Source organism: Mesorhizobium sp. M0830, from assembly GCF_040319965.1.
Taxonomy (GTDB): domain Bacteria; phylum Pseudomonadota; class Alphaproteobacteria; order Rhizobiales; family Rhizobiaceae; genus Mesorhizobium.
Window position 1 is genome coordinate 1 of the sequence record NZ_JAMYOR010000043.1, and the last position, 54,726, is coordinate 54,726.

Annotated in this window: 53 protein-coding genes and 1 pseudogene; 25 read left to right on the top strand and 29 right to left on the bottom strand. The window is 63.3% G+C overall.

The window, feature by feature from the left end; genetic code table 11:
- Window positions 1-244 precede the first annotated feature (244 nt).
- Together NKI20_RS22750 and NKI20_RS22755 are read left to right on the top strand one after the other, a co-directional pair.
- Window positions 245-943 carry a GntR family transcriptional regulator gene (locus NKI20_RS22750; RefSeq protein WP_352834483.1) on the top strand — a complete coding sequence of 233 codons (699 nt, stop codon included), beginning with the start codon at window positions 245-247 and terminating at the stop codon, window positions 941-943.
- A 615-nt stretch (window positions 944-1,558) separates the two neighbouring features.
- Complete coding sequence (locus tag NKI20_RS22755; RefSeq protein WP_352834487.1) at window positions 1,559-2,914, top strand: glutamine synthetase family protein; 1,356 nt, start codon at window positions 1,559-1,561, stop codon at window positions 2,912-2,914.
- A 55-nt stretch (window positions 2,915-2,969) separates the two neighbouring features.
- Here the strand turns inward: NKI20_RS22755 and NKI20_RS22760 are convergent, their stop codons facing one another.
- Together NKI20_RS22760 and NKI20_RS22765 are read right to left on the bottom strand one after the other, a co-directional pair.
- Window positions 2,970-3,659 carry an SDR family NAD(P)-dependent oxidoreductase gene (locus tag NKI20_RS22760; RefSeq protein WP_352834490.1) on the bottom strand — a complete coding sequence of 230 codons (690 nt, stop codon included), beginning with the start codon at window positions 3,657-3,659 and terminating at the stop codon, window positions 2,970-2,972.
- Window positions 3,660-3,815: 156 nt separating this feature from the next.
- On the bottom strand, window positions 3,816-4,676 hold the full coding sequence (locus NKI20_RS22765; RefSeq protein WP_352834493.1) for a MurR/RpiR family transcriptional regulator: 861 nt from the start codon (window positions 4,674-4,676) through the stop codon (window positions 3,816-3,818).
- A 175-nt stretch (window positions 4,677-4,851) separates the two neighbouring features.
- Here NKI20_RS22765 and murA point away from each other — a divergent pair, with 175 nt between their 5' ends.
- The 9 genes from murA (at window position 4,852) to NKI20_RS22810 (ending at window position 15,623) form a co-directional block, all read left to right on the top strand.
- The gene (gene murA / locus NKI20_RS22770; protein ID WP_352834496.1) at window positions 4,852-6,108 is read left to right on the top strand and encodes a UDP-N-acetylglucosamine 1-carboxyvinyltransferase; all 1,257 of its coding nucleotides are present in this window, start codon (window positions 4,852-4,854) and stop codon (window positions 6,106-6,108) included.
- On the top strand, window positions 6,105-7,004 hold the full coding sequence (locus NKI20_RS22775; RefSeq protein ID WP_352834499.1) for a glucosamine kinase nucleotide-binding domain-containing protein: 900 nt from the start codon (window positions 6,105-6,107) through the stop codon (window positions 7,002-7,004). The genes murA and NKI20_RS22775 overlap by 4 nt, the downstream gene beginning before the upstream one ends.
- A 157-nt stretch (window positions 7,005-7,161) precedes the next feature.
- Complete coding sequence (gene murQ / locus NKI20_RS22780; protein WP_352834502.1) at window positions 7,162-8,085, top strand: N-acetylmuramic acid 6-phosphate etherase; 924 nt, start codon at window positions 7,162-7,164, stop codon at window positions 8,083-8,085.
- 96 nt (window positions 8,086-8,181) lie between these two features.
- Window positions 8,182-9,699 carry an ABC transporter substrate-binding protein gene (locus tag NKI20_RS22785; protein ID WP_352834505.1) on the top strand — a complete coding sequence of 506 codons (1,518 nt, stop codon included), beginning with the start codon at window positions 8,182-8,184 and terminating at the stop codon, window positions 9,697-9,699.
- A 34-nt stretch (window positions 9,700-9,733) separates the two neighbouring features.
- The gene (locus NKI20_RS22790; protein ID WP_352834508.1) at window positions 9,734-10,693 is read left to right on the top strand and encodes an ABC transporter permease; all 960 of its coding nucleotides are present in this window, start codon (window positions 9,734-9,736) and stop codon (window positions 10,691-10,693) included.
- The gene (locus tag NKI20_RS22795) at window positions 10,693-11,532 is read left to right on the top strand and encodes an ABC transporter permease (protein ID WP_352834511.1); all 840 of its coding nucleotides are present in this window, start codon (window positions 10,693-10,695) and stop codon (window positions 11,530-11,532) included. Before NKI20_RS22790 ends, NKI20_RS22795 begins: the two co-directional genes overlap by 1 nt.
- Window positions 11,529-13,277 carry an ABC transporter ATP-binding protein gene (locus tag NKI20_RS22800; RefSeq protein WP_023758963.1) on the top strand — a complete coding sequence of 583 codons (1,749 nt, stop codon included), beginning with the start codon at window positions 11,529-11,531 and terminating at the stop codon, window positions 13,275-13,277. Before NKI20_RS22795 ends, NKI20_RS22800 begins: the two co-directional genes overlap by 4 nt.
- Before the next feature lie 229 nt (window positions 13,278-13,506).
- Window positions 13,507-14,508: a serine hydrolase domain-containing protein gene (locus NKI20_RS22805; protein ID WP_352834515.1), complete on the top strand. Its 1,002-nt coding sequence runs from the start codon at window positions 13,507-13,509 to the stop codon at window positions 14,506-14,508.
- Window positions 14,508-15,623 carry an anhydro-N-acetylmuramic acid kinase gene (locus tag NKI20_RS22810; protein WP_352834517.1) on the top strand — a complete coding sequence of 372 codons (1,116 nt, stop codon included), beginning with the start codon at window positions 14,508-14,510 and terminating at the stop codon, window positions 15,621-15,623. The genes NKI20_RS22805 and NKI20_RS22810 overlap by 1 nt, the downstream gene beginning before the upstream one ends.
- Here the strand turns inward: NKI20_RS22810 and NKI20_RS22815 are convergent, their stop codons facing one another.
- The 3 genes from NKI20_RS22815 to NKI20_RS22825 are packed head-to-tail and all read right to left on the bottom strand — an operon-like array spanning window position 15,624 to window position 19,257.
- Window positions 15,624-16,049, bottom strand: coding sequence for a GNAT family N-acetyltransferase (locus tag NKI20_RS22815; RefSeq protein ID WP_352834520.1), 426 nt, complete (start codon window positions 16,047-16,049; stop codon window positions 15,624-15,626).
- Window positions 16,046-17,437, bottom strand: coding sequence for a sigma-54-dependent transcriptional regulator (locus tag NKI20_RS22820; RefSeq protein WP_352834523.1), 1,392 nt, complete (start codon window positions 17,435-17,437; stop codon window positions 16,046-16,048). Before NKI20_RS22820 ends, NKI20_RS22815 begins: the two co-directional genes overlap by 4 nt.
- Window positions 17,434-19,257 (bottom strand): sensor histidine kinase, encoded by a 1,824-nt coding sequence (locus tag NKI20_RS22825; protein WP_352834618.1) that lies wholly within the window; start codon window positions 19,255-19,257, stop codon window positions 17,434-17,436. Before NKI20_RS22825 ends, NKI20_RS22820 begins: the two co-directional genes overlap by 4 nt.
- 328 nt (window positions 19,258-19,585) lie before the next feature.
- Between NKI20_RS22825 and NKI20_RS22830 the strand changes: the two genes are divergently transcribed.
- Window positions 19,586-20,914, top strand: coding sequence for a dicarboxylate/amino acid:cation symporter (locus NKI20_RS22830; protein ID WP_352834525.1), 1,329 nt, complete (start codon window positions 19,586-19,588; stop codon window positions 20,912-20,914).
- A gap of 61 nt (window positions 20,915-20,975) precedes the next feature.
- On the opposite strand, the pseudogene NKI20_RS33780 reads toward NKI20_RS22830, so the two are convergent.
- The 13 genes and pseudogenes from NKI20_RS33780 to NKI20_RS22890 form a co-directional block, all read right to left on the bottom strand.
- A pseudogene (locus tag NKI20_RS33780) lies at window positions 20,976-21,108 on the bottom strand (ABC transporter); the annotation flags it as partial.
- Window positions 21,101-22,123 carry an ROK family protein gene (locus tag NKI20_RS22835; RefSeq protein WP_352834528.1) on the bottom strand — a complete coding sequence of 341 codons (1,023 nt, stop codon included), beginning with the start codon at window positions 22,121-22,123 and terminating at the stop codon, window positions 21,101-21,103. The pseudogene NKI20_RS33780 and the gene NKI20_RS22835, both read right to left, overlap by 8 nt.
- Entirely contained in the window at window positions 22,120-22,842 is a 723-nt protein-coding gene (locus NKI20_RS22840) for a ribulose-phosphate 3-epimerase (protein ID WP_352834530.1), read from the bottom strand. The genes NKI20_RS22835 and NKI20_RS22840 overlap by 4 nt, the downstream gene beginning before the upstream one ends.
- Window positions 22,839-23,672: an alpha/beta fold hydrolase gene (locus NKI20_RS22845; RefSeq protein WP_352834532.1), complete on the bottom strand. Its 834-nt coding sequence runs from the start codon at window positions 23,670-23,672 to the stop codon at window positions 22,839-22,841. Before NKI20_RS22845 ends, NKI20_RS22840 begins: the two co-directional genes overlap by 4 nt.
- Window positions 23,672-24,490 (bottom strand): sugar phosphate isomerase/epimerase family protein, encoded by an 819-nt coding sequence (locus tag NKI20_RS22850; RefSeq protein WP_352834535.1) that lies wholly within the window; start codon window positions 24,488-24,490, stop codon window positions 23,672-23,674. The genes NKI20_RS22845 and NKI20_RS22850 overlap by 1 nt, the downstream gene beginning before the upstream one ends.
- Entirely contained in the window at window positions 24,490-25,566 is a 1,077-nt protein-coding gene (locus tag NKI20_RS22855; RefSeq protein ID WP_352834538.1) for a Gfo/Idh/MocA family protein, read from the bottom strand. The genes NKI20_RS22850 and NKI20_RS22855 overlap by 1 nt, the downstream gene beginning before the upstream one ends.
- An 11-nt stretch (window positions 25,567-25,577) precedes the next feature.
- Window positions 25,578-26,399, bottom strand: a complete 822-nt coding sequence (locus NKI20_RS22860) for a sugar phosphate isomerase/epimerase family protein (protein ID WP_352834541.1) — start codon at window positions 26,397-26,399, stop codon at window positions 25,578-25,580.
- A 154-nt stretch (window positions 26,400-26,553) separates the two neighbouring features.
- Window positions 26,554-27,396, bottom strand: a complete 843-nt coding sequence (locus NKI20_RS22865) for a carbohydrate ABC transporter permease (RefSeq protein ID WP_352834544.1) — start codon at window positions 27,394-27,396, stop codon at window positions 26,554-26,556.
- Window positions 27,397-27,401: 5 nt separating this feature from the next.
- Window positions 27,402-28,298 (bottom strand): carbohydrate ABC transporter permease, encoded by an 897-nt coding sequence (locus NKI20_RS22870; protein ID WP_023756672.1) that lies wholly within the window; start codon window positions 28,296-28,298, stop codon window positions 27,402-27,404.
- A 138-nt stretch (window positions 28,299-28,436) separates the two neighbouring features.
- Window positions 28,437-29,684: an ABC transporter substrate-binding protein gene (locus NKI20_RS22875; protein WP_352486446.1), complete on the bottom strand. Its 1,248-nt coding sequence runs from the start codon at window positions 29,682-29,684 to the stop codon at window positions 28,437-28,439.
- 109 nt (window positions 29,685-29,793) lie between these two features.
- Window positions 29,794-30,939, bottom strand: a complete 1,146-nt coding sequence (locus tag NKI20_RS22880; RefSeq protein ID WP_352834549.1) for an ABC transporter ATP-binding protein — start codon at window positions 30,937-30,939, stop codon at window positions 29,794-29,796.
- A gap of 88 nt (window positions 30,940-31,027) precedes the next feature.
- Entirely contained in the window at window positions 31,028-31,978 is a 951-nt protein-coding gene (locus NKI20_RS22885) for a PfkB family carbohydrate kinase (protein ID WP_352834552.1), read from the bottom strand.
- A 3-nt stretch (window positions 31,979-31,981) separates the two neighbouring features.
- Window positions 31,982-32,782 (bottom strand): beta/alpha barrel domain-containing protein, encoded by an 801-nt coding sequence (locus NKI20_RS22890; RefSeq protein WP_023756676.1) that lies wholly within the window; start codon window positions 32,780-32,782, stop codon window positions 31,982-31,984.
- Window positions 32,783-32,942: 160 nt separating this feature from the next.
- Here NKI20_RS22890 and NKI20_RS22895 point away from each other — a divergent pair, with 160 nt between their 5' ends.
- From NKI20_RS22895 to NKI20_RS22905, 3 genes are all read left to right on the top strand, one after another.
- Window positions 32,943-33,704 carry a DeoR/GlpR family DNA-binding transcription regulator gene (locus tag NKI20_RS22895; protein WP_013532952.1) on the top strand — a complete coding sequence of 254 codons (762 nt, stop codon included), beginning with the start codon at window positions 32,943-32,945 and terminating at the stop codon, window positions 33,702-33,704.
- Window positions 33,705-33,972: 268 nt separating this feature from the next.
- Window positions 33,973-35,121: a Gfo/Idh/MocA family protein gene (locus NKI20_RS22900; RefSeq protein WP_352834558.1), complete on the top strand. Its 1,149-nt coding sequence runs from the start codon at window positions 33,973-33,975 to the stop codon at window positions 35,119-35,121.
- Between the two features lie 10 nt (window positions 35,122-35,131).
- Window positions 35,132-36,100, top strand: a complete 969-nt coding sequence (locus NKI20_RS22905; RefSeq protein ID WP_352834561.1) for an alpha/beta hydrolase — start codon at window positions 35,132-35,134, stop codon at window positions 36,098-36,100.
- Here NKI20_RS22905 and NKI20_RS22910 read toward each other — a convergent pair.
- Window positions 36,088-37,122, bottom strand: coding sequence for a LacI family DNA-binding transcriptional regulator (locus tag NKI20_RS22910; protein WP_352834564.1), 1,035 nt, complete (start codon window positions 37,120-37,122; stop codon window positions 36,088-36,090). The genes NKI20_RS22905 and NKI20_RS22910 overlap by 13 nt on opposite strands.
- A gap of 81 nt (window positions 37,123-37,203) precedes the next feature.
- On the opposite strand from NKI20_RS22910, the gene NKI20_RS22915 reads away from it, so the two are divergent.
- Together NKI20_RS22915 and rsgA are read left to right on the top strand one after the other, a co-directional pair.
- The gene (locus NKI20_RS22915) at window positions 37,204-37,347 is read left to right on the top strand and encodes a hypothetical protein (RefSeq protein WP_352834566.1); all 144 of its coding nucleotides are present in this window, start codon (window positions 37,204-37,206) and stop codon (window positions 37,345-37,347) included.
- Between the two features lie 152 nt (window positions 37,348-37,499).
- Window positions 37,500-38,525 (top strand): ribosome small subunit-dependent GTPase A, encoded by a 1,026-nt coding sequence (rsgA, locus tag NKI20_RS22920; protein ID WP_352834620.1) that lies wholly within the window; start codon window positions 37,500-37,502, stop codon window positions 38,523-38,525.
- Between the two features lie 16 nt (window positions 38,526-38,541).
- Here rsgA and NKI20_RS22925 read toward each other — a convergent pair whose 3' ends face one another.
- Window positions 38,542-39,075, bottom strand: coding sequence for a sterol desaturase family protein (locus tag NKI20_RS22925; protein ID WP_352834570.1), 534 nt, complete (start codon window positions 39,073-39,075; stop codon window positions 38,542-38,544).
- Between the two features lie 184 nt (window positions 39,076-39,259).
- On the opposite strand from NKI20_RS22925, the gene NKI20_RS22930 reads away from it, so the two are divergent.
- Window positions 39,260-39,730, top strand: coding sequence for an NUDIX hydrolase (locus NKI20_RS22930; RefSeq protein ID WP_352834573.1), 471 nt, complete (start codon window positions 39,260-39,262; stop codon window positions 39,728-39,730).
- Between the two features lie 10 nt (window positions 39,731-39,740).
- Here the strand turns inward: NKI20_RS22930 and pobA are convergent, their stop codons facing one another.
- From pobA to NKI20_RS22965, 7 genes are all read right to left on the bottom strand, one after another.
- The gene (gene pobA, locus NKI20_RS22935) at window positions 39,741-40,913 is read right to left on the bottom strand and encodes a 4-hydroxybenzoate 3-monooxygenase (RefSeq protein ID WP_352834575.1); all 1,173 of its coding nucleotides are present in this window, start codon (window positions 40,911-40,913) and stop codon (window positions 39,741-39,743) included.
- On the bottom strand, window positions 40,913-41,965 hold the full coding sequence (locus NKI20_RS22940; protein ID WP_352834578.1) for a 3-carboxy-cis,cis-muconate cycloisomerase: 1,053 nt from the start codon (window positions 41,963-41,965) through the stop codon (window positions 40,913-40,915). Before NKI20_RS22940 ends, pobA begins: the two co-directional genes overlap by 1 nt.
- Before the next feature lie 12 nt (window positions 41,966-41,977).
- Complete coding sequence (pcaG, locus tag NKI20_RS22945; RefSeq protein WP_352834581.1) at window positions 41,978-42,592, bottom strand: protocatechuate 3,4-dioxygenase subunit alpha; 615 nt, start codon at window positions 42,590-42,592, stop codon at window positions 41,978-41,980.
- Window positions 42,592-43,347 carry a protocatechuate 3,4-dioxygenase subunit beta gene (gene pcaH / locus NKI20_RS22950; protein ID WP_352726143.1) on the bottom strand — a complete coding sequence of 252 codons (756 nt, stop codon included), beginning with the start codon at window positions 43,345-43,347 and terminating at the stop codon, window positions 42,592-42,594. The genes pcaG and pcaH overlap by 1 nt, the downstream gene beginning before the upstream one ends.
- Window positions 43,337-43,744, bottom strand: coding sequence for a 4-carboxymuconolactone decarboxylase (gene pcaC, locus NKI20_RS22955; RefSeq protein ID WP_352834584.1), 408 nt, complete (start codon window positions 43,742-43,744; stop codon window positions 43,337-43,339). Before pcaC ends, pcaH begins: the two co-directional genes overlap by 11 nt.
- Window positions 43,737-44,546, bottom strand: a complete 810-nt coding sequence (gene pcaD / locus NKI20_RS22960) for a 3-oxoadipate enol-lactonase (RefSeq protein ID WP_352834588.1) — start codon at window positions 44,544-44,546, stop codon at window positions 43,737-43,739. The genes pcaC and pcaD overlap by 8 nt, the downstream gene beginning before the upstream one ends.
- 357 nt (window positions 44,547-44,903) lie before the next feature.
- The gene (locus NKI20_RS22965) at window positions 44,904-45,806 is read right to left on the bottom strand and encodes a LysR family transcriptional regulator (protein WP_352834591.1); all 903 of its coding nucleotides are present in this window, start codon (window positions 45,804-45,806) and stop codon (window positions 44,904-44,906) included.
- Window positions 45,807-45,907: 101 nt separating this feature from the next.
- On the opposite strand from NKI20_RS22965, the gene NKI20_RS22970 reads away from it, so the two are divergent.
- The 6 genes from NKI20_RS22970 to NKI20_RS22995 all read left to right on the top strand — a co-directional run bounded on the left by NKI20_RS22970 (window position 45,908) and on the right by NKI20_RS22995 (window position 51,648).
- Entirely contained in the window at window positions 45,908-46,897 is a 990-nt protein-coding gene (locus NKI20_RS22970) for a zinc-dependent alcohol dehydrogenase family protein (RefSeq protein WP_352834594.1), read from the top strand.
- Between the two features lie 194 nt (window positions 46,898-47,091).
- Window positions 47,092-47,385: a TFIIB-type zinc ribbon-containing protein gene (locus NKI20_RS22975; RefSeq protein WP_352834597.1), complete on the top strand. Its 294-nt coding sequence runs from the start codon at window positions 47,092-47,094 to the stop codon at window positions 47,383-47,385.
- Window positions 47,386-47,458: 73 nt separating this feature from the next.
- A complete protein-coding gene (locus NKI20_RS22980) occupies window positions 47,459-48,442 on the top strand; it encodes a Tim44 domain-containing protein (protein WP_352834600.1) in 984 nt (327 codons plus the stop codon).
- A 334-nt stretch (window positions 48,443-48,776) separates the two neighbouring features.
- On the top strand, window positions 48,777-49,328 hold the full coding sequence (locus NKI20_RS22985; protein WP_352834603.1) for a MaoC family dehydratase: 552 nt from the start codon (window positions 48,777-48,779) through the stop codon (window positions 49,326-49,328).
- Window positions 49,329-49,330: 2 nt separating this feature from the next.
- On the top strand, window positions 49,331-50,491 hold the full coding sequence (locus tag NKI20_RS22990) for a CaiB/BaiF CoA transferase family protein (protein WP_352834606.1): 1,161 nt from the start codon (window positions 49,331-49,333) through the stop codon (window positions 50,489-50,491).
- Window positions 50,488-51,648: an extracellular solute-binding protein gene (locus tag NKI20_RS22995; RefSeq protein WP_352834609.1), complete on the top strand. Its 1,161-nt coding sequence runs from the start codon at window positions 50,488-50,490 to the stop codon at window positions 51,646-51,648. Before NKI20_RS22990 ends, NKI20_RS22995 begins: the two co-directional genes overlap by 4 nt.
- Before the next feature lie 10 nt (window positions 51,649-51,658).
- Here NKI20_RS22995 and NKI20_RS23000 read toward each other — a convergent pair whose 3' ends face one another.
- Window positions 51,659-52,498, bottom strand: a complete 840-nt coding sequence (locus NKI20_RS23000) for an amidohydrolase family protein (RefSeq protein ID WP_352834611.1) — start codon at window positions 52,496-52,498, stop codon at window positions 51,659-51,661.
- 65 nt (window positions 52,499-52,563) lie between these two features.
- Window positions 52,564-53,349 carry an IclR family transcriptional regulator gene (locus NKI20_RS23005; protein WP_023756698.1) on the bottom strand — a complete coding sequence of 262 codons (786 nt, stop codon included), beginning with the start codon at window positions 53,347-53,349 and terminating at the stop codon, window positions 52,564-52,566.
- A 169-nt stretch (window positions 53,350-53,518) separates the two neighbouring features.
- Here NKI20_RS23005 and NKI20_RS23010 point away from each other — a divergent pair.
- On the top strand, window positions 53,519-54,726 hold a 1,208-nt coding region (locus NKI20_RS23010), incomplete at its 3' end, for an ABC transporter substrate-binding protein (RefSeq protein WP_352834615.1).

Consider the following 54,726-nt stretch of genomic DNA (forward strand, 5'->3'; position numbering starts at 1 on the left):
GCTTGCGTCCATCGCCGGTCTCCTTCCCGGCCAACAGAATCCCGCTTGGTTACCAGAACGTTAACGATTCATGATTTCGCCCTGGGCAGGGTGACGAGCTGGCTTGCCGCGCGACGACCGAAGCGTCTATCATGCGGCGATAAATCGCTGACTTGGCGTTCTCGCCGCGATCGGCCAGGCAGGATTATGCGCGGCTGTTGTCGCCAGGGTAGATTTCAGAACGAATGAAGCAGCGCCCCCGCCAATGGCCGACAAGACACAATTCGGGTTGACCGCCGTCGACACCGTTCCCCTGCATGAGAAAGTCTATCTGGAACTCGTGCGGGCGCTGATGTCCGGCCAGTTAGCGCCGGGCCAGAAGCTGACCTCGCGCAAGCTCGCCAAGGAGCTCGGCACCAGCGACATGCCGGTGCGCAGCGCCTTCATGCGGCTTCAGGCACTGCGCGCGCTCAGCCCACTGCCGAACGGCAGCGTGGAAGTGCCGGTCATTTCGGCCGAGCGGTTTTCGCAGTTGACCGCCGTGCGCACGATCCTCGAAGGCTCGGCGACCGAGATGGCGACAAAACGCATCAACGGCAACAATCTGCGGACGATCCGACGCCACTGCACTGACCTGACCCTGGCGGCCCGCAAAGGCGATATCGACGATTACCTGCGCAAGAACCACGACTTCAAATTCTCGATCTATCGCCATTGCGGCAACGAGCAGATGATCTTCCTGATCGAGACGGTGTGGATGCAGGTCGGCCCGTTTCTCAGGAACCTTGCCATGGGCTTCGAGGATGACCTCGCCTCCATTCTCGACATCGACTATCACGAGGAAGTCGTCGCGGCGATCAAGGCCCAGGATGGCGAGCGCGCGCGCGCGGCCATCGTGCGTGATATTGACGAAGGCGCCGCGCACATCCTTCAGCAGGCCAGATTTCCGGACGCTAGAGGTTAGAATGGATCACCCGACGCCTATCGTTCCTTTCAGCGGACTGTCGCAAAACCTTCGTGATTGGCTGAAGCCTCCCCAACGTCGTCATCCCTGGGCGAAGCAGGAGCGAAGCTCCGTCGCGGAGACCCCGGGATCCATGCCGCGACCTTGGTCGAAGAATGCAACGGAGCAGAATTCTGCAACGCAGCAACGCTCGGACATCGCGGCATGGATCCCTTGGGCTGCGAAGCAGCTCCAGGGGTCTGCGCCGCGTCGCTACGCTCCTTGCTCCGCCCGTGGATGACGACGTGACCGATGTTTCCGCCAATCGCCAAGGCATGCGGTTCGTCACCGTCAAGACTTTCTCGCCGAAGAAGCAGGCATCGGCCCAAGAGCTGGGGGCCGACATCACAGCCTGAATGCCCCTTGGCTTTCCGGCTTCTTGCCTCTATGTTGCGATCGCAGATCGCGCAATTGGTTTTTGAAATGCCTCCCGACATCCCAGCTAGTGAATTGAAAAAATAAGGAAAAGCCCTTGGCGACAGCCAGGTCCGTTTTTCGAAAACTCACAAGCTATCTTTACCGGGGACAATGCAGCCGATCAGGCTTGCGGGACCTTCAAAAACCAGAGGTTATAAATTGAGCGATGCAATTGCTGACGTTTTAAACTGGCTCGAAAGCAGAACCGACATCCAGAGCCTGAGGGCGGCGGTGTGCGATCTCAACGGCATCATGCGCGGCAAGCGCATTCCCGTCGAGCAGGCAAGGAAGGCGCTGGAAGGCAAGCTGCGCATGCCTTATTCGCTGATCGGGCTCGATGTCTGGGGCGAGGATATCGAAGGCAACACGCTGGTCTTCTCGACCGGCGATGCCGATGGGCTTTGCCAGTGGACAGGGCGCGGCATTCTGCCGGTCGCCTGGACGGCGCACCCGACGGCGCTCATCCCGCTCTGGCTCGCAGACGAAAGCGGCGCGCCCTATCTCGGCGACCCGCGACGGGCGCTGGCCCGCATCCTCGATCGCTACAAGGCTTTAGGCCTGACCCCGGTCGCGGCAACGGAACTCGAATTCTACCTCGTCGATCCGCAATCGCAGCGGCCGGTCGGACCTGTGTCACCGGTGACCGGGCGCCGTCTCGATTCCGATGCGGCGCTGTCCATCGACGAGATCGACGACTTCGAATCCTTCATCCATGACGTCTATGAGGCATGCCGGACGCAAGGCATTCCCGTCGACACGGCCATCGCCGAGAACGGTGTCGGTCAGTTCGAGATCAATCTGAATCATGTCGCGGATGCATTGCGGGCGGCTGACGATGCGGTGCTGTTCAAGCGCACGGTGAAGGGCATTGCCCGCAAGCACGGCTTTGCCGCTTGTTTCATGGCCAAGCCCTATGGCGACCGAGCCGGCAACGGCTTTCACGTCCATTTCAGCCTGGTCGACACCGAAGGCCGCAATGTCTTCGACGACGGCACCGATCAGGGTTCGGAGATCATGCGCCACGCGGTCGGCGGCCTGCTTGCGGCAATGGCCGAGAGCACGCTGGTGTTCGCACCGCACTTCAATTCGTACCGCAGGCTACGCCCACGGTCCTACGCGCCGACCGCCGTCGCCTGGGGTTACGAGAACCGCATGGTGGCGATCCGCATTCCCGGCGGACCGAGCGGTGCGCGCCGCATCGAGCATCGCGTTTCGGGAGCGGACGCCAATCCCTACCTGGTGCTTGCCGCCATACTGGGCGCCGCACTGATTGGCATTGAGAGACAGTTGTCGCCTGGCGATCCAACGGGTAGCGATGGCCAGGGACTTCCGCCGGCAAAGCTGCCACCGGACTGGGCTTCCGCCATCGCCGCCTTTGAAAGCGGAACGCATGTGGCGGAGATCTTTCCGGCGATCCTGCGCGACTCCTTCGTTGCCTGCAAACGCCAGGAGCTGAACACGTTCGCGCTGAATGTCAGCGATTTCGAGATCGAGACATACCTCGAGAGCGTCTGAGGCCAGACTCAAGGCTTGCACGATGCGGTCGCCCCTTGGGCGACCCGTTGGATTGTCAAAACGTCTCGACCCAGGGCCGAAGTTCAAGCTCCGAACTCCAGGCGCTACGATGCTGGCGATGGGCCGCGAGATAGGCCTCGGCGACGGCGTCCGGCGACAGGCGGCGGTCCGGCCGGTCCGGGTCACCGGGCTGACCGGGCGGCTCGATCGCCCCGTCGATGATGAAATGCACGACGTGGATGTTCCTCGGGGCGAGTTCGCGGGCCATGGACTGCGCCAGGCCGCGCAGGCCGAACTTCGGCATGGCAAAGCCGGCCGAGCCGGAAAATCCCTTCACACTGGCGGTGGCGCCGGTGAACAGGATCGATCCGGAACCCCGGACAAGGAGCCGACGCGCCGCCTGCTGGCCGACCAGGAAGCCGCCATAGGCGCCGACCAGCAATGCCTGTTTGACCGCTTCGGTATCGAGTTCGGCGATCGGGCCGCGCGTGCGCGCGCTGGCATTGAACACCACGAGCGCCAGCGGGCCGGCCTTGTCGGCGGCGTCGAACAGCTTGGCCACCGATGCGGCGTCGGCGACATCCGTCTCGACGGCAAGCGCACCGGTCTCGTCGACCAGAGCACTCAGCTTCTCCACGTTGCGGGCGGCCAGAACCACGCGAAAGCCTTCGCGGGTGAGAAGACGCGCAAGCGAGGCGCTCAAACCAGCGCCGGCGCCTGCGATGACGGCCACATCGGATGTCATGATTTTTCTCTCCTTGCGGATTTCGGCGGAAGCGTTTCGCCTGATTGGGCAGGGTCGCGCCTTCGCGGGTGACAGGCAAGAGATGGAATTGCTGCAGTTGTTGAGCCAGAAGGGCCGTGGGCCCGGCGTTGCGCGGTCCAAGTATCGCCTGTGGCGCTACGAAGGCCGTTCCGCCTTCAGCACCGAAACCGCCGCTTCGCTGTTGTGGACATACTCGTTGGCGTCCGGCTGCTTCTGCACCAGCAGGATGAACAGCAAGTCGGTCAGCGCCAATTGCGCGTCGCGCGCGGTGATCGAGGACGAGCGCGCCCGCTCCTCGTCGGCGATGGTGTAGAGGCAGATGTCTGCGACGCGGCTGAGCGGATTGTCGTGCAGGCCGGTGACCGCGATCACGGTCGTGCCGCGCTTGTACGCAAGCTCGGCGATGCGCAAGGTTTCGATGCTGGCGCCGGAATAGGAGAGTGCGAACAGCACGTCGCCTGGCCCGAGCGTCGAGACATTGGCCATCTGGATGTGGCTGTCGCTGTCATGCAGGACATTGCGGCCAAGCTTCATCAGCTTGTAGGAGAAATCGCGCGCCACCAGCGAGGAAGCGCCGACGCCGACCAGATGGATGCGGCGCGCGCCATCCAGCAATTCCAGCGTCCTGGAGATGATGCGCTCGGTGTTGGCGGCGACCGTGCGCTGCATCGACAGGAGCTTGCTGCCGATCAACTTCTTCAAAATGACCTGGTAGTTGTCGCCGACCTCGATCGACCCGTGGATCATGCCCGCCGGCACCTGCCATTCCTGCGCCTTGGCCTCGCTGACGGCGAGCTTGAGCTCCTGATAGCTGGCATAGCCGAGCTTCTGGCTGAACTTGACGACGCTCGACTGGCTGCGTCCGATCTCGGCGGCAAGAGCCGCCGTCGACAGGCGCAGCATCTGGTCGGGATTGTCGACGATGTACTGGCCGATCTCACGATCGCCAGGCGCCATGCCGTCGAGCTTCGCATTGATCCTGTTCAGAACTGACACGGATTCCCTCGCGCTTTCAGGTGACGGCAAAAGGAATAAAATATTCCAATTCCGATTGACAGCCAAGAACGTAGAATTAATTCTCGACCGATCGGGCCAAGATCCGGAATTCGGAGCAACATCTCCAGAGCGAGCCGCCCGTGTGTGGCCGGCTTTCGCACAAAGGTTTCAGACCATGGACAGATTGCGGATCGTCGGCGGACAAAGACTGGAAGGCGCGGTCACCATATCCGGCGCCAAGAACGCGGCTTTGCCGCAGATAGCGGCCGCGCTGCTCAGCCCCTACCCGGTCGAACTGACCAATCTGCCTGATGTGACCGACGTCGAAAACATGCTCGGCGTGGTGCGGCTTCATGGCGCCCAAGTGACGCGGTCGGCGCATGCCGCGACGATCGACACAAGTGCCGCCGTTTCCAAGGAGACCTCCTACGATACGGTGAGAAAGATGCGGGCGACGGTGCTGGTGCTGGCGCCGCTGCTGGCGCGTTTCGGTCATGCCCGAGTTTCGCTGCCGGGCGGCTGCGCGATCGGTGCGCGGCCGGTCGACATGCATGTCTCAGCACTCGCAGCACTGGGCGCCAGGATTGCCATCGAGAACGGTTCGATCGTCGCATCAGCGCCGAACGGGCTGACCGGCACGCGCATCGTCCTGAGCTCACCGTCGGTCGGCGCGACGGAAACCGCCATGATGGCGGCGACCTCGGCCAAGGGCGAAACCGAGATCCTCAACGCGGCCCGCGAACCCGAAGTGGCTGATCTCGCCGCTTGCCTCAACGCCATGGGCGCGCGCATCGAGGGTGCCGGAACGCACCGCATCCTGATTGCCGGCGACACGAGCTGGCATGCAGCTAGGCACGACATCATCCCGGACCGGATCGAGGCCGGCACCTATGCGATTGCCGCAGCGATCACCGGCGGCCAGCTAGAGCTGACCCACGCCCGGCTCGAGCACATGGCCTCGGTGGTGCAATTGCTGGAGGCCACCGGCGTCAGCGTCTGGCCCGGCGACCGCGGGCTTATCGTCTCGCGCGATAGGCCGCTCAAGGCTGTCGATCTCACCACGGAACCCTATCCCGGGTTTCCGACCGACCTTCAGGCGCAGTTCATGGCGCTGATGTGCTGCACTGACGGCGCATCGCTGCTACGTGAAACCATCTTCGAGAATCGCTTCATGCATGTTCCCGAATTGATGCGGCTCGGCGCCAACATCAAACTGCAGGGCACCACGGCGCTGGTGCGCGGCGGCGCGAAGCTGCACGGCGCGCAGGTGATGGCCACCGATCTACGCGCTTCAGTGTCGCTGGTGCTGGCGGCGCTGGTCGCCGAGGGAGAAACCATCATCAACCGGGTTTACCACCTCGACCGCGGCTATGAGCAACTGGACCACAAGCTGCGCCTGTGCGGCGCCGATATCGAGCGGCTGAGCGCATGAGCCCGGGGCGCTATTTTCTCGGCGTCGACGGAGGCGGCACCGGCTGTCGCGCCCGCATCGAGGACTCGGGTGGAACCGTGCTGGGACAAGGACTGTCGGGCCCGGCGACGACGCGGCTCGGCATCGACGCCGCCTGGGCGTCGGTCGCGAAAGCGTTTGGCACTGCGGTCGAAGAGGCGGGCTTCGGGGCTGCGGAGATCGCCCGGACGCACGCCGGCATCGCCCTTGCCGGCATCGGCCGCAAGGGCGCGCTGGAAGCACTCAGGGCGATCGCACATCCCTTCGCAAGCATCGATTTCGTCAGCGACGGCGTCGGCGCCTGCCTGGGCGCGCATTCGGGCCAGGACGGCGCCATCGTTATCGCCGGCACCGGTTCGATCGGCCTCGGCTTTGTCGACGGACGCGACCTGCGTGTCGGCGGCTACGGCTTTCCGATCTCCGACGAGGGCAGCGGTGCCGATCTCGGCCTGAAAGCCGTGCAGCTGGCGTTGCGCGCCCATGACGGCCGGCATGAGCGGACAGCACTTCTGGCAGAAGTGATGCAGCGTTTCGAGGACGATCCGATGGAAGCGGTCGCCTGGATGGACCGCGCCACTCCCACGGACTATGCCGCCCTGGCGCCGATGGTGATGCGCCACGCCGATCAGGGCGATCCAGTCGGACGGCGCATCGTGCAAAGTGCGGCCGAGCAGATCGATACGCTGGTGCGGGTGCTGTTCGAAAAAGGCGCGCCGCGTGTGGCCTTGCTCGGCGGCCTCGCCAGCGCGCTCGAACCGTGGCTCTCCCCCGATGTCCGGCGCCGGCTGAAACCTGCTGACGGCGATGCCGTGTCCGGCGCGATCATTCTTGCCAGGAGGTCCCTTCACCGACATCAGCGTCTTGCCACGAAGGAATAAAATATTCCAGATTTCTGTTGACGATACGAATATCCAATTCTAAAAAGTTAACAGAGAAAACAGGGTAGCAAGGACGGGCTCTTGGCCCGTATATGCCGCTCCCGATCGGCGAGCCATGCTCATCCGGCTGTGCCGCGTGGCTCTTGAAAGCACTGGGATGACGGAGCAAGGGTTGATGTCTGAGCTGGACCGGCTGGTCTCCGAAGGCCGGAACCCGAGGACGATGGACATCGACCTGCTGCCGACCATAGACGTCCTGCGCAAGATCAATGACGAGGACAAGGCTGTTGCGGCGGCTGTCGAAAAGGTCCTGCCTGAAATCGCTGCTGCGGTGGACCGTATCGTGCTTGCCTTCCAGAGAGGCGCGCGGCTCGTCTATATGGGCGCCGGCACCAGCGGCCGGCTTGGCGTTCTCGATGCATCGGAGTGTCCGCCCACCTTCGGCGTGCCCGAAGGCATGGTGGTCGGCCTGATCGCCGGCGGTCCCGACGCCCTGGTGCGGTCGACGGAAGGCGCCGAGGACGATCCGAAAATGGGCGCCAAGGCATTGCGGGAGATCACGCTCACAGCAGACGACGTGGTGGTCGGCATCGCGGTCAGCGGCCGCACGCCCTATGTCATCGGCGGATTGAACTATGCCCGGCAGGTGGGCGCAACGACGGTCGCCCTGTCCTGCAATCCGGCCTCGACCATCGCCGACATCGCCGACATTGCCATCTCGCCGGTTGTCGGCCCGGAAGTGCTCACCGGCTCGACCCGGCTGAAGTCGGGAACCGCGCAGAAGCTGGTGCTCAACATGCTGACCACTGCCTCGATGATCCGCATCGGCAAGAGTTACCAGAACCTGATGGTCGACCTTAACCCGTCGAACAAGAAGCTTGTCGCGAGGGCGATCAGGATCGTCATGCAGACGACCGGCTGTAGGGCGCAACAGGCAAAACAGGCGCTCGGCCAAACCGGCAACGATGTGAAACTGGCGATCCTGGTGACGATCACCGGCACGGGTGTCGAGGAGGCGCGCGCGGCTCTCGGCAAGGCCGGCGGGTTCCTGCGAAAGGCAATCAGCGACATGACGGCATGAGCCGCATAGACTGGGCCGATGGTCCAAAGCATGTGTGTCTTGGAAGCAGTCGGCAGAACTGCAAGGCATCGAGTCAAATCACAAAGGGAGACGAAAATGGCAAGGCATCTCACAAGAACACTGCTTTCAGGTATCACGCTGGCCGCGATGCTCGGCATTGCGACGGTTTCGAGCCACGCGGCAACGCTGCACATGGCCTGGTCACAGGACGCCACGGGACTTGATCCGCACAAGCAGACGGCCTTTTCGTCGCTGCGGCTGCTGGAACTGATCTATGAGCCGCTGGTGCGGGTCGACGCCAGCCTGCAGATCATCCCTGCCATCGCCACCTCCTGGGAGTTCACCAAGGACGGCAAGGAGCTGACCTTCAAGCTCGACCCCAAGGCGAAATTCCAGGACGGCGCCGCCGTGACCTCGGCCGACGTCAAGGCATCGTTCGAACGCATCCTCGACGAGAAGACGGGGGCTGCGGCTCGTGCCAACTTTCTGTCGATCGCAAGCATCGATACGCCGGATGCAGCGACTGTCGTGTTCCATCTTTCGCAGCCCGATGCGCCCATCCTGACCGCGATGAGCGACGTCAACGCTGCCATCGTCCCGGCCGGCGAAATCAAGGCCGGCTCGATCGGCACCAAGGCTTTAGGCTCGGGACCCTTCAAGCTCGACAAATGGGATCCCAACGCAAAGGAGGTCTTGAGCGCCAACAAGGATTGGGCCGGGGGCGCAACCGGTGTCGACGGCATCGAAATCAGCGTGCTTCCCGATGAAGCGGCGATCCTGGCCGCCATGCGCACCAAGCAGATCGATTTCGCGCTGCTCAACGACCCGCTCGTCGCCACGCTGGTGCCGAAGGAATCCAGCCTGCAGTTGAACCGCGTGCCGGTGCTCGCCTATCACGTGCTGCAGCTCAATCCGTCGCGCAAGCCGATGACCGAGCTCAAGGTGCGCCAGGCCATCTCCTGCGCCATCGATCGCCAGGAAGTGCTGGACACCGCTTCGCTGGGCGAAGGCAAGGTCACCGGGCCACTGACCATTCCGGCGCTCGCGACCGACCCGAGCCAGTTGTTCTGCTACAAGCGCGACGTCGAAAAGGCAAAGAAGCTGATGCAAGAGGCCGGCTATGCCGACGGCTTTTCGGCGACCGTTATCGGCGCCACCGGCGAACCGCCGACGGCAGCGGCGGAGGCCCAGGTCATCCAGTCGCAGCTCGCCGAAATCGGCGTCAAACTCGACATCAAGATGATGGAGCTCAACGTCTATGTCGATGCCTGGCTGAAGGGCGACTTCGACATGGCGATCGCCTTGAACGGCGGCCGCGCCGATCCCTACACGATGTACAACCGCTACTGGACCAAGGCGGGCAATCTGCAGAAGGTGGCGAACTACATCGACGACACGCTCGACAGCCAGATGCAGCAGGGCCGCGCCGAAACCGATCCGGCTAAACGCAAGGCGATCTTCGCCGCGTTCGAAAAGCATCTCACCGAAATGTCGCCATGGATCTGGCTCTACACGTCCTATAGCTATACGGCCCAGCAGAAGAACATCGCCGGGTTCGTGCCGACGCCCACCGGCACGCTGTTCAGCCTGAGCAAGGTTACCATTCAGCCGTAGTCGCCGCAGGCATTGGACGAGAGGACTTCTTCGCGTGAATTATCTGATGCGACGACTGCCGACGTTTCCTCTCGTCCTGCTTGGCGTATCCGTCCTGATCTTCGTGGCGATCCGGATGGTGCCGGGCGATTCGATCACGGCGATGCTGGGCACCGAAGCCGGGCTGCTGACGCCGGCACAGCGCGACTCGCTCGCCGCCTATTTCGGCACCGACCAGCCCTGGTTCGTCCAGTACTGGCGCTGGATAGGCGGCATCCTGCATGGAAATCTCGGCATCTCGGTCACCTATGGCAGGCCGGTGCTCGACGTCATCCTCGAGCGCTTTCCACTGACGCTTGAACTGGCCGTTCTATCGATGGTCATCGCGCTCGCTGCCGGCATGCCGGCCGGGATCTATGCCGCCACGCACAACGAGAAGCTGTCCGATTTGGGAGTGCGCATCGTCGCCATGATCGGCCAGTCGACGCCGAGCTTCGTGCTAGGCCTGCTGATCATCTACACGCTCTCGGCCGGCTTCGGCGTGCTACCGGCGATGGGCGAATTCGCGCCGCTCTGGCAGGATCCCTTGCGCAATCTCAGCCAATTGATCCTGCCCGCCATCACGCTCGGCTTCGCCTTCGCGGCGTCGGTCACCCGCATATCGCGCTCTGCCATGCTCGATGTGTTGAGCGACGACTATGTGCGGACCGCGCGCAGCAAGGGCGCCTCGGCGCGCAGCGTCATCTGGCGGCACGCTCTGCCCAACGCGCTCATCCCGGTCGTGACGCTGAGCGGCATCGAGTTCGGCTACCTCCTGGGCGGCGCGGTGATCGTCGAGCAGATCTACGCGCTGCCCGGCCTCGGTCGCATGGTGCTGGACGCGATCCAGCAGCGCGACTACGCGCTGGTGCAGGGCAGCGTGCTGTTCATCGCCTTGAACTTCATGATCGTCAATCTTCTGGTCGATCTCGCCTATGTCGCGCTCGATCCGCGCATCCGGCTTGGAGACTCCTGATGCGCATCCTGCGCGCCATCTTCGGCCACGGCAGCGGCCGCATCGGCGGCGTCATCGTCGGCGCCTATATCACGGTCGCCATCCTCGCCATGCTGGGGCTGACGCCGCACAATCCCATCACGCAGTACCGCGTCGACCGACTGCATGCCCCCAACGGCGTCTACTGGATGGGTACCGACCTGTTTGGCCGCGACGTGGCCAGCCGGCTGATGGCAGGCATCGGCCAGTCCTTCACGGTCGCCTTCTTTTCGGTGGCCTTCGCCGCTCTGGCTGGCACCGTGCTCGGGCTGGCCGCCGCCTGGCTCGGCCGCCGCTGGGACGGTGCTGTCATGCGGATCATGGATGTGCTGCTGGCCTTCCCGGCCATCCTTTTGGCGCTGCTCATCGTCACCGTCGCTGGACCCGGCACTTGGACCAGCGTCGTTGCCATCGGCATCGTCTACACTCCGATATTCACCCGCGTGGTGCGTGGCCCTGCACTGTCGCTCAAGGCGCGTGAATTCGTCGATGCCGCACGCACCTTCGGCAGCAGTTCCGGCTACATCGTGACGCGCCATCTGCTGCTCAATCTGGTGGCGCCCTTGACCGTGCAGGTGACGCTGGCGCTGGCATGGTCGCTTTTGACCGAAGCCGGTCTGAGCTTTCTTGGCCTCGGCACACAGCCGCCGGCGGCCTCGCTCGGCCTGATGCTGAGCGACAGCCGCAATCTGATGGAGACCGCCCCCTGGCTGATGATCTTTCCGGGCCTGACGATCATGATCAGCATCCTCGGCTTCAACCTGCTTGGCGATGCCCTGCGCGATATCCTCGACCCGAAGATGCGGAGAGCGCCGGCATGATGCCGCTGCTGTCCGTTCGCGACCTGCGCGTTGGCTTCGGCCGCGATCCGCAAGCCAACGAGGTGGTGCGCGGCATAAGCTTCGATCTGGCTGATGGCGAGACGCTGGCCATAGTCGGCGAAAGCGGCTCGGGCAAGTCCGTCACCGCGCTCTCGATCAACCGCCTCATCGATTTCGGCGGCGGCCGCATCACCGGCGGCGCCATGACGCTGAAACGCGCCGACGGCAGCCTTTTCGACCTGATGACCGCGACCGAACCGCAACTGACCGGCATTCGCGGCGCCGAGATCGGCATGATCTTCCAGGAGCCGATGACCTCGCTCAACCCGGTGCTGACTATCGGCTGGCAGATCGAGGAATCCTTTCGCCTGCACCGCGGCCTGACCGGCAGGCAAGCCACGGCAGCGGCCAAGGATGCGCTCGACCGCGTGCGCATTCCCGATGCCGCGCGGCGGCTGAAATACACGCCCAACCAGCTGTCGGGCGGCATGTTGCAGCGGGTGATGATCGCCATTGCCCTGGCCTGCAATCCGCGCCTGCTGATCGCCGACGAGCCGACGACGGCACTCGACGTGACGGTGCAGGCGCAGATCATGGCGCTGCTTGCCGAACTGAAGCGGGAAACCGGCATGTCGATGATCTTCATCACGCACGACATTGGCCTGGTCGCCGGCATCGCCGACAAGGTGATGGTGATGCAGAACGGCCAGGCCGTCGAGCAAGGCGAGTTGAACCAGATCCTCGACAATGCGCAGCATCCCTATACGCAGCATCTGCTGCAGGACGTGCCGCATTTCACCAATGGGAGCACAACGCGTTCGGACGGACGGCGCGACAAGGTCGCGAGCCACGAGCCGGCCTTGAAGGTCGACGGCCTCGTGGTGCGGTTTCCTCTCAAGAGCCGTTTCTTCAGCCGCGCCACCGGCGCCGTGCATGCCGTCGACGGCGTCGATTTCGACCTGATGCCGGGCGAAACATTGGCCATCGTCGGCGAGAGCGGTTCAGGCAAATCGACCACCGCGCGTGCCGTCCTGGGGTTGGTGCGGTCGACGCGCGGCAGCTTCTCGGTCGGCGCTAGAAAAGCGTCTGCTCAGCAAAGCGCCCTGCCCGTGCAGATGGTGTTCCAGAACCCCTACGCGTCGCTCAATCCGAGGCTCAGCATCGAGAGCATCCTGGCCGAACCGGTGATCGCCACCGGCGGTCGGGTCGATGCCGGAACGCGGGCCAGGATGGCGAGCCTGCTGGAACGCGTCGGCCTGCCGAAAAACAGCCTGGAGCGCTACCCCCATGAATTCTCCGGCGGCCAGCGGCAAAGGCTGTGCATCGCCCGCGCACTGATGCTCAACCCTTCCGTCGTCGTCCTCGACGAAGCCGTGTCCGCCCTAGATGTCTCGGTACAGGCGAAAGTGCTGGAGCTGCTGGTCGATTTGCAGCGCGAGTTCGGGCTAGCCTATCTGTTCATCTCGCACGACATGGCGGTCGTCGAGCGGATCGCGCACAGGATCGCCGTCATCTATGCCGGCCAGATCGTCGAGATCGGTGACGCGACCTCGGTGCTGTCGCAACCGAAGCATTCCTATACCAAAAAACTCATTGCCGCCGTTCCGACCATCGACCGACGGCACGAGCATTTCGAGCTTGATACGCGCCAGGTTCCCTCGCTTGTGCGGCCGCAGGGGTTTGAGCCGGCTCCGGCGAAATGGGAGCAGTTTGGGCGGGATCATATGGCGAGGGTGGAAGGGTGATGGGTGGTGCGCAGACACTTCTAAACTCGGAGGGACAGCACCCCCCTCTGCCCTGCCCGGCATCTCCCCCGCAAGGGGGGAGATCGGATGTCGCCTCGGCTTTCGCCAATCTCCAAGATTGGAAGGTTGGCGGGACATCAACGCTGCCAATCTCCCCCCTTGCGGGGGAGATGTCCGGCAGGACAGAGGGGGGTGTGACGGATCACGGCCTCTCGGACGGAGGCCAACATTGAACCACCTCTCCCAACTCTTCAATCGCGCATTCCAACCGCTAGCAACGGCAGTTTCCACCAAGCGCATACCCGGCGGCGTGCTCGGCATCGCCGATAAAAACGGCGGCCGCATCATCCGATCGATCGGCTCGGCCCAGCTAGTGCCGAAGCACCGCCCCATGCGGGACAACACCTGGTTCGACCTGGCATCGCTAACTAAGGTCATCTTCACAACGCCGCGCATCCTGGCACTGGCGGAAGATGGGGTCATCGATCTCGATGCGCCGCTGGTCTCGGTGCTGCCGGACCTGCGCCAGTATGATGCCGAAGCCTGGGAGCGGAAGGTGACGTTTCGGCAGTGCCTCGGCCACCAGACGCCCTTTCCGGCGGTCGAGCCGATCTACACGTATGGGCGCGACCCCGAACTGCTGCGCGCCTTCGTCCTGCAGCGCGAATGGCGGGCCCGCGACCCGGTCTATTCCGACATCAACTTCATCCTGCTCGGCTTTGCGCTGGAGCGGCTGTCGGGGAAAACGATCCGGAACATGGATCCCGGCCCCGGATTCGCCTGGTCCGCCGAACCGGATGCTGCCGCCGCGACCGAGGACTGCACCTGGCGCCATCGCGTGCTGTCCGGCGAGGTCCACGACGACAATTGCTCGGCGCTGCAAGGCGCGGGTCACGCCGGCCTGTTCGGAACAGCCGCTTCGGTGCTGGATTTCGCGCAAGGGCTGCTGAGCGACGCATCCGAACGTTCGATCGCGCTGATGCGCACGCCGCTGTCGGCCACCCGCACCCATGGCTGGGAGCGCCCCTATGAAGGCTGGTCCGGCGGGACCTTGTGCAGTCCGGGCACTATCGGCCACACCGGCTTTACCGGCACGGGACTGTGGATCGACTTCGACGGAGGCAAGGCCTGGACCTTGCTCACCAACCGGATCCATCCGACACGTCATTTCGACAGTGGAATCGGTTCGCTTCGGCAGGCGGTCGGCGATCTCGTCAATGGAGCTCAATAATGGAACCAATCTGGGCCGTCGGCCTGATGACCGGCACCGTGCTGGACGGCAACATCGACGTCGCACTGATCAAGACCGATGGCGAACGGATCGACGATTTCGGCACCTATCGGCTGATGCCTTATCCCTCGTCGATCCGCACCCTGCTGGAAGAGACTCTGATGGAGGCACGGGCCTGGAACTTCACCGGGCCGGAGCCGGCGATCTTTCGCAAGGCGGAGGAAGCGCTGACGCGAGCCCAGTCGGCGGCGGTCAGGGAATTGGTCGAAGGCTATGGCATGACGATGGCCGACATCGGTGTCGTCGGCTTTCACGGCCAGACGGTGCTGCATCGTGCGCCGCAGGCCGGACGGTTGGGCCAGACCCGGCAGCTCGGCGACGGCGAGTTGATGCACGCCATCTTGGGCACCAAGGTCGCCTACGATTTCCGTTCGGCCGACATGCGCGCAGGCGGGCAAGGCGCGCCCTTGGCCGCTGTCTATCACACGGCGCTGATGCGCAGCGCCGGCGCCAATGGCGAGGTGGCGGTGCTCAATCTGGGCGGCGTCGCCAACATCACATGGTGGGATGGAGCCGACAATGTCGTTGCTTTCGATACCGGCCCCGCCAATGCGCCGCTCAACGATTTCATCAAATCGAAAGGGCTCGGCGAAATGGACCGCGATGGCACGCTTGGCCGTGCGGGCAAGGTCGACGAGGCCCGGCTCGCCAAGCTGTTGCAGCACCCCTATCTGAGCAAAGCCTATCCCAAATCGCTGGACCGTTTCGACTTCGGTGCCGCGATGGCGGGCGGTTTGAACGCCGAAGACGGTGCTGCCCTGCTCACCGCCTTCACCGCTGCCGCCGTCGGCAAGGCGCTCGATCTTTTGCCGCGCCGGCCCAGAAAGCTGGTGGTCAGCGGCGGCGGGCGCCACAACCCGACGATGATGGCGATGCTCGCCAGCCGCGCCGGCGTCGAGGTGGTGCAGGCCGAAACTCTGGGCTGGAGCGGGGACGCGGTCGAGGCGGAGTGCTTCGCCTTCCTCGCGGTTCGCGTGCTGCGCGGCCTGCCGATCAGTTTTCCGAGCACTACCGGCGCACCGCAGCCGATGCGCGGCGGAAGGCTGGCCGGGTAGTCAGCCAACCAGTCTCTTTTGCAGGAAGATGCGGCTGCGGCCGACCGGGAAATCGGCCAGCGTGCCGAAGGGCCGATAGCCCTGGCGCTGATAGACCTTGGCGGCGTTTGGATTGAAGGTATCGATCCAGGCATTGTTGCAGCCGCGCGCAACAGCTTCCTGTTCGGCCGCGTCCAACATAGTGCCGGCCACGTGCTGGCCGCGCAGCCTCTCATCGACCCACAGCCATTGCACATAGAGCCAGCCCCAGGCGGTGTAGCCCGAAATGCCGGCAACGACCGCACCGGCCTCGTCGCGCACGAACACGGCCAGGGCCTTCCTTTCGGAAGCACCGACATCGCCATCGTTGAACGCCGTCAGACGCTCGCCGAGAAAGGTGAGTTCTTCCGGCAGGGGATTTGCCGTCGTTTCAAGTGTCGTCTTCATATCGATCCCCGAACAGGGTGCGCGTCCTGATCGCCGCCATTGCGAAATTCGGACGCGGCGATGCCGTAGCGCTTGAGCTTGTCGTAGAAGGTCTTGCGCGGCACGCCGAGCGCGTCGATGGCGCTGCGCACATCGCCACCATGGTCGCGCAGCGCATCGCGGATGAGTTCTGCCTCATAGAGGCCGACCCGTTCGGGCAGCGTCGCCTCCGGTTCTGGTACGCGGGTGGGAACCACTTTCATCTCGTCGTCCGGGCCGAGGCCGAGCGCGACGCGATCGGCAAAATGGGCTAGCTCGCGCACATTGCCCGGCCAGGCATGCGACTGGAGATGGTCGCTGACCGCCGCGTTCACCTTCGGGACGGGCCGTCCGAACCGTTCCGAGGCCTTGCCGAGGAAATGCCCGAACAGCATCGGGATGTCGCCGCGCCGCTCACGCAGGGGCGGGATCCGCAGCGTCACCACGTTGAGGCGAAAATACAGGTCCTCGCGAAAGTCGCCGCGCCGGTCTGGCCGGCCGAGATCGACCTTGGTCGCGGCGACGACCCTGAGGTCGACGCGGCGGGTCTCGTTCGAGCCAAGCGGTGTCACGCTGCGCGTTTCGAGCACCCGCAGCAGCTTGACCTGGAGGGCTGGCGGCATGGATTCGATCTCATCGAGAAACAGCGTGCCGCCGCTGGAATGCTCGATGCGGCCGATGCGCCGCCGCTGCGCGCCGGTGAACGCTCCGGCCTCGTGACCGAACAGTTCGCTTTCTATCACGGTCTCCGGCAGGGCGCCGCAATTCAGTGCCACGAAGGGTTTTGCCCGCCGCCGCCCCCATCTGTGCAGGAGGTCCGCCACCACTTCCTTGCCGGTTCCAGTCTCCCCTTCGACCAGCACGTCGACATCCATGTCGGCGATCTGGCGCAAGGTCTCGCGCAGGCGCCGGATGGCGGGCGCTTCACCGATCAGCGGCAAGCCGTCGGCGGCTTGTGCGGCGGCCTCGCGCAGCCGCCGGTTCTCCATCACCAGCCGCCGCTTCTCCGATGCCCGTTTCAGCGCCTCGACTAGGCGATCGCCGGCATAGGGTTTCGGGATGAAATCGTAAACGCCGTCCTTGAGCGCGGCCACCGCAAGATCGACATCGCCATGGCCGGTGACCAGGATCACAGGTATGTCCGGATCGATCGCCTTGATGCGGTCGAACAGTTGCAGACCGTTCATGCCCGGCATGCGGATGTCGCTGACGACCACGCCCTCAAAATTCCCATCGACGACATCAAGCGCAGCCCCGGCGGCGTCGAGCGCCACCACGGTGAAACCGGCAAGCTCGAGCAATTGCGTGGTGGCGTGAAGCAGGTCCGCATCGTCGTCGACGAGCGCCACCAGCCCTGATCGGTCCGTCATTCTATCCGCCTCAGGTCGATGGTGAAGGATGCGCCGCTGGCGCTGCCGGGGGCGCTGGCGCTGCCGGGATCGAGTCGCAGCGTGCCGCCGAGTTCCTGGGCGATCTCCTGCGAAATCACCAGTCCGAGGCCAAGCCCCTTTTCTTTCGTGGTCTGGAACGGCATGAACAGACTGCCGGCGGCCTCCGACCCAAGGCCAGGGCCGTTATCGCGCACCGAAATCAGCACCCGATCGTCGCGCTCGGCGAGTTCAATCTCGATGCGGGGATCAGGCTGGTCCTTCATGGCGTCGAGCGCATTCTGCAACAGATTGACCAGGATCTGCTCCAGCCGGATGCGGCTCGCCATGACGACCGGCGACGCGTTGCCACGCGGCTTGACGATGGTCACGCCGGAATCGCGGATGCGGCCGGACAGCAGCGACAGCGCGCCGTCGATCGCCTCGCGCACCGGCAGCGGCGAGGCGGCGACGCCTGGCCGGCGGGCGAAGGTGCGTAAGGTACTGGTGATCGCGCCGATACGTTCGGTCATCGAGACGATCGACGTCAGATTGCCGCTGGCCGGCACGGTCTTGCCGCTGTCTAGAAAGCGGCCGGCATTCTCGGCATAGGTGCGGATGGCGGCGACCGGCTGGTTGATCTCATGCGCCACGCCGGCCGCGATCTGGCCGAGGATGGAAAGCCGGTTGGCCTGGGCGAGGTCGTCACGCAGCCGGCGGACCTTGGCTTCGGCGTTCTCGCGCTCGGCGATTTCGCCGGCAAGTGCGGCGTTGGAGCGCGTCAGCTCGGCCGTCCGCATGCTGACCCGGCTCTCCAGTTCGACATTCATCCGCGCCAGCGCTTCCTGCCTCAGCCGGTGGGCGCGCCGGCGCCGGGTAAGCACAAAGGTTAGCAAGCCCATCAGCAGCAAGCCGAGCAGCGTGGTGAGGCGCGCCGTGTTGGCGGCGGCGGAGAGAGCAGCATCGGCGGGCGTCAGCAGCCAGAGACGCCAACCGGGGACAGCACCCGGCAGGTCCTGCACCACCTCGACGAACTGGCGCTGCTTGCCGGCACTTTCGATCGTCGCCAGGCCGTCACCAGCGCCGCGTCGGATCGGCAGGGGTTTGAAGCCGGCATCGGCCAGCTGGAGCTGCTCGTGGGCAGCGGCGGTGTCCTGCGCGGAGAGTGGTGCGAGGGCACGAAACCGCCAGTCGGGCTGACTGGTAGCCAGCACCACGCCACGTTCATCGGTGACGAAGACGAGAAAGCCGCTGGAGCGCCAATTGGCTTCGACGCTGTCTAGCTCGACCTTCAACACCGCCACGCCAAGCGGCTTGGCGCCATCGTCGACCCGGCTGGCCAGGTAAAGGCCTGGCTTGCCGCTGATCGTGCCGAGGCCATATTGGCTGGCGGCACCCTGCGCCATGGCCTCCTGAAAATAGTGCCGAAAATTATAGTCAATGCCGACAAAGCTGGTCGGCTCGCCGGCATTGCTGGCTGATATGGCGATGCCTGCCGTGTCGATGACATAGATGGCGGACGCCGAGGCATCGCCGGCAATCGCCTTGAGCTTGTCGTCTAGGGCCTTTTCTTGCATTTTTCCGGCTCGGCGCAGAGCGCCGCGTACAGCGTCGTCACGTGCCAGCACCAAGGGAACCAGGCGCTGCTTTTCGATTTCGCCGGTCAGCGTCCCCGCCGCCAGCGGCAGGGCAGCTAGTGCTGTGTCGCGCAGATTGTCTGCCGCTTGGCCGGAGGCAATGCGCCCGGCAATTGCGATCGCGCCAGCCAGGAGGGCAAGGGCGGCCACCACGACAAGCCAGCGGCCATCGCGCAGCCGGGCCATCGCCTCGCGCAGCAATTCACGGCCGGCAAACCCTTGGGGTTCGCTATCGGTGCCTGCTTGCGACGTCTGCCCTCTCCTCTTCCTCAAGCCTTCCCGACTTCCCGGCCAGTGTAATGCGAAAATCCGCCCAGGCAAACGCCGCCTGTGCGGAAATCCGCACAGGCATCGCCCGCATGACCTCGCACAAAGGCGGAAATGCCGGGATTCCGGCCTTTCCGCGAACTGGCACAGCGCTTGCAAATCCTTGCAGCGGCGTGCGACCGGAGCGCCGCGATGGGAGAAGTCACGCAGGGCGGCGCATTCCGCCCCATCCGGCAGGGAGAGTTCGATGCACATCGCAGATCATTCAGGCGCGGTCTCCGCACGGCGCAAGCCTTTCTATGCCCAACTCTACGTGCAGGTGCTCGTCGCGATCACCGTCGGCATCCTGCTCGGCCATTTCTATCCGTCGGTCGGCGAAAGCATGAAGCCGCTCGGCGACGCCTTCATCAAGCTGGTCAAGATGATCATCGCCCCGGTCATCTTCCTGACCGTGACGACGGGCATTGCCGGCATGAGCGACCTGCAGAAGGTCGGGCGTGTCGCCGGCAAGGCGATGCTCTACTTCCTCACCTTCTCGACGCTGGCGCTGATCATCGGCCTTGTCGTGGCCAATGTCGTGCAGCCGGGCGCCGGCTTCAACATCGACCCGGCGACGCTCGATGCCTCGACCGTCAACACCTATGCCGCAAAGGCGCACGACCAGTCGGTCACCGGCTTCCTGATGAACATCATCCCGACGACGATCGTCGGTGCCTTTGCCGACGGCGACATCCTGCAGGTGCTGTTCTTCTCGGTGCTGTTCGGCATTGCGCTGGCGCTGGTCGGCGACAAGGGCACGCCCGTCCTCAATTTCCTGCAGGCGCTGACGACGCCGATCTTCAAGCTGGTCAGCGTGCTGATGAAGGCAGCCCCGATCGGCGCTTTTGGCGCCATGGCGTTCACCATCGGCAAATACGGCATCGGCGCGGTCATCAACCTCGCCATGCTGGTCGGCACTTTCTACGTGACGTCGTTCCTGTTCGTCTTCGTCGTGCTGGGTGCGGTCTGCCGCTACAACGGATTCTCCATCCTGTCCCTGATCCGCTACATCAAGGAAGAGTTGTTGCTGGTGCTGGGCACCTCATCGTCGGAGGCAGCCCTGCCCTCGCTGATGGAGAAGATGGAGAAGGCCGGCGCCAAGCGCTCGGTGGTCGGTCTGGTCATTCCGACCGGCTATTCGTTCAACCTCGACGGCACCAACATCTACATGACGCTGGCTGCGCTGTTCATCGCGCAGGCAACCAACATCCACCTGTCGATGGGCGACCAGATCCTGCTGCTGCTGGTTGCGATGCTCTCGTCCAAGGGTGCCGCCGGCATCACCGGGGCAGGCTTCATCACCCTTGCCGCCACGCTTTCGGTGGTTCCGGCGGTGCCGGTCGCCGGCATGGCGCTGATCCTCGGCGTCGACCGATTCATGTCGGAGTGCCGGGCGCTGACCAACTTCGTCGGCAATGCCGTCGCCACGCTGGTTGTGGCGCGCTGGGAAGGCGAACTCGACGAGGCCAAGCTGGCGAGAGCGCTGGCGGGCACCGCGGATGACAACCTGCCGGCGGATGTCGTTCCCGCCGAGTAATAATCCGTCCGGTCTCATACCAACGACGGCCGGAAGCATTCTGCCTCCGGCCGTTGTCGTTCAGCGTCGACTTTCCGCGGCCGACGGGCCGACGAAGACGCCTATTCGCGGTTGCGGACATCAAAGTCGACGCCCTTGATCACCTCCACGCCGCCATAGGACTTGCGCGCACCGCGCAGCTTGGGCTCAGCCATTGAAGTCCCTCCTCTGGTCCGGATAGGTGCTCGGGCCGACAGGCATGCGAGCCGCCAGGGTGCCCACATCATCGAACAGGACAAGGCTGGCGGCGCCGACGAGACCGGCGTGGCGGCCGAGTTGGGCCTGAACGACCGGCACGTCGCGATAGGCGCGCATGGCCCGCTGCCTGATGGTCGCCTCGATGGTCGGCAGCATCAGGTCGAGGCCATTTGCAATGCCGCCACCGACGACCAGCACATCGGGCGAATAGAGATGCAAGAGGTTGGTGAAGCCGACGCCTAGCCAGCGGGCTTCCTCGTCCAGCAAGGCCGAGGCAAGGCCATCCCGCAGCCGCGTCGCCTCGACGACATGGCGGCCAGTCACCTCCGCGTCCGCAGACAGGCGCCGCAAAGTCGAGCCGTCGCCGGCGGTCGTGGCGGCGGTGGCGCGGCGGCCGAGCGCTGTTCCAGAAGCGATCGCCTCGAAACAGCCGACGACGCCGCATATGCAGCGCTCGCCTTCGTTGGTGATGGTCATATGGCCGATCTCGGCGGCAAGGCCGCGGCGGCCGTGCAGGATGCGCCCGTCGACGACGACACCGCCGCCGATGCCGGTGGAAACCGTGACGAAGACCAGCGAGCGCGCACCATGACCGGCGCCGAAGCGCCATTCGCCGAGCGCGGCGGCATTGGCGTCGTTCTCCAGCCGCACCGGCAGACCGAGCCGCCGTTCGAGGATATCGGCAAGCGGCACGTCTAGCCAGCCGGCGAGCGTCGGCGGTCCGACCGCAATGCCGGCCAGCGGATCGAGCGGCCCCGGCGCACCGACGCCAACGCCGACGACGGCGAGCGCCGGGGCCTCGGCATAGACGGTCGCCGCAAGCGCCTCGATCTGGCCGATCACCACGTCGGGACCAGCCTGCGCCTGCGTCGGCACCGCCGCGAATGCCAGGATCTTGCCTTCACGGTCGACTAGGGCGGCGCGAAGCTCCGTCCCGCCAAGATCGATCGCGAGGGCGGCTTGTATTGTCATGCCGCGACCTTCAGTCCGTGCAGCCAGCCGATGCGACCGGCGAGATCCTTGTCGCCGAAGGCGAGCGAACCGAGGACCACGGTTTCGGCCCCGGCGGCACGCAACAATGGCACGGTCTCGTGGCGGATGCCGCCATCGGCCGCCAGAACCACGTCTGCCTCGCGGCCGGCCTGCTTGAGGATGGCGCGGGCGTCGCGTAGCCTGTCGCAGGCCTTGTCCGACAGGCTCTGCCCCTTGACGCCGATCGCCGTCCCGAGGAGCGTGACGAAGGCGACCTCGGAGACGAAAGGCGTCACCGTCTCGACCGGCGTCTCCAGCCTGAGCACGACGCCCGCTTCGGCGCCGAGTTCCCGCGCCAACCGCACGGCGCGCAATCCCGCTTGCCCATTCTCGGCATGGACGCTGATCATGTCGGCACCGGCCTCGATGAACTGGCGCGTCTGCGCCTCGACGATTGCTCCATCGACCATCAGATGGACGTGGATGGGCTTGGCCGTCAGCCTAGCGATGCGGGCGACGAGATCGGGAAAGAAGAGGAAGGACGGGGCGAAATGCCCGTCGGCCACATCGATGTGATGAAGGTCGACATAGGGCTCGATGCGTTTCAGGTCGCTCTCGAAATTGGCGAGGTCGGCAGACCACAGCGAGAATTCAGCGATCATGCGATCGCGTGGCAATGCGGCGATAGCGGCCGGGCCTGAGTGTGGTTTCGAGATCATGATGGGTCCTGGTTGTTGAAACGAGCATCGAGAAAGCCCGCGATAGCAGCGCGGATCTCGGCGAAATGGCGTTCCTTGTCGGTGGCCTTCGGCGCCACCTCAGTGAAGACTGCATAGGGGATGGCGTCGGCAAGGCTGCGAGCGGTCGCCAGCGGATGGACGAGGTCGACACCGCTGCCGATGACAAGCGTCGGGATTGCGAGGCCGGTGGCCGCCACCCGCGTGACGCCAGGCCCATCCGCTGCGATCGCCTGCATCACCTCGGCGAAAACTGACGCGTTTTCGCGCGCGAAGAAGCCAAGCAAGGAGGCGAGATTATCCGGTGCTTCCGTGCGAAGCCGGACTGCCGTCGCCGAGGCCGCGAAGGCATCGCGCGCTTCATCAAGCGAACCGTTGCGGATGAATTCCGCCACTTCCACGTAAGGGCGCATGTTTTGCGGCGCCGGTTCGAAGGCCCAGGCCGGGCGCACAAGCACCAAACCCAGGACGCGGTCCGGATACCGGACGGCAAGCTGCAAGGCGATGGCCGCGCCCATCGAAATGCCGCCAGCAACGAAGTGCTTGATGCCAGCAGCATCGGCGGCAGCCAGCACATCGTCGGCAAACATGTCGATCGAAAAGGGGCGACCGCTGCCGGCGCCGGAGCCGCCCTGCGCGCGGCATTCGACGGTCAGCCGGCGGTAGGAAGGACTGTCGGGAAAGTTCAGCGCCACCTGCGCGGCATCGCCGCCAAGGCCATGCTGGAAGACGACGGGAAGCCCGGCTTGCCGCGTGTCGAAAACACGAAGTGCCGCATCGTCGCGAAGCAGGATCGCCGGTGCTACGCCCATCAGAGCAGCCCTCGCAGGAAGGCAGCGACACCGGGAGCTTCCTCGGCGGACAGGCCGTGGGTGACGAGCGATCCCTCGAAGCCGACTGCCTTCAGCCGCGCGACGAAATCGGGGAAGTCGACGATGCCTTGCCCAGACGTGGCAAAGCGGCCGTCACCGTGGCGATCCTTGGCGTGCGCCATGGCGATGTGGCCGGCTGCCTCGTCGATCGCTGCGGCAACGATGGAGCGCGCCTCGTCGGGCGTCGCGTGTTCGAACAGGTTCGCCGGATCGAGCACGATCTTCAGATGCTTCGATCCCATCTCGGCGATCAGCCTGATCGCATCCTTGGCCGAGGTAACGATGTTGGCCTGTTCGGGCTCGATGCCGAGATCGACGCCGGCCTCTTCGGCCAGCGCCAGCGCCTTCGACATCTCGGTGGCCATGTCGAACCAGGAGGCAGGCGTGGCATTGTTAGGATGATACGCCCACTGATCGACGGCGTTGCGCGAGCCGGTGCAGAGCGTGACCAGCGGAATGTCAAGGGCAGCAGCCGCTTCGATGACGACGGCCAAGCGCCTGAGACCATCGTCGCGGACGCCCTTGTCGGGATGCGCCATGTTGTAGGTGCCCGACAATGCTACGAGTGAAACATGGGTCGACCGCGCGGCGGCGCGGATCGCCGCAATGGCATCCGCCGGCACGACATCCGGCATCGAAGGCAGGCCGGCGCAGGCGAGGTTGAACTGCGTCGTCTCGTAGCCAGCCTGCTTAACCGCCGCGAGCACCGCGGCCGGCTCGGCACCGGGAAAGGTCTTGGCGAAAATGCCGAGACGCATCAAACCGCTCCCGAAACCGAGGCGAGCTCAACGCGTTCACCTGATGCTACCGAGCGTGCGATGGCAATCATGGCGCGGATCGACGCAACGCCGTCCTCGACATTGGCGCCGCGCATCGGCGTGCCTTCCAGCACCGTTTGGGCAAGACCTTCCAGCTGGCGGCGGAAGAAATGGCCGTCGGCACCGAGCGGCTTGTGAGCCGTGGCGGTCTTCTCATGAAAGATCTCGACTTCGCTGGCGCGGAAATACCAGGGGTTGAATGTCCTGGCGATGACGGAGCCGTTCTCGCCATAAAGCTGAAAACCTTCGTGCCAGTCCATGCGTACGGCGACGGTGAGGTCGAGATGGCCGAGAGCGCCGCTGGCGAACTCGGTCTCGACGAACCAGCAATAGGCGCCGAAGCGTTCGTTGAGGCGCGCGCGCACGGCGATGATATCGCCGCACAGGAAGCGCGCCGTGTCGACGAGATGCGAGCCATGCGCCAGCATGAAATACTGCCGCAGATCGGCCTTGGGATTTCCCCCCGGCTTCCTCGCCAGCTTGCTGGTGACGGGCAGCGGCTGCACGGCATCGGTGTTGGTGTAGCGATGGGTGGAATCGCAATACCAGGCCTTTAGCGCCAGCACCTCGCCGATCTCGTCGCGGACGAAGTCGCGCGCTGCCTCCAGCGCCGGGTCGAACCGCTTCATGTGCCCGACCTGCAGCACCCTGCCCGAGCGCCTGACCGCCTTAGCCAGCGCCTCGCCTTCCTCGACCGAAGTGCCGATCGGCTTTTCGCACAGAACATGCTTGCCGGCATCGAGCGCCTTGATCGACATCGGCACGTGGTAGGCGTCCGACGTGGCGACGATCACCGCCTCGAGCTCCGGATCGGCGAGCATCGCGTCATAGTCGGCGTAAATCTTTTGCGGTTCGTAGGTGGCGCCCATGCGGGCAAGCAGATCGGGGGCCGCGTCGCAGATGGCGTAGAGGTCGGCATTGCCGGCCTTGACGCAGGATTCCAGATGCGCGAACTGCGCGATGGGGCCGCAGCCGAGCACGCCGACCCTGAGGCGTCTGTCCTGTTTCTTGATCATCGTCTCGTTCTTCAGGCGCCGTAGGAGCGCATTGTCTGGCGGTTGGTCTTGACCGCGCCGGCGGGATCGGCGGCGGCCGTCTCGGATTCTTCCTCCAGCACCACCCAGCCGTTGAAGCGTGGCGCGGTGCCGGCGATCTCGATGACCGCAGGCGTGTCGCAGACGCCCTCGCCGAGCATGGCCCAGGTGCCGTTGGCGTCGACGTCCTTCAAGTGGATGTAACGGATGCGGTCGCGATAGGTGCGCAGCGTGTCGGACATGTCCTTGTGGCCGCGCAGGATGTGGCCGGTATCCGGCACCCAGCCGACCAGATCGGGGTCGAGCAAGGCAAAGATCGTGTCGTAGTCGGCGCGGTCGAACAGCAGGGTGTTGTGGTGCGAGCTTGGATGTACCGCGACATCCACACCGGCCTTGCGGCCGATCTCGGCGGCCTTGTTGTAAACCTCCGCGGCGATGGCGAACTTGTCGTCGCGCGGCCCTTCGGACACCACGGTCGCCGAGCCCATCGAGACCAGCGCGCCGGGAAACGCAGCCGCGAAGTCGATCCAGCGTTTGGCGGTCTCAAGATCGGCGCTGATCTTCTCCTTCAGCGTGAAACCGCTGTTCGAGCCGAAGGCGAAGGAGACGAGCGTCAGCCCGGACGATTTCAGCGCAGCGGCGAACTCCGACGGCTTGCCGGCATAATGACCGATCATGGTGTCGGTGATCTCGATGCCGGTATAGCCGCCATCGGCGATCGCCTTGAGCAGATCATCGGGACCGCTGGTGAACCGGTCTCCCAGCATCTCCCAGGTGAAGGTCTGGCAGCCGACTTTGAGGTCTTTCACGTTCATCCTTTCATTCCTTGATACCGCCTATTTATTGATGCGCCCTGCGTCAGCCGTTCGATGATGTGGCGCGGGAAGAGCAGCACGAGCACGATCGGCGTAAATCATCGATTGCTATACGCGGGGGCCTGCTCCTTCGGTTCTCCCTGGGGTGGACACCCTACTTGACCGAGCCCGCGGTCATGCCGGCGAGGAAGTACCTCTGGGCAACGAGGTAGATGAGCAAGAGCGGTAGCGAGCCGAGCACGCTCATCGCCATCATCTGGTTCCATTCGAAGGCGTGCTGCCCCATCAACAACTGGATGCCGATCGGGACGGTGCGCATGGACGTTGACTTCGTCAGCGTCAGCGCAAAGAGAAATTCGTTCCAGCACAACAGGAAGGTGTAGACCGCCGTCGCCACGATACCAGGCAGTGAAATCGGGACGATCACCCGCCAAAGCGCTGTCCAACTGGTGCCGCCATCGACAGCCACGGCTTCATCGAGATCGCGGGGCAAGGTGTTCAGATATCCCGTCATGAGCAGGATCGCGTACGGCAGTGTAAACACCAGGTAGGTCAGGATCAGTGCGACGTAGGTATCGAAGATACCGTATGAGACGACAAGCCCGAAGAAGGGGATCAAAAGTGTGATCGGCGGAATCGTCTGCGTGCTGATGATGAGTGTGTTCAGGCTGCCCTTGCCGCGGAAGTTGAAGCGGCTGAAGCCGTAGGCCGCCATCAAGGCGATCAGCACCGTCAGCACGGTCACCGCTCCCGCCACGAAATAGCTGTTGAAGAAGAAGCGCAGCTTTACCGGGTCGGCAAGGATGGCTGCATACGCTTCCAGCGTGAAGGCCTTTGGCAGGATTGTTGGTGGCAGGGCAAAGATCTCGGTATTCGATTTGAACGAACTGCTCAGCATCCAGTAGATCGGGAATGCCGCGAAAAAGAGCCCCGCAGCAAGCGCTACATGGAGCGCGACGGTGATCAGCCTGTCTTTCGGCGTATGCCTTTTCCTCATGGTGACTACCGAGCCTTTTGATAGCGAATATAGAACAGCGTCAGGCCGAGAGAGATCAACAAGATGACTACAGCGCTCGCCGAAGCCTGCGACAGGTTGTAGCTCGAAAACGCCAGCTTGTACGTGTAGGTGCTGAGGACCTCGGTCGAGTAGATCGGGCCACCGCCCGTCGTTATCCAGATTAACGGGAAGACCTGCATGGTCCAGATGAAGTCGAGTAGCGAGATGCTGATGATGATCGGCATCAGCATCGGAATGGTGATGAAGATCAGCTTCTGGTAGGCTTTTGCCCCGTCGATATCGGCGGCCTCGTAGAAATCCTTGGGAATGCCCTGCAAACCCGCGAGCAGGCTGACCATGAAGAGCGGATAGCCCGCCCAGATATTGGCGAAGGTGACGGCGTGCAGCGCGGTCTCAGGCGAGGAAAACCATTCGACCTTGGAACCGATGATGCCGATTTGCATGAGAATGCTATTCACGACACCGTTCGGCTCAAGCAGGAGGCGCCAGATCACGGCGATAATCACCGCGGTGAACAGCCAGGGCAGTATGTAGAGCACGCGCAGAATATTGCGCAGCATCGGATTGATGCGGTCGCTGTTCAGCATGAGCGCGAAGATCATGCCGATTGTCATGTGGAAGACGACGCTCATGCATGTGAAGTAGAGCGTGTGCCACAGCGAAGCCCAGAACACGGGGTCGTCGAAGATCGCCTGGTAGTGCTTCAGTCCGGCAAAGGATGGGTCACGACGCAGCACCGCGCTGTTCTGGAACGAGTAGGCAATCACCGTCACCATCGGCAGCAGCATCAGAAGCCCGATTATGAGCAGCGAGGGCGACAGATAGAGGTAGGGTGCGACCGCTCGTTTCAGCTTATGGTGGGAGCGCTTTTGCCGGGTCATGTGCCAACCTTGGGATACGCCTTCAAAAGAAGGTAAGCTTCGGAAACAGGTCCATCTCAAATTGCCGATCCGTTGTTGCCGGGTGGCCTGCCCGAAGTCAGGCCACCCGGTCGAAGATAGCAAACGGGAACAGGCCGATCAGAATTTCGCCATCCAGCCCTTCTGAGCGGTGGCTGCGGCTTGTTCCGGAGACTGCTCACCAGCGAGCATCTTTTGAGCCTGCACGTCGAACTGGGTCATCAGGTCTTCAGCCACCGGCAGGCCCGTGAACTCGTTGGCGAGATAACCGGTCTTGAAGATTTCAAAAGCCTTGCCGAAAGCCTTGTCCGAGGTCACGAAATCCGGCTTGGCGTTGACGTTACCCGGGAAGGCGTTCGCAAGCGACACGAGCTTGGCGTTCACCTTTTCACTCATCAGATATTGGACGAGTTTCCAGGCCTCTTCCTGATGTTTCGAGGCAGCAGAGATGCCGATGCCCCAGGAGGCATAGGGAAGGCCGCGCTTGCCGGTATAGTTTTCCACGACCGGGACCGGGATGAGGTCGAAGTTCAGCTTGGGATTGCGCTTGCGGATGAGGTTCACATGCGCGAGCGAGTCGATCATCATCCCGGCGCGGTCGTTGACGAATTCCTCGACCTTTTCCTGCTCGGTCTTGGTGGCGATGCCGGGCGAGATGGTGCCGGCGTCGTTGAGTGATTTGACGAAGGTGAGCATATCGACCACCGGTTTGCCCTCAAGGTCCGGCTTGCCGTTCGCCATCATCGACTGACCCGAAGCCCAAACCCACGACATCATGTCGTTCTGGACGCCGGATGGCGTTTGCAGCGACAGGGGCAGGACCCAGCCATACTGGTTCTTGTCGGCGTGCGTCATCTTCTTGGCGGCTTCGAGAAACTCCGCACGGGTCGACGGCAGTTTGGTCACGCCTGCCTGGGCGGCGAGGTCCAAATTCACGAAGACCGGATAGACGAAGGAAGCCACGGGAAACATCACCGCCTTGCCGTCCACCTTGATGATGTCCGCGACCTGGCTCTTGTCGAAACCGCTCGCATCCATCATCGGATTCATGTCGGCGAGTGCGTTCTGCGCATTCAGATTGTTCACCCAGGCACCGTCGAGCCCGACGACGTCGCTGAGCGTTCCGGTTGCAGCACCAACCGAGATCTGGTCTCGCGTGGTCGCGTAGGGGCCGCTGACCAGCGTCACCTTGATTCCGGGGTTTGCGGCCTCGAAGTCATCCATGATTGCCCTGAGCGAGCCAGCCGGCAATTCTGGCTCCCACCATTGGGTGAATTCCAACGTCGTATCCGCCATGGCGCCGGTTGCGCCAAGCAACCATGCGGCCGCGGCTATTTTCAGCATCGCGGGTCTTATGCGAAACGTCATTTTCTCCTCCTTCTTTAGGATCGACCGCACCATGCGGCCGATCGTCTGGTTATTCAGAAGTCTCCTTATGCAGGCGCCTCCTCTCGCCCGCGGGTCTTGTCGCGGATATTCAGATCGCCAGATGCGTCTCTGGATCGAAGAAATGGAGCTTGGCGTCATCCAGGGCCAACCTGATTTCCGAGCCGGAGCGGACTGTGCTGGCTGGTTCGAATTTCGCCACCGCATTCGACGCCAGGCCGAAATCCTGCACCGCGTCAGGGTCGCCGGAGTCCACCCGGACCGCGTCGATGTTGAGATGGACGATATGTTCGTATCCGAGTTCTTCGATCGAGGTCACCTTTGCCGGTATCGTCTGATACTTGCGGCCGGATTCGAGGCTGCTGTCAAAGAGATCCTCCGGTCGTATCCCGAACACGACCTTGCGCCCCGCATACGACCTCAAGCCCGGCCTGCGCACGAAGGCTGCATCCTGCAGCCGGATGGCCAAGGCGCCGGACATCAGTTCGTCGCCCGTCAGGGTCGCCTCGAAAAGGTTCATCGAAGGAGACCCGATGAAGCCGGCAACGAAGGCGTTCACCGGCGATTCATAGAGCCTCTTGGGTGTGTCGACCTGCTGCAGCACGCCGCCTTTCAACACCGCGACCCTGTCGCCCATCGTCATTGCTTCGGTTTGGTCGTGGGTCACATATATGGTCGTTACGCCGAGCTGCTTTTGCAGACTGGTGATTTCGGCGCGCATTTGAACGCGCAGTTTCGCGTCCAGATTGGAAAGGGGTTCGTCCATGAGAAAGGCTGCCGGCTCACGCACCATGGCGCGGCCCATGGCAACCCTTTGACGCTGTCCGCCTGAAAGGTTCGCGGGTTTGCTGTCCAGCAGAGACGTCAGTTGAAGGGTTTTGGCGATCTCGTCCACGCGCTTTTTGCGCTCAGCCTTCGGCTTGCCTGCCAGCCGCATCGAAAAGGCGATGTTTTCGAACACCGTCATATGCGGGTAGAGGGCATAGCTCTGGAAGACCATCGCGATGTCGCGGTCCTTGGGCGGCATGTCGACGACGTCGACTCCGCCGATCCGAAGGCTGCCGCTGGTGACGTCCTCCAATCCCGCGATCATCCGCAACGCGGTGGATTTGCCACAGCCGGACGGCCCGACGAGAATCAAAAACTCGCCGTCCTCAACCGACAGGTTCAATTGGTCGATTGCGTGAAAATTGTTCCCGTATGTCTTGGAGATATTCTCAAGAACGACTTCTGCCATATTCCTCCTCCACAAGTCTAAGCCACTGATTTTTATGATTATGCTCGGCTTATGTTCACCTGCGAAATATTTCCTCGGATAGTTCTGGCTATGTTCCGGTATCGAGCCGCGCATATTTCAGTTCGACTGCCGACGGCGCGTTCGTCGATGCCAGGAGTTCCGTGACCTGGACGTGGGTCGGGAGCGCCTCGCGCCCGCCCCGCCCCGTTATCGATAGGGCCGCCGCCGCGGCCGCGAATGCGACCCGGCCCGCGGTGCCGGCCCCGCGCGTCAATGCAAGGGCATAGGCGCCATGAAAGCAGTCACCGGCGCCGGTCGAGTCGACGACGGCAACCCGGTGCGGAGGCAGGTGCCAGAGCCCTGTCTCGTCGCGCCCGCGATAGAAGACACCCCTGCCGCCATCCGTCAGAACCACGGCGGACCGTGACGGCAACCACAATGCATCGAGTATCTCGGCCGGTGACCGGCGGCCCGTGGCGGTCCGCGCAAAGCCGAGTGGAAGAATGAGATGGTCGCAGAGCCCGATCAGCCTCTCGGTGGCTGGACCGCGGCTCCATTCGACATCTCCGAGGATCGCAAGGCCGAGATCGCGAGCCCGAGCCACGACATCCAGCGACCCGATCCCGTAACTATCGACGATCAGGACGGTCGCGCGGCTGAGGACCTCGTCCGGAAAGTCCGGCGCGGTCCCCAGCATCGCGTCGTCGTCATACGCGATGAACCGCTCCCCATCCGAACCGACGGTGATCCGCGAGCGTACCGGGCGCGCGTGCGGGTGGCGCGGCGCGAACGCGGTTTCAACCCCACTCGCAACGAGATCGCATAGCACGGCGTCGTCGGCGGCACTGCCCAGCCATCCGACGAAGCCGGCGGTCCCGCCGAGCCGCGCGACGGCGGCAAGTGCCGTCGCGACATTTCCCCCGAAAGCTCGGGCACTTTGCACAACCTTCCCCTTGCCCGCCGACAACGGCTGATCGACATAGACGATGTCGTCGATCGCAATAGCTCCGAAGCCGAGGATTGAAGGGACGGTGGGCATCGTTCAGGCACCCGCCTTCGCCAAGGCGTCTTGCGCCGAAAGGCCGTCATGAATGACGCCCCGAAAGGCAATCGCTGCCTTTTCCGGATCGCCATGCCCCCAGAGATTGCGGCCCACCACGGCACCGCGCGCGCCGGCACGGATGGCGTCCGCCGTCTGCTGAAGGGCGCCGAGCAGCGTGTCGGTCTTCGGACCACCGGCGATCACGACCGGCACCGGGCAGGTCCGAACGGTCTCTCGAAACGACTCGAAATCGCCCGTGTAACCGATCTTGATCACGTCGACGCCGGACTCGTAGCCGATGCGTGCCGCATAGGCGATCTCGTCGGGGGTGAAGACGATTTTTGCCCCGTCGGTGAAATCGCGAGGGTAGATATGCGCCACCACCGGCATGCCGTAACGGGCCGCCGCATTCACCGAATCGGTCAGCCAGCGTATGTATTTGCCCTCGGTCGCGCCGCGCACCGGAATGGCCACGGCCAACGCATCGGCGCCAGCGCGCACCGCATCCTCGGGCGTTGCAATCAGTTCACTGATGCGATCGTCTGGGGTGAAGCAGCCTGCCTGGATCACCAGGGAAGCCTTGCCCGCGTATTGCGGCCACAGATGGCGCGCGGTGCCGGGCTGGATGCTGACGTAGTCGGGTTTGCCCACCATGACGCGTGCAAGCGCGCCTGGCAGGTCGGCAAGACCTCCTTTGCGCACGTCGCCATAGCCGACAAAATGGTCGACCGCGCCGCCAAAAAGATTCCCAGATGGATGTGAGAAGAGGCGTGCCAGGCGCACCTTGGTTCCGAGGCTCATGAGTCCAAAACTCTCCAATCGATTGATTTCAAAATCCTGGACCAGTGTTTGCGAAAGAAAGGATAAATGCAATCTTTCGAAAGCTTTCGAACTCGCGTATTTTTGGTAGAGTGAACCGAGGCCAGGGCGATCGCTTGGCGCATGGAGGCAGGACAGGGCAATGTTGTCGGAGCAGAGACGCCAATCGATCCTGGGTGAAGTGCAACGCAGCGGACAGGTTCGCATCAAGGACCTGTCAGACGATTTTGGCGTGTCGGAAGTCACGGTGCGTTCCGACCTCGAGATACTGGACCGCAAGGGACTGCTGACCAAGACCCGTGGAGGCGCTGTGACCCGGACCACAGATTCGACCACGGCCGCGTTCGCCCGGCGGATGCAAACGAACCTCGATGCAAAGAAACGCATCGCCCGGGCAGCGATAGACCTGTTCGAGGACAACCAATCGGTCATCTTCGACGGCGGCTCGACATTGATGCAGGTTGCCATGCTGTTACCGCCGCTCAGCAATGTCGTGGTCGCGGCCACGGCGATGAATATCGTGCAGCATCTGATGCATCGGCCCGGGCTCGACGTTCACATGATCGGTGGCCGGGTCTATCCAGACACGGTGAGCACGCTGATCACCGATGCCGACACGGCTCTCGGCGGCTTGGTAGCGCATCAGGTCTTTGTTGGAGCGCATGCGATCGACTCGTCACTGGATGTGGTCGACGTGAACGAAGACATGGCGCGAACGAAGCGAAACCTCGTGCGCATGGCCCGGCGCGTTGTCCTCCTTGCGGATTCGAGCAAATGGGGCGTCAGCGGGACCTCCAAGGCATTTTCGCTGTCGAGCGTCGATGTTGTGATCACCGACGATGGCCTGTCCGGCCCGATACGCAGCCAGCTTGATAGGACCGGGGCCAAGGTGATCTATGCCTGACCCCGTCGCGGTCCCTAGCCGCGACGGAAATATCTAAATGCGCACATGACCCACAGCCTTAGTACCGGCGGTTGGCCGTTTTTCATGTCTGTCATCTTCTCCTCCTAGGGCTGGCAGCCTCCCGATATCGAGCCAGCGTTTTCGTATGTTGTATAAAAGTTTTACGCGCGTCAATATTTGAAATGCTATATAGCCCGATCCTAGGCGATCACGTTACCGGTTAGGCGGGGCCGGCAGACAATGACCGCATTGGGAGGTACGATCGGAAATGCACGGAAAATCAACGACGAAACTCGGGATCGGCGTCATCGGATGCGGCAATATCTCGATGACCTATCTGCGCAATGCCGCTCTCTTCGGCGGGATCGAATTGCGCGCCTGCGCCGATATCTCGGCTGACATGGCGGCGATGCGAGCGAAGGAATATGTCATCCAGGCACTTGGTGTCGATGCGCTGCTGGCCGACCCCGAGATCGATCTTGTCCTCAACCTGACCATTCCGGCGGCGCATTTCGAAATTTCACTTGCCGCGCTTTCGGCCGGTAAGCACGTCTTCACCGAAAAGCCGCTCGCCACCTCGGCCGCCGATGGACAGCGTCTGGTCAACGAGGCGAGATCGCGCGGCCTGCTGCTCGGCTCGGCGCCCGACACCTTCCTGGGTGCCGCCGGACGCCGCGCCCGCCGGCTGATGGACGAGGGTGCCATCGGCCGCCCTGTCACCGGCACCGCCTTCATGATGGGGCGCGGCATGGAGCACTGGCATCCCAACCCGCAATTCTACTACCAGCCCGGCGGTGGGCCGGTGTTCGACATGGGCCCCTATTACCTGACCATGCTGGTCAATCTGCTTGGTCCGGTCGAGCGTGTCATGGCGATGGCAACACGCGGCCAGGAGGAACGGCTGATATCAGCCGACGGGCCGTTCAAGAACACCACATTCAAGGTCGGCACGCCGACCAACGTTTTGTCGCTGCTCGAATTCCGCTCCGGTGCGACCGTCACCTTCGGCGCCTCGTGGGATGTTTTTCGCCACTCCAACCACCCGATCGAACTGCACGGCACCGAAGGCTCGCTGCGCCTGCCCGACCCCGACACGTTCGGCGGCACCGTGTCGTTGTCGGAACGCGGCACAGAGTGGAAGGATTTCGCCAGCGAAGGCGAGCTCTACGGCGACCGCAACTGGCCCTATTCAGCGCCCGATCGCGCCAATTACCGCATGCTCGGCGTCGCAGATCTGGTGCGTTCGCTTCAGACCGGCAGCACGCCGCGCGCCTCAGGCAGTCTTGCGCTGCATGTGCTTGAGATCATGGAGGCGATCCTGCGTTCCGGCGAGACACAGGACTCGATCGCCATCGCGGGCGATGTCGTCCAGCCGGCCCTGTTGACCGAAGAGGAAGCAAGCAGTCTGCTCGCCTGAGGATGTGACGATGATGCTCGACCCGGATGCGCTGCGCGTCCTCGAAATCGGCCGCGCAGCCGGCGGCGAACCGTTCGAGACCGGCAGCGTGGCGGCGGCGCGCGCCGCTTACAATGCTTCGTTCCCGACGCTGCAGGGCGAGCACGAGCCGGTAGCAACGACCTTGGAACAGCAGATCGAGGGGCCGAACAGCCCGATTGCCGTGCGCATCCATCGCGGCATCGGCGCACTACCCAACGGGGCACCGGCGCTGCTCTATCTGCATGGCGGCGGCTGGGTGATCGGCAATCTGGATTCGCATGACGAGATCTGCCGCTGGCTGGCCAACCTCGGCAACGCCGTCATTGTCTGTCCCGACTATCGCCTGGCGCCGGAACACAAATTCCCCGCCGGGCTGGAAGATGGGCTGGCAACGCTGCGCTTCATGGCGGAGAATGCCGCCGGCCTCGGCATCGATAAGGCGCGCATCGGCGTGGCCGGCGATAGTGCCGGCGGCAATCTCGCCGCCGTGCTGGCGCTGCTCGCCCGCGATGGATTGGCGCCGCCCGTTGCGGCGCAGATCCTGATCTATCCCAACACCGACGCCCGCCAGGTGGCAGACAGCTATCGGCGCTTCGGCGACGGCTTCGGTCTTACCGCAAGCACCATGGCCTGGTTCCGCGACCACTATGTGCGAACGCCCGACGACATGCTGGATTGGCGCGTCTCGCCCCTGCTGGCCCCTGACCTCACCGGCGTCGCGCCGGCTTTCGTGGCGCTTGCCGGCTACGACATCCTGGCCGACGAAGGGACAGCCTATGCCGCGCGCCTGCAAAGCGAAGGCGTGCCACTAATTCTGCGGCAATGGCCGGGCCAGATCCACGGCTTCGTCTCGATGGGACGCCATATACCTGGGGCCCGACAAGCGGTAGCCGAGGCGGTGGCGGCCTGGCGCCAGTTCGAGAGGAATTCGCCGACGACCAACGCTCAGGCCGACTGACGCATCACCAGCGTCGCGCCGAGCTTGACCGTGCGCGCCAGGCCCTGCTTTGGCGGATCGGCCTCGTCCAGCAGAGCCAGCAGGATCTCGACGCTGCGCCCGGCCATGGCGGTGAAATCCTGCGCCATGGTGGTCAGCGCCGGACAGGTGTAGCGGCTCAGCGGATGATCGTCATGCGCGGCAAGGCGCAGATCGCAGTCGGGCCTGCGGCCGACCTTCAGGCCGCGCGAGTACGCGGCAGCCATCACGCCAAAGGCGAGACGATCATTGGCGCACAGGATGGTACGGCCGGGCAAGGTGCCGGTCTCCAGCATTCTTTCCATCTGCTCGTAGCCAATGCGTTCGAAGTCCCAGGTGTAGTCGCGCGCAGCCTCGATGACGACCGGCTTGAACCCGGCGGTTTCCATCGCGACGATATAGCTTTGCTGGCGTTCGCCGGAGTTGTGGTTGACATGCGGAATGTCGAGATAGGCTGGCGGCTCACCGGAGCGGCAGAGATAATCGACGATGGTCGACACGCTCTGCCGGTTGTCATTGCCGACGAACGGCGTATCGCCCTCGATATAGGTGTCGAAATAGACGACCGGAATGTCCTGTCCAAGCTTGTCGAAAACGCCGCGGTCGGAGGCCAGCCCCAGCGGGGCGATGATCGCGCCCGCCACCTTCAGTGACAGCAGCGTCCTGACCGACTCCACCTCCAGCTTCGGCGAGCCATGCGAGGAGATGACGATCGGCCAGTAGCCTTCGTCGCGGCAGCGAAATTCGATGCGGCTGACCATCTCGGCGTAGAACGGATCGGTGATCGTCGGCACGATGATGCCGATGTTTCGTGTGCGCTTGCGGTTGAGGTTGCGCGCGAAAAGGTTCGGCTGATAATCCGAGGAGCGCAGTGCGGCTTCGATACGCGCCCGCGTCGCCGGCTTGACGCTTGCCGGGTCGTCGAAATATTTGGACAAAGTCGGTCGGGACACGCCGCATGCCTGGGCGAAGTCATCCATCGTGCGGTGAGTCTTCTCCGCCATCGATAATCCTGATCTCCTTACCGTCATTGCCGACCGGACGAGCCGCTACCACATGCGTCCGTTGACCGGAAGCAGCAATGCTTGACCGAACTTATTCAGTCAAGTTTTCACACTTCTCAATACAAAGCAGAAATATTGCGCGCGTTAATTATTTATGGACGCTTTAAAACCGGAGACAAAGGGTTCGGGATGGAAAGTGTGGCATTGGGCAGCGCGACGGACTGACCGCCGGCTACGGCGCTGATCGGCCACGGCATCGGCCCTGCTTGCCAAATGCCGCCACGCCGCCCATACACAGCCCACCCGAGATTGTGGTCCGCCTCACTTTCAATTTTGCCAGGGATACTGTCCATGTCTGCGACGCCTCGGTCAAAGCCTTGACGGGTCACTCCACACCATCGCTCGCCAGCCTGGGCTGGACGGATTTCTTCGGCGACCAGTTCGAGCCCGGCGAAGCCAATCTCGTCCCGACGCGCATCGCCACGGTCCATCGCGACCGCCTGACCGGCCTGTCGCAGGCAGGGCCAGTCGATCTGACACTGCCGGCGCAGGCGAACACCGGCGATTATGCCGTCGGCGACTGGGTGCTCGTCGACGCGCATGACCAGCTTGTGCAACGCCGCCTGACCCGCAAGACGGTGCTCGAGCGCCGCACCCAGGGCGGCAGGGTGCCACAGCTTGCCGCAGCCAATGTCGACACGCTGTTCATCGTCACCTCGTGCAATGCCGACTTCAATCCCGCCCGGCTCGAGCGCTATCTGGCACTGGCCAACGAGGCCGGAACGACGCCTGTGATCCTGCTGACCAAGGCCGATACCGCTGAGGATGCCGAAGCGTATGAAAGGCAGGCTGCCGCGTTGCAGCGTGAACTGCCGGTCGTGATCCTGAATCCCCGCACCTCAGATGCGGCAACCGCCTTGGCTGTCTGGTGCGGTGTCGGCCAGACGGTGGCGTTGATCGGTTCCTCCGGCGTCGGCAAATCGACGCTGGTCAACACGCTTGCCGGACCGGCGCAGCAATCGCCGCAACAGACCGGGGGCATTCGCGAACACGATTCCAAAGGACGCCACACCACCACGTCGCGATCGTTGCACGCCATCGCCGGCGGCGGCTGGGTGATCGACACGCCCGGCATGCGGACATTGCACGTCAGTGATGTCGCCTCCGGCATCGACACGCTGTTTGCTGAAATCACCGAACTCGCCCCGCTCTGCAAGTTCCGCGACTGTACGCATGTGCATGAACCGGGCTGCGCGGTGCAGGCTGCCTTGAAATCCGGGACGCTCGATCCGGAGCGTCTTGCCCGCTGGCGCAAACTGTCCGACGAAAACCAGCACAACACGCCGGTTCAGAGCGGGCCGCGCGGGGCCAGGTCTCCCAGCAGTCGCGGAAAGCGGCGTTGAAGGGGAGAACCGAGGATCAGAGCCGCGCCGTGCCGAAGAGCCGATCCCAAAATGCCGACGTGACACCGAAATTGGCCGATTCGTCGATGTGATGATGCACGGCGTGGCGGCGCTTGAGGGTGTAGAGATAGCTCGGATGGCTGGGATGCCAGTGATGAACCATGTGATGGATGCTGATGTACCAGAGGTACCCCAGCATCAGCCCGCAACTTACAGCACTTGCGGTTGCGAAACCTGAGGCCATCCAGACGGGCACAAACGCGACCAGCGCATGCACACCGAGGCTGAGCCAGGTCGGAGTGCCCACAGAACTGCGCTCCTCGACATGATGACGCTCGTGCAAGTCCTTGATGTAGGGAATGTGATGAAGGATGAACCTGTGAAGCACGTACTCGGTCAGCGTCCAAAGGAAGAGACAGACGAGGACAGTGCCTATCCAGCCTGGCGCACCCTCTTCGCCGGCCTCAAGCAGCCCGGCCACTGCCAGCACGGCGATAACCAGCGGATAGACCGCGAAGTCGCTGTAGTAGCCAATAAGACCGAGTTGCATCGTCACCTAGCCTTCGAGCCGCCAAATAAGCGATTTATCAGATTGCCGAACTCGTGGGTGAGGCGCAATGCAGATGCAACTGACATAGCGTCGCAATGCTGTGAAGCAAGGTTCGAACCAACGATCACGCACAGTCGATAGAATGCAGGTCTTCGTTGCCAACATCGCAAACGGACGCATCACAATGGCAAAACGCAGTGCTGGATTGCTGATCTATCGCCGTAGCGACGGCGATCTCAGGGTGTTGCTGGTTCATCCGGGCGGGCCGTTCTGGACGAAGAAAGACGACGGTGCGTGGTCGATACCGAAGGGCCTCGTCGGCGAGAACGAGGATGAGTTGGCGGCAGCGCAACGCGAAACCGAGGAAGAGATCGGCGTCAGGATCGACGGCTCCTTCACCCGCCTCGGCGACTACAGGCAACCGGGCGGAAAGATCGTCGTGGCCTGGTCTGTCGAACCGACCGTCGACATCGATGTGGCGGCCATCAAGAGCAACATCTTCACCATCGAATGGCCGCCAAAGTCAGGATTCCTGAAGGAGTTCCCGGAAATCGACAGAGCGGGCTGGTTCACCTTGCCCGAGGCCGAGGTGAAGATCCTCAAGGGGCAGCACCCGATCCTGTTGGATTTTGCCAGGCAGCAAGGCGCCCGATGATCCGTAGACCTCAGTAAGGCAGGCCGACATAATTCTCGGCGAGCGCGGTCGAAGCGGCACCCGACTGCACGAGGTAGTCGAGTTCAGCCTCCTGGATGCGCTGGCCGAACTCGCCTGTGTCGGGAAAACGGTGCAGCATTGTGGTCATCCACCAGGAGAAGCGCACTGCCTTCCAGACCCGCGCCAGCGCCTTGCCGGAATAGGCGTCGATGCCAGCGTGTGATTTCTCGACGTAGAAGTCGCGAAGACTGGCGAAGAGATAGCGCACGTCGCTGGCGGCAAGGTTCAGGCCCTTGGCACCGGTCGGCGGCACGATGTGGGCGGCGTCACCGACCAGGAAAAGCCTGTTGAAGCGCAGCGGCTCGGCAACGAAAGAGCGCAGCGGTGCGATCGACTTCTCAAAGGATGGGCCGGTAATGACATTTGCCGCCGTCTGTTCCGGCAAGCGACGGCGCAACTCGTCCCAGAAGCGGTCGTCGGACCACGCCTCGACGCGATCGTCTTGCGGACACTGCACATAGTAGCGGCTGCGATGCGTCGAGCGCATCGAGCAAAGCGCGAAACCTCGCTCGTGATTGGCATAGACCAGTTCACGATCGGCCGGCGGCACTTCGGCCAGCACGCCGAGCCAGCCGAACGGATAGTGCCGCTCGAAGGTCTTCAGCGCACCCGCCGGTACAGATTTGCGGCTGATGCCGTGATAGCCGTCACAGCCGGCGATGAAGTCGCAGTCGATACGATGCGTGGCGCCGTCCCTGTCATAGGTGACGAAAGGTGCCTCACAATCGAAATCGTGCAGCGCGACATCGGCCGCCTCATAGATCGTGGCCAGTCCTGCCGCGTCGCGCTTGTCCATCAAATCGTGCGTAACTTCGGTCTGGCCGTAGACGGTGACATGCTTGCCGCCGGTGAGGGCGGTAAGGTCGATGCGGTGCAGGCGTCCGTCGAAGGCGAGCGAGATGCCGGAATGCAGCAGTCCCTCGGCGTGCAGCCGTGCCGCAGCACCCGCTTCCTCCAGCAATTCGACAGTGCCTTGTTCGAGCACGCCGGCGCGGACGCGGCCAAGCACGTGCTCGCGGGTTGCGCGTTCCAGAATGATCGTCTCGACGCCGATGCCGGCCAACAGCTGGCCGAGCAGCAGGCCGGACGGTCCCGAACCGATGATAACGACCTGGCTGCGCATCAGTGGCCGAGACTTTCGACCTGTGCGGCGAGTTCGGCGGCAAGCCGCAGCGACGCGGCGGTGGCGACGACCATCTGCGGCAACAGCAGCCACTCCAGCGTCCATGCGGCGCCTGAGCGCTCCTGCTCGTGCACAAGCGACTGATGCATGCCGGAAAGCTGCGTGGCATTGAAGCGGGCCAGCGCCACCAGCGCTTCGGCCTTCACCGGGTTCTGCTTGTGCGGCATGGCAGACGAGCCGCCGCCACCCGACAGTTCGATCTCGGTTCCACCCTGCGCCATCAGCGCGATGTCCTGGCCGAACTTGCCAAGGCTGCCCGTCACCAACGACAGCCAGCCGGCAAAGTCGGCAACCGCGTCACGCTGGCTCTGCCATTGCGGGGCGTCGCCAAGGCCGAGCTTTTCAGCAATGGCCGCGCGTACCGCCGGCCCTTTATCGCCAAGCTTTTCCAACGTGCCGGCAGCGCCGCCAAACTGCACCACCAGCAAACGTCTGGACCGTCCCGACAGTCCTTCCTGATGTCGCTGCAGAGGTGCCCGCCACGCCGCAACGCGATCCGCGATATGAATGGGGATCGCGGGTTGCATGCGGGTCATGCCGGTCAGCGCCCTGCCCCCGAAGCGCTCCTCCAATGAGATGAGCCGGATGATGGTCTCGGTCAGCAGCAGCCCAAGATGCTCGACGACGGACTTCAGCCGGAGCACAAGGCCGGTGTCGATGACGTCCTGGCTGGTCGCGCCGAAATGAATAAAATCGCCATGCGGTTTCCCGACTGCCGCTCTGATCTGGCGTACCAGTTCCGGCACCATGACGCCGTCTTTGGCAACAGCGGCCCTCAGCAAGGCGGTATCCGGCCGGAAAGAGGCCAGTGCCGTCACGATCGCTGCCGCCGCATCCCTGGTGATGATCCTGCTTTCGGCTTCCGCTTCGGCCAATGCGCGCTCGAACGCCAGCATGGCCTCGATTTCCGCCTCGACCGAAAAATGCCTTGATGCCTCGTCGTCGCCAAGGAGCGCGGAGAGCAGCGGATGATCGAAGGGCGATACGGTCATGGCGCGGATCTCCTAGCTGTCGAAGAAGACCGTTTCCTTCTCCCCCTGGAGATGGACGTCGAACACATAAATATCGCCCTGGCGCTCGGCGATCAGCGTCGGCACGCGGACGCGGGGCTCGATTCGTGCCAGGATCGCATCCCCGGCATTGGCCTTTTCCTCGTCGGAAAAATAGAGCCGTGTGTGGAGGCCGAGGTTGATGCCGCGCGCGACGATCCAGAGCGTGATGTGCGGCGCCATCAGGCTGCCATCCCTGAACGGCACCTGGCCCGGCTTGATCGTCTCGAACGTGCACAGGCCGGTATCCATGTCGGTCGGGCAGCGGCCCCAGCCGAAGAAATTCGGATCTGCAGCACCGCGCAACTCGACCGCCGAGTTGTAAAGCCCGTCCGCATCCGCTTGCCAGATCTCGATCAGCGCATCCTTGAGCGGCGTGCCGGTGCCGTCGAGCACCCGGATTCGAAGACCGATGCGCTCACCCTTGGTCTTGTCGTTGACCATGGTGGCGCCAAGGTCGCTCGCATAGACGCCACCGATGCCGCAGAAATTAGGCGTCAGCCCAATATGGACGTATGGTCCCGTGGTCTGCGAGGGGCTCTCCTTCAGCCGGTCGAGCGACTGGGCCATCAATTGCCCTCCAGCCGGTTTTCGAACAGCGATGAGCGCCGCCCGCGCAGCACGATGTCGAACTTGTAGGCGCGCGCATCAAAGGGGATTGTCGCTTGCATGTCGAGCGCGGCGATCAGCGTCTCGACGGCTGCCTTGTCAGGGATGCCGCGCGCGATCGGGCACTGCCAGATCAGCGGGTCGCCCTCGAAATACATCTGCGTGACCAGCCGCTGCGCGAAGCCATGGCCAAAGATCGAGAAATGGATGTGCGAGGGCCGCCAGTCGTTCGGCCCGTTCGGCCAGGGATAGGGACCGGGCTTGACGGTGCGCAACGCATAGCCGCCATCCTCGCCTGATATGGCACGGCCGCAGCCGCCGAAATTCGGGTCGAGCGGCGCCAGGTAGCCATCCTTCTTGTGGCGATAACGGCCACCGGCATTGGCCTGCCAGAATTCGAGCAGCGCGCCGGGCACGCCGACGCCGCGCTCGTCGAGCACCCGCCCGTAGACGATGATGCGTTCGCCGATAGCGCTCTCGCCGGGTCCGGCGAAATTGTGGATCAGGTCGGCGTCGAGTTCGCCCAGCATGGCGTGGCCGAAGACAGGACCTGTTATTTCCGACAGTGTGTTGTCGAAAGCGAGCGGCGCCTTCTGCGGCGAGCGCAGCACCGAAGTCTTGTAGTTCGGCGTCAGGGCCGGCGGATGCCATGTCCGGTCGCGCTGAAAGAAGGCGCCGGTCTCGGGCCTCCGGTTCGAGCCGGACTTAGCGGGCATTCTTGGCTCCGTCCATTTCCGAAAACACATCCTTGGCGATTTTGAAGGCACGGTTGGCGGCCGGCACGCCGGCATAGATGGCGACATGCAGGAAAGCTTCGCAGATATCGTCGCGCGAGGCACCGGTGTTGACGGTGGCGCGCACATGCATGGCCACCTCCTCATCATGGCCGAGTGCGGCCAGCAGCGCCAGCGTGACAATCGAACGTCCGCGCTTGGTGAAGCCCGGCCGCGCCCACACGGTTCCCCAGGCCGCCTCGGTGATCAGATCCTGGAAAGGCCGGTCGAAATCGGTGGCGGCGACCTCGGCGCGGTCAACATGGCCATCGCCTAGCACCGAGCGGCGCACCGCGAGATCGGTGCGATATCTGGCTTCGTTGACGGGGACTTCATCCATCGGTTTCGGCTCCGAAGGCAAGCGATGCGATAAAATCGCGGATCAGGGCGACCAGTGCCTCTGGCTGTTCAACACAAGAAATGTGCGCTGCGTCGCCGATGATTTCGAAGCGCGCGCCGGGGATAAGGTCGGCCAGGGATCGGACGAGATCGGGAGGCGTCGAGCCATCCTGGTCGCCGGCGACGCAGAGCGTCGGTACCGCGATGCGCCGCGCGCTGTCGGTGAAATCCGCATCGCGAACGGCCGCGCAAGTCCCGATATAACCGGCAAGCGCCTGCCGGGTCATCATGTTCCAATAACCGTTCAGGTCAGGGTGACGCAGCGCGTGGAAGGCCGGCGTGAACCACGTTTTGAGCACCGCGCCGGCAATCTCCTGAATGCCTTTGCTTTTGACCGCCGCGATGCGTGCGTTCCAGCTTTCGGCGGTGCCGATCTTATGGGCCGTGTCGCACAGGATCAGGCCTTCGACCATTTCTGGGCGCCTGCGATAGAAGCCTTGCGCGATCAGGCCGCCGACCGACATGCCGCACAGCACGACCTTGCTCAATCCGAAATGATCGATGAGGCCTGAGAGGTCATCGACATGATCGTCGATCGAACTGATGTCGCCAATATCGGAAAGCCCATGGCCGCGCTTGTCATAGACCAGCAGCGGCATTTCACCATCAAGCGCCGAGACAATGTCGTCCCAGATCCTGAAGTCGGTGCCCAGCGAATTGATGAATATGATCGGGCGCACATTGCCGGTCGCCTTGATGTGGCGATGGTGCAGCGTGATGCCGCCGATGGTGACGAATGGCACGATTTCGATCCTCTATCCCCACATTGCACAAGGCGTTTGGCTCGGTAAAATGATTTTTTGCGCTGTTTCATAAACTCAGGTGCGATCAAATCCGGGTCGGACATCTGGCCCGATCACATCGGATGTCTTGCCGACCTGGTTGGCCCCAATCACGTCTGCATCAGTCTGGGCTGCGCGTTTTCGGTCGGCGTCACGGGCATCACCGCACCGTCTCAGACGACCCGACGTTCTGGCCAAGAGCGAATATCAGAGGGGGGCACGACTTGCTCACCGAACCGCGAGGTCAGGCCGCCGGTATCGGCGATCGCATTTTTGCCCGTACCCACTTGCCCATGCAGACACGATGCTAGGGCCTGATCAGGCCATCGATTTCGGCAAGGCGGCGGCCAGTGCATCGACGGCCAGCCGCACCTTCAGTGGCAAATGCGGCGTCTGCAGCCAAAGCGCGTAGCAGTCGTAGAGAAAGCGCGTCTCATCCGGCAACAGCGCCACCAGCGCGCCGGCCCGGATGCGGTTACGCACCAGCCAGTAGGGCAGCCAGGCGACCCCCATGCCCTCGGCAGCCGCGTCGGCGATGGCATCGAGATCGTCGAGACGCAGCCGGCCGGCCGGCGTGATCTCTTGCGTGAGTTGCCCCTCGTGCGCAAACAGCCACGGTTGAACGATCTGGCCGAGCCGGCGGTAGACAATCGCTTGATGGTCGACGAGATCCTCGATGCGCCGCGGTTCGCCGTGACGTTGGAGATAAGCGGGTGCGGCGCAGACGACCATGCCCTGGCGCGCGACGCGACGGGCGATCACGCCCGCCTTGTCGTCGAGGGCACCGGTGCGGATGGCAAGATCGTAGCCGTCCTCGGCGAGGTCGGCGAAGCGGTCGCTGAGCGACAGATCCAGTTCCAGCATTGGATACTGCCGCGCCAATTGCAGCAGTACGGGCGTCACGCAGTGGCGGCCGAAATGCGCCGGCATGGTGACACGCAATTTTCCACGCGGCTCCGCAAGCTGGTCGGCGGCTAGCGCGTCGGCGGCGTCGGCTTCGGCCAGCACCACGCGGCAGCGTTCATAGTATGCGCGTCCGAAATCGGTCAGGCTCTGCCTGCGCGTGGTCCGGTTGAGCAGACGCACGCCCAACCGTTCCTCAAGAAACCGGACATGCTTGCCAACCATCGGTCCGGACAGATCGAGTGCGACCGCCGCGGCTGCGAACGAGCCGAGGTCGACAGCCCTGACGAACACGGCCATGCTCTCAAGCCTACCCATATTCGGAACTCCTGCTTTCTACTGTTCTCCTTTGCAGCCATTTATCCTCGGCCAACCTAGCTGCATAGCTCATTCGGTTCAGATAATTTGGAGTATACCGAATGGCACGCGTAGTTCGCTTTCACCGGCATGGAGGCCCCGAGGTTCTGCGCATCGAGGATATCGAGCTTCCCGGACTGGGTCCCGGCGAAGTTCAAATCCGCGTCAAAGCGCTTGGTCTCAATCGCGCCGAGGCACTGCTGCGCGCCGGTGCTTATATCGAGACGCCGACGCTGCCCTCGGGGCTTGGCCTCGAGGCGGCGGGTGTTGTCGAGGCGGTGGGTGAAGGCGTGAACGACTTTATGCCCGGCGACAGCGTCGGTGTCATCCCACCGCAATCAATGATCCGCTGGCCGGCCTATGGCGAGTTGGTCACCTATCCCGCCAATCTCGTCGTCAAGCACCCGCCATCGCTCGACTGGCGGACAGCAGCGGCGGTCTGGATGCAGTATCTGACCGCTTATGGGGCGCTGATCGAGATCGCTAGCCTGCACAGCGGAGATATCGTCGTCATCACCGCTGCATCGAGCAGTGTCGGCCTTGCCGCGATCCAGATCGCCAACAGGGTCGGCGCGACCGTGATCGCGGTGACGCGAACGTCAGCCAAGAAGCAGGCGCTGCTCAACGCCGGTGCGTCGCATGTCGTGGTCTCGGTCGAGGAGGATCTGTCGGCACGGCTGAATGAGATCGCAGGGCAGCAAGGCGTGCGCGTCGTCTTCGACGCGATCGGCGGCCCGGTTTTCGAGCCGCTGACGGCGGCAATGGCACGCGGTGGCATCCTCATCGAATATGGTGGCCTCAGCCGCGAGCCGACGCCGCTCCCTTTGGGCGCAGTGTTGGGCAAGACGCTGACGCTGCGCGGCTACCTCGTCCATGAGATCACCGGCGACCCGGCGAAACTGGAAGCGGCCAAGGCGTTCATCCTAGACGGTCTGGAGAGCGGAACGCTGAGGCCGATCATCGACAGGACCTTTGCGTTCGACCAGATCGTCGAAGCGCATCGCTACCTGGAATCGAACGAGCAGTTCGGCAAGATCGTGGTGACTGTTTGAGCAGAGATGGCGAACAAATCACCATTGCCAGCAGCATCGCTCTTGAAGGCGGGACTCTGCCCTCCTAACTGTGCCGTGCGGGCCGGGCCCCTCTGACAGTCGCTTTTGGCGATTGTGATGTCGGACCGCTTTAACGGGCCCGTTCCATTCCTTTCGGTCAAGCGGGCTCAAATACTTTTGGTTTGGAGCCCCACATGACATCTTCCGTCCTTGGTATGATTTGCCCCTCCTGTCGCGTCGCGCTCGTGATGAGCGAACGCCAGGGTATCGAAATCGATTACTGTCCGCAGTGCCGCGGCGTCTGGCTTGATCGAGGCGAACTCGACAAGATAATCGAGCGTTCCGGCAGGGAGGCTTCGCCCGCGCCGCAGCCGGCAGCATTCTCCCAGCCGCAACATGGCCAAGGGCGCGATGACGATTATTCCCGCTCGCAGGGCCACCGCTATCCGAAGCGGAAGAAATCATTTTTCGAAGAGTTGTTCGATTGACCGCACCACGCCCGATACCCCGGGCCGGCGTTTGCTGAAAACTTCAAAACCGCATCGACAAAGGTCCATCCCGATGATTTCGCGCACAAGCCGATTTGCAGCCCTCGTTGCAGGACTGTTCCTCGCATTTTCCATGGTCGCGATGGATCATGCCGAGGCCCGTCGCGGCGGCAGTTTCGGCAGTCGTGGCATGCGCACGTTCCAATCGGCACCGCCGACCAGAACCGCACCGGCGCCGACCGCACCGGTCGAGCGTTCGATGACGCCCAGTACCGGTGTGAACAACGCGGCCCGGCAGCCGCAGGCCGGCATGCAGAGGCCCGGCTTCATGAGCGGCTTCGGTGGGACAATGATGCGTGGCCTGCTGCTCGGCGGCCTGATCGGCCTGCTCGTGGGCCAAGGCTTCGGCGGACTGGCCGGCATGTTCGGTTTCCTGCTTCAGGCCCTGCTCATCGGTGGCGCAATCATGCTGGCTCTCAGGTTCTTCCGGTCGCAATCCGCGCGCGGTCCCGCCCATGCGCTCGCCGGTGCCGACAATGCCCAGGCGTCGCGGTTTGAGAATCGCGCAACGACACAGCAACAGACTGCGCGCCCTTTCACGATTCCCGGCTTTGGCGGCGGTTCGGGAGGCTCTGCGGACACCGGTTCCGAGGAGATCACGCTGGCCCAGACCGACCTCGACACATTCCAGCAGTTGTTGACCGATGTTCAGGAAGCCTTCGGGCGCGAGGACCATGCCGCTCTGCGCCGGGCGACGACCCCCGAGATGGTGTCCTATCTCTCGGAAGAGCTGGCCGCCAATGCCCGGAAAGGTCTCAGGAACGAGGTGACGGACATCACTTTGCTGCAGGCCGACATTGCGGAAAGCTGGCGCGAGGATGACCGCGACTATGCCACGGCCGCATTGCGCTACGAGTCTCGTGACGTGACGCGCGAGCGGGCCAGCGGCAAGGTCGTCGAGGGCGACGGTGACCACCCGACAGAGACGACCGAGTTGTGGACGTTCGTGCGCGAGAATGGCTCGAACTGGAAGCTGTCGGCAATACAACAGGCTTGAGCTGTGTCCGAGGCGGCTGCTTGCGGGCGCTTGGCGCACCAACGGACAGCCGCGTGCCGATGGGGGTAACGTGCCCGGTATCGCTCAGCGCCTCGCGGTCCAGGCTGCCGACAAATACCTGACAATCTTTGCCGCATGAATTGCTCCCCTCCCCGCGCCGCTTCGGCGCGCGGGAGCGGCCAAATTTCGCCTCTTCGCGCTTGCATCGCAATCCCACATGTGAAAAGAATATTTACAAAAGAAGATTGACGGGAGGAGATGTCGTGCAATCAGGCGGCTTGACGCGTGTTCAAACGGTTGCGCGAGATCTTCGGCACGACTGGCGGAGCCGGCCATGAACGACTTCGCGGCCAGCGTCGGTGTCGCCTCGACGCATCCTAAGAACATGCCCGAGGAGCATGCCGCGCTGCCGGTGTGGAATGCCGAGAACTGGTTCTATGAGGACTGGCCGGTCGGCCAGAAAATCCGCTCGTTGCGGCGTACCATGGCGGAAGGCGACAGCCATTTGTTCAACACGCTGGTGCTCGACATTCACCCCTATGTGCAGGACCAGATGTTTGCCGAGACCGAAGGCATTTTCGGCAAGCGGCTGATCGCCGGCGCCTTTGTCTTCTCGGCCGGGCTCGGGCTGGTCGCGACCAACTGCGTCAATGCATTTTCCTATGGCTACGACAAGCTGCGCTTCATAAAGCCTGTCTTCATCGACGATACGATCTATTCGATCCGCACCAACCTCGACAAGAAGCCCCGCTACAAGGAAATGGGGCTGATCCGCGCCAGCTACGAAGTGTTCAAGGGCGAAGGCGAGCTCGTTCTCTATTGCGAGCATCTGCAGACGGTGAAGTACCGCAACCCGGCCGACTTCGTCGGCAAGACGGAGAAATAGCAATGCCGGCAGCAGCCGAATTGCCGCTTGCCGGTCTCATTGTCGTGGACATGAGCCAATTCCTGTCGGGCCCATACTGCTCGTTGAGGCTGCTCGACCTCGGCGCCCGCGTGATCAAGATCGAGCGTCCAGATGGCGGCGATCTCTCGCGACGGCTCTATCTCAGTGACACCGAGATCGGCGGCGATTCCACCATCTTCCACGCTATCAACAGGGCCAAGGAAAGTTTTGCCGTCGACCTGAAGAACGAGGCGGATCTCGAGGCGCTGCGCGGGCTTTTGGCCAAGGCCGACGTGCTGATCCAGAATTTCCGGCCCGGCGTCATCGAGCGGCTTGGCTTGGATTACGAGGCCGTTCGCAAGCTCAATCCGCGGCTGGTCTACGCCTCGATCAGTGGCTATGGCGAGGACGGCCCTTGGGTCAAGCGTCCGGGCCAGGACCTGCTGGCGCAGGCGCGTTCCGGCGTGATGTGGCTCAATGGAGACGAAGACCAGGGGCCGGTGCCGTTCGGCCTTGCCATCGGCGACATGCTGGCCGGTGCTGCCTGCGCGCAAGGCGTTCTGGCGGCACTGGTGCGACGTGGCATCACTGGCCAGGGCAGCCATATCGAGACAAGCCTGCTGGAGGCGCTGGTCGACTTCCAGTTCGAGGTACTGACCACGCATCTCAACGACGGCCGGCGTTTGCCACGCCGCTCCAGCTTCCGCAGTGCACATGCCTATCTGTCGGCGCCCTATGGCGTCTACCCGGCCAAGGACGGCTATCTCGCCATCGCCATGACGCCGATCCCCAAGCTCGCCGACCTGCTGTCACTTAACGAGCTGGCGCCCTATCGTGACCTGCCTGCATCCTGGTTCACCGCGCGCGACGACATCAAGGCGATTATTGCGCAACGGATAGCCACTAAAACCGTCGACGAGTGGCTTGATGTCCTCGAGCCGGCCGACATCTGGTGCGCCAAGGTGCTGACCTGGCCGGAGATGCTGGCGAGCGAGGGCTTCCAGTCGCTCGATATTCTGCAGACGGTGACGCGCGAGGATAATGTCTCGATCCTGACCACCAGTTCGCCGCTCCGGGTCGATGGCGTCAGAGCCAAGGTCGATCGGGCAGCGCCTCGCATCGGCGAGCACAGTGCGGCAATCCGCGAGGAGTTCGGCCTGTGAGCGTGCCCACGCTCAAGGGCATGACCTGGAGCCATCCGCGCGGCTACGATCCTATGGTCGCCTGCTCGTCGCTGTGGAAGCAGAAGACCGGCATCACCATCGAATGGGACAAGCGCTCGCTGCAGGATTTCGAATCCTTCCCCGTCGAGGAATTGGCGCGCGCCTATGATCTCATCGTCATCGATCATCCGCATGTCGGCCAGATCACTTTGGAGCGCTGCCTCGAGCCGCTGGATGTCGCTGGCCGCGAGGCGGAACTTGCAGCACTTGCCTCGGGCAGCGTCGGCCGGTCATATACGAGCTACAACTGGCAGGGGCGGCAATGGGCTTTCCCGATCGATGCGGCCAGCCAGGTCCAGGCCTGGCGGCCGGACGCGCTCGACGCGCCGCCGGCGCGCTGGAGCGATGTGCTCGATCTAGCCCGCCAAGGCCGGGTGCTGCTGCCATTGCGCCCGCCTCACGTGCTGATGGCGTTCTACACGCTCGCCGGCAATTTTGGCCGCCCTTGCGCAACGGACCCGTCCGGCGATCTCATCGATGCCGACGCCGGCGGCGAAGTCTTCGAGACGATGCGCGAGATAGCCGCACTGGTCGGCCCCGCCTGCTTCGAGATGGATCCGATCGCAGTTTCGGAACGCATGGCGGAGGCCGGCTCCCGCATCATCTGTGCACCGCTGATCTACGGCTATGTTTCCTATGCAATGTCTGGTTTTCGCGCGAACCGGCTGGCGTTCGCCGACATCCCGGTCGTCGGCTCCAGCGGTCCGATCGGTTCGGCGCTTGGTGGCACCGGCATAGCCGTATCGGCCTTTGCCGAAGCGAAGGATGCCGCGATCGCCTTCGCCTACTGGGTGGCAAGCGGCGAGGTCCAGCGCGGTCCCTATGCCGCCGCTGGCGGGCAGCCCGGCCATGCAGCGGCCTGGGAGGACCGGGCCGTCAATGAAGCGACAGGCAATTTCTATCGGGACACGCGCGCGACGCTGGAGGGTGCGTGGGTGCGGCCGCGCCATGACGGCTATATGGCGTTCCAGCAGGCGGCGTCCGATCGCATTCTTTCCGGAATGGCCTCGCGGCACAAAGCCGCCGAGGTCATTGCCGATCTCAATCGCCTGTTCCGGGAGACTCTTCCGGCATCAAGCGATACCTCTAAAGCGTAAGCGAACTGGTCTAGTCGAGCCGCCACAGTTTGCGGGCATTCGCGAACAACAGCCTGTCGCGTTCGGCAATGCTGCAGCCCGAAAGCAGCGCGTGGGTCGCCGCCACCCAGGTCGAAAGGCCGCCGCCAAGCGTGCAGACCGGCCAGTCGCTGCCCCAGACGACACGGTCCCAGCCGAACGCGCCGATTGTGTGCTCGACATAGGGCCGCAGCGTCTCAGCCGTCCAGCTGCCCGGATCGGCATAGGCAACAACACCGGAAATCTTGGCCATGACATTCGGGCGCCGCGCGATCTCACTCATGTGCTCGCGCCACGGATGCTCGGTTCCACCCTTGATGTCGGGCACGCCACAATGGTCGAGAACGAACTGGACATCCGGCGCCAGGTCGGCCAACGCGATCGCTTTCGGGATCTGGTGCGGCAGCACGACGAGATCGAAGGTCAGGCCGGTGCCGCCAAGCCGCTTGATGTTCTCACGAAAGAGTACGCCTTCCGAGAGATCATCCGGCACGACATGGAGGACTCGGCGGAAGCCTTTGACGAACGGATTTGCTCGCTGCCTTTCAAGATAAGCCGGAAACTCCGCCTCTTCGGGGCGGCAGGCTGCGATCGCTCCAGCCAGCATGCTGCCGGGTTGCCGTGCCAGCCCTTCGACCCGAAGGGTCTCAGCCTCGATTTCGGCCGGGTCGACATCGACCTCCATATGCAGCACACGCCCGATGCCGACACGCTGCGCCTCCACGGAATATTCCTCATAGGAGAAATCGCGGTTGAGCGCCGGCACGCCTGACAGCCAGGGATAGCGCAAGGCTGAGCGATCGATGAGATGCAAATGGGTGTCGATGATCATGACGGGCTCCTCCTCGTGGCTGTTTCAGATCATCTCACGGAGGAATTCTTCATTCAAATAAGAATTCACGCCGATGAGCCGACTGCCGAGCCCGCGAGGTGCGACAGCTTTTGACATGTTGCCAGCAACAACTCGATCGTCCGGGTAATGTCTGGTGCCGACGGCGCGTTGACCACGGTGATATAGGGAATCGATAGCGCGGCGATCGCCTTGCCATCGGAACTGCGCACCGGAGCGGAGAGGTTGAAGACCCCGGCGGTCTGCATCGAGGCCATCATCTCGTAACCGCGGTCGCGGATCTGGTCGAGCCGGGTGAAGAACTCGGCCGACTGCGCCGTCTTGTCGGTGCTGCGGACGTGTTCCGAAATCATCATCTGACGCTCTTCCGGTGAGCGGAAGGCGAGCAGCACATGTCCCGAACCAGTGTCGAACAGGCTGATATGCGAGCCGACCCGGATCGAAATCCCCCAGTAGTTCGGTGCCTCTTGCTGGCCGATGACGACGGCGGAACCGCGATCAAAAACAACAAGTTGGTTGGCCTGCTGCGATGTCTCGGCCAATTCGCGCATCAGCGGTGTGGCGTAGGAAACCAGCCGCCGGACGGGCGCGTGCAATTGCGCCAGTCCGAACAGTTTGAGCGTCAGCGAATAGCGGTCGCCGTCGAGCCGCGTAACGTAGCCGCGCCGCACCAGCCGATCCAGCATGCGGTAGAATTCGTTTGGGCTGCGGTCGAGTTTCTTGGCGATTTCGGCCTGCGTCAGACCACCGTCGACGCCCGCCAGCAGTTCGAGAATATCGAGTCCCTTGTCGAGCGCCGGCGCGCGGTAGCGCTCGTCTTCGCTATCGTCCATGACTCATCCCTCCAGTGAATTTCATCCTTCATATACGCAGGAACACGGCTGGCGGAAACAAATTTCGTCTTGACGTACTCGTGAATGTTTTGTTTGTATATGAATGTAGGACTTCTTGTCATCAGACGAGTTGCGGTCGCCGCTGAGGCGGTACCAAGGGAGGATACCAATGAACAGACTGCTTTCCGGCGTTTCCGCCGGCGCATTGTTGCTTGCCTCAGCTGCAGGCACGGCCCTTGCCGGCGACCTGCCCGGCAAGTTCGAAGGTGTGACCGTCGACGTGAAACTGATCGGCGGCCAGCAATATGAAAAACTCTACGAGCGCATTCCCGAATGGGAAAAGGCCACCGGCGCCAAGGTCAACATCCTGACCAAGAAGAACGGCTTCGACATCGACAAGGAGCTCAAGTCCGACATCGCCTCGGGCAGCACCAACTGGTGCGTCGGCTGGAACCATTCGTCGTTCGCGCCGCAGTATACGAGCCTCTACACCGACCTCGGCAAATTGTTGCCCAAGGAAGAGATCGACGCCTTCGTGCCGTCGACGATCACCTCGGCGACGATCGACGGCAAGCTGGAGATGCTGCCGCGCGCGCAGTTCGACGTTTCGGCGCTCTACTACCAGAAGAGCCTCTACGAGAATGCCGACAACAAGACCAAGTTCAAGGCGAAATACGGCTATGACCTGGTGCCGCCGGACACCTGGAAGGAAGGCACCGACCAGGCCGAATTCTTCGCCAACCCGCCAAATTTCTACGGCACGCAGTTCGCCGGCAAGGAAGAGGCGATCAACGGCCGCTTCTACGAGATGGTCATTGCCGAGGGTGGCGAGTATCTCGACAAGGACGGCAAGCCCGTCTTCAATTCAGAAGCCGGCATCCGGGCGCTCGACTGGTTCGTCAACCTCTACAAGGCCAAGGCCGTGCCGGCCGGAACCACCAATTATCTCTGGGACGATCTCGGCCAGGGCTTTGCTTCGGGCACCGTCGCCATCAACTTGGACTGGCCGGGCTGGGCCGGCTTCTTCAATGACCCGAAGTCGTCGAAAGTCGCCGGCAATGTCGGCGTCAAGGTTGCGCCGAAGGGTTCTTCTGGCAAGCGCACCGGCTGGTCCGGCTTCCATGGTTTCTCGGTGACCGAGAATTGCCCGAATAAGGAGGCCGCGGCCTCGCTGGTATGGTGGCTGACCAACGAGGACAGCCAGAAGCTCGAGGCTGCCGCAGGTCCGCTACCGACCCGCACGGCCGTGTGGGACTGGGACTTGAAGCAGGCCGAAAACGATCCTTACAAGAAGGAGGTTCTCACCGCCTTCCAGGAAGAGGCCAAGCACGCTTTTGCCGTGCCGCAGACGCCTGAATGGATAGAGATCTCGAACGC

What these genes read in the sequence shown, in the direction of transcription:
- NKI20_RS22990 (WP_352834606.1), top strand. Translation starts at nt 49,331, where the DNA reads ATGCCGGCAGCAGCCGAATTGCCGCTTGCCGGTCTCATTGTCGTGGAC.
- NKI20_RS22940 (WP_352834578.1), bottom strand. Translation starts at nt 41,965, where the DNA reads ATGACCGTATCGCCCTTCGATCATCCGCTGCTCTCCGCGCTCCTTGGC.
- NKI20_RS22855 (WP_352834538.1), bottom strand. Translation starts at nt 25,566, where the DNA reads ATGATCAAGAAACAGGACAGACGCCTCAGGGTCGGCGTGCTCGGCTGC.
- NKI20_RS22845 (WP_352834532.1), bottom strand. Translation starts at nt 23,672, where the DNA reads ATGGGCGTAGCACCGGCGATCCTGCTTCGCGACGATGCGGCACTTCGT.
- NKI20_RS22835 (WP_352834528.1), bottom strand. Translation starts at nt 22,123, where the DNA reads ATGACAATACAAGCCGCCCTCGCGATCGATCTTGGCGGGACGGAGCTT.
- NKI20_RS22815 (WP_352834520.1), bottom strand. Translation starts at nt 16,049, where the DNA reads ATGAAGACGACACTTGAAACGACGGCAAATCCCCTGCCGGAAGAACTC.
- NKI20_RS22840 (WP_352834530.1), bottom strand. Translation starts at nt 22,842, where the DNA reads ATGATCTCGAAACCACACTCAGGCCCGGCCGCTATCGCCGCATTGCCA.
- murA (WP_352834496.1), top strand. Translation starts at nt 4,852, where the DNA reads ATGGACAGATTGCGGATCGTCGGCGGACAAAGACTGGAAGGCGCGGTC.
- pobA (WP_352834575.1), bottom strand. Translation starts at nt 40,913, where the DNA reads ATGCGCAGCCAGGTCGTTATCATCGGTTCGGGACCGTCCGGCCTGCTG.
- NKI20_RS22985 (WP_352834603.1), top strand. Translation starts at nt 48,777, where the DNA reads ATGAACGACTTCGCGGCCAGCGTCGGTGTCGCCTCGACGCATCCTAAG.
- NKI20_RS22775 (WP_352834499.1), top strand. Translation starts at nt 6,105, where the DNA reads ATGAGCCCGGGGCGCTATTTTCTCGGCGTCGACGGAGGCGGCACCGGC.
- NKI20_RS22785 (WP_352834505.1), top strand. Translation starts at nt 8,182, where the DNA reads ATGGCAAGGCATCTCACAAGAACACTGCTTTCAGGTATCACGCTGGCC.
- NKI20_RS22890 (WP_023756676.1), bottom strand. Translation starts at nt 32,782, where the DNA reads ATGAGCCTCGGAACCAAGGTGCGCCTGGCACGCCTCTTCTCACATCCA.
- NKI20_RS22820 (WP_352834523.1), bottom strand. Translation starts at nt 17,437, where the DNA reads ATGACGGACCGATCAGGGCTGGTGGCGCTCGTCGACGACGATGCGGAC.
- NKI20_RS22930 (WP_352834573.1), top strand. Translation starts at nt 39,260, where the DNA reads ATGGCAAAACGCAGTGCTGGATTGCTGATCTATCGCCGTAGCGACGGC.
- NKI20_RS22925 (WP_352834570.1), bottom strand. Translation starts at nt 39,075, where the DNA reads ATGCAACTCGGTCTTATTGGCTACTACAGCGACTTCGCGGTCTATCCG.
- NKI20_RS22800 (WP_023758963.1), top strand. Translation starts at nt 11,529, where the DNA reads ATGATGCCGCTGCTGTCCGTTCGCGACCTGCGCGTTGGCTTCGGCCGC.
- NKI20_RS22810 (WP_352834517.1), top strand. Translation starts at nt 14,508, where the DNA reads ATGGAACCAATCTGGGCCGTCGGCCTGATGACCGGCACCGTGCTGGAC.
- NKI20_RS22905 (WP_352834561.1), top strand. Translation starts at nt 35,132, where the DNA reads ATGATGCTCGACCCGGATGCGCTGCGCGTCCTCGAAATCGGCCGCGCA.
- NKI20_RS22970 (WP_352834594.1), top strand. Translation starts at nt 45,908, where the DNA reads ATGGCACGCGTAGTTCGCTTTCACCGGCATGGAGGCCCCGAGGTTCTG.
- NKI20_RS22900 (WP_352834558.1), top strand. Translation starts at nt 33,973, where the DNA reads ATGCACGGAAAATCAACGACGAAACTCGGGATCGGCGTCATCGGATGC.
- NKI20_RS22880 (WP_352834549.1), bottom strand. Translation starts at nt 30,939, where the DNA reads ATGGCAGAAGTCGTTCTTGAGAATATCTCCAAGACATACGGGAACAAT.
- pcaC (WP_352834584.1), bottom strand. Translation starts at nt 43,744, where the DNA reads ATGGATGAAGTCCCCGTCAACGAAGCCAGATATCGCACCGATCTCGCG.
- NKI20_RS22980 (WP_352834600.1), top strand. Translation starts at nt 47,459, where the DNA reads ATGATTTCGCGCACAAGCCGATTTGCAGCCCTCGTTGCAGGACTGTTC.
- NKI20_RS22895 (WP_013532952.1), top strand. Translation starts at nt 32,943, where the DNA reads ATGTTGTCGGAGCAGAGACGCCAATCGATCCTGGGTGAAGTGCAACGC.
- NKI20_RS22965 (WP_352834591.1), bottom strand. Translation starts at nt 45,806, where the DNA reads ATGGGTAGGCTTGAGAGCATGGCCGTGTTCGTCAGGGCTGTCGACCTC.
- NKI20_RS22885 (WP_352834552.1), bottom strand. Translation starts at nt 31,978, where the DNA reads ATGCCCACCGTCCCTTCAATCCTCGGCTTCGGAGCTATTGCGATCGAC.
- NKI20_RS22875 (WP_352486446.1), bottom strand. Translation starts at nt 29,684, where the DNA reads ATGACGTTTCGCATAAGACCCGCGATGCTGAAAATAGCCGCGGCCGCA.
- NKI20_RS22910 (WP_352834564.1), bottom strand. Translation starts at nt 37,122, where the DNA reads ATGGCGGAGAAGACTCACCGCACGATGGATGACTTCGCCCAGGCATGC.
- NKI20_RS22825 (WP_352834618.1), bottom strand. Translation starts at nt 19,257, where the DNA reads ATGGCCCGGCTGCGCGATGGCCGCTGGCTTGTCGTGGTGGCCGCCCTT.
- NKI20_RS22750 (WP_352834483.1), top strand. Translation starts at nt 245, where the DNA reads ATGGCCGACAAGACACAATTCGGGTTGACCGCCGTCGACACCGTTCCC.
- NKI20_RS23005 (WP_023756698.1), bottom strand. Translation starts at nt 53,349, where the DNA reads ATGGACGATAGCGAAGACGAGCGCTACCGCGCGCCGGCGCTCGACAAG.
- NKI20_RS23000 (WP_352834611.1), bottom strand. Translation starts at nt 52,498, where the DNA reads ATGATCATCGACACCCATTTGCATCTCATCGATCGCTCAGCCTTGCGC.
- NKI20_RS22830 (WP_352834525.1), top strand. Translation starts at nt 19,586, where the DNA reads ATGCACATCGCAGATCATTCAGGCGCGGTCTCCGCACGGCGCAAGCCT.
- NKI20_RS22870 (WP_023756672.1), bottom strand. Translation starts at nt 28,298, where the DNA reads ATGACCCGGCAAAAGCGCTCCCACCATAAGCTGAAACGAGCGGTCGCA.
- NKI20_RS22850 (WP_352834535.1), bottom strand. Translation starts at nt 24,490, where the DNA reads ATGCGTCTCGGCATTTTCGCCAAGACCTTTCCCGGTGCCGAGCCGGCC.
- NKI20_RS22760 (WP_352834490.1), bottom strand. Translation starts at nt 3,659, where the DNA reads ATGACATCCGATGTGGCCGTCATCGCAGGCGCCGGCGCTGGTTTGAGC.
- murQ (WP_352834502.1), top strand. Translation starts at nt 7,162, where the DNA reads ATGACGGAGCAAGGGTTGATGTCTGAGCTGGACCGGCTGGTCTCCGAA.
- pcaG (WP_352834581.1), bottom strand. Translation starts at nt 42,592, where the DNA reads ATGGCCCAGTCGCTCGACCGGCTGAAGGAGAGCCCCTCGCAGACCACG.
- NKI20_RS22865 (WP_352834544.1), bottom strand. Translation starts at nt 27,396, where the DNA reads ATGAGGAAAAGGCATACGCCGAAAGACAGGCTGATCACCGTCGCGCTC.
- NKI20_RS22795 (WP_352834511.1), top strand. Translation starts at nt 10,693, where the DNA reads ATGCGCATCCTGCGCGCCATCTTCGGCCACGGCAGCGGCCGCATCGGC.
- pcaH (WP_352726143.1), bottom strand. Translation starts at nt 43,347, where the DNA reads ATGCCCGCTAAGTCCGGCTCGAACCGGAGGCCCGAGACCGGCGCCTTC.
- NKI20_RS22860 (WP_352834541.1), bottom strand. Translation starts at nt 26,399, where the DNA reads ATGAACGTGAAAGACCTCAAAGTCGGCTGCCAGACCTTCACCTGGGAG.
- NKI20_RS22975 (WP_352834597.1), top strand. Translation starts at nt 47,092, where the DNA reads ATGACATCTTCCGTCCTTGGTATGATTTGCCCCTCCTGTCGCGTCGCG.